This window comes from Bacillus sp. PS196 (genome assembly GCF_037963555.1).
In the GTDB taxonomy this organism is placed as follows: Bacteria; Bacillota; Bacilli; order Bacillales; family Bacillaceae; genus Bacillus; species Bacillus subtilis.
This window is the reverse complement of record NZ_CP150159.1, coordinates 984,439-1,042,109: the sequence shown is the minus strand read 5'-3', so window position 1 is coordinate 1,042,109 and position 57,671 is coordinate 984,439. Positions and strand designations below refer to the sequence as shown.

General features: G+C 44.2%; 60 protein-coding genes (2 of these 60 only partly in view). 29 read left to right on the top strand and 31 right to left on the bottom strand.

The features are described from left to right. The 3 genes from NST79_RS05445 to NST79_RS05435 all read right to left on the bottom strand — a co-directional run. Window positions 1-724, bottom strand: partial view of an exonuclease SbcCD subunit D gene (locus tag NST79_RS05445; RefSeq protein ID WP_167408021.1) — the 5' portion only. 503 nt of this gene lie to the left of the window's left edge; 724 of the gene's 1,227 nt are visible here — the first part of the coding sequence; the start codon lies at window positions 722-724; its stop codon lies off the left edge, out of view. A 106-nt stretch (window positions 725-830) separates the two neighbouring features. Then, entirely contained in the window at window positions 831-2,090 is a 1,260-nt protein-coding gene (locus NST79_RS05440) for an ABC transporter permease (RefSeq protein ID WP_003244912.1), read from the bottom strand. Beyond that, window positions 2,083-2,979, bottom strand: coding sequence for an ABC transporter ATP-binding protein (locus tag NST79_RS05435; protein ID WP_003233262.1), 897 nt, complete (start codon window positions 2,977-2,979; stop codon window positions 2,083-2,085). The genes NST79_RS05440 and NST79_RS05435 overlap by 8 nt, the downstream gene beginning before the upstream one ends. Window positions 2,980-3,105: 126 nt before the next feature. Between NST79_RS05435 and NST79_RS05430 the strand changes: the two genes are divergently transcribed. After that, a complete protein-coding gene (locus NST79_RS05430; protein ID WP_003233264.1) occupies window positions 3,106-3,291 on the top strand; it encodes a YhzD family protein in 186 nt (61 codons plus the stop codon). 20 nt (window positions 3,292-3,311) lie between these two features. Here NST79_RS05430 and NST79_RS05425 read toward each other — a convergent pair whose 3' ends face one another. Continuing rightward, entirely contained in the window at window positions 3,312-4,079 is a 768-nt protein-coding gene (locus tag NST79_RS05425) for an enoyl-CoA hydratase (protein ID WP_003245167.1), read from the bottom strand. Window positions 4,080-4,243: 164 nt separating this feature from the next. Between NST79_RS05425 and khtS the strand changes: the two genes are divergently transcribed. From khtS to khtU, 3 genes are all read left to right on the top strand, one after another. Then, window positions 4,244-4,582, top strand: a complete 339-nt coding sequence (gene khtS / locus NST79_RS05420) for a K(+)/H(+) antiporter modulator KhtS (protein WP_010886463.1) — start codon at window positions 4,244-4,246, stop codon at window positions 4,580-4,582. Window positions 4,583-4,645: 63 nt separating this feature from the next. Further along, entirely contained in the window at window positions 4,646-5,143 is a 498-nt protein-coding gene (gene khtT / locus NST79_RS05415) for a K(+)/H(+) antiporter subunit KhtT (RefSeq protein WP_003233269.1), read from the top strand. Window positions 5,144-5,149: 6 nt separating this feature from the next. Beyond that, a complete protein-coding gene (gene khtU, locus NST79_RS05410; RefSeq protein ID WP_038428703.1) occupies window positions 5,150-6,367 on the top strand; it encodes a K(+)/H(+) antiporter subunit KhtU in 1,218 nt (405 codons plus the stop codon). A gap of 17 nt (window positions 6,368-6,384) precedes the next feature. On the opposite strand, the gene NST79_RS05405 is transcribed toward khtU, so the two are convergent. Further along, on the bottom strand, window positions 6,385-7,890 hold the full coding sequence (locus NST79_RS05405; RefSeq protein WP_014476306.1) for a coproporphyrinogen III oxidase: 1,506 nt from the start codon (window positions 7,888-7,890) through the stop codon (window positions 6,385-6,387). 111 nt (window positions 7,891-8,001) lie between these two features. Continuing rightward, window positions 8,002-8,868 carry a Cof-type HAD-IIB family hydrolase gene (locus NST79_RS05400; RefSeq protein WP_003233277.1) on the bottom strand — a complete coding sequence of 289 codons (867 nt, stop codon included), beginning with the start codon at window positions 8,866-8,868 and terminating at the stop codon, window positions 8,002-8,004. Between the two features lie 485 nt (window positions 8,869-9,353). Here NST79_RS05400 and NST79_RS05395 point away from each other — a divergent pair, with 485 nt between their 5' ends. Continuing rightward, window positions 9,354-10,427: a DNA alkylation repair protein gene (locus NST79_RS05395; protein WP_212060137.1), complete on the top strand. Its 1,074-nt coding sequence runs from the start codon at window positions 9,354-9,356 to the stop codon at window positions 10,425-10,427. A 43-nt stretch (window positions 10,428-10,470) separates the two neighbouring features. On the opposite strand, the gene NST79_RS05390 is transcribed toward NST79_RS05395, so the two are convergent. Further along, window positions 10,471-10,824: a YlbF family regulator gene (locus NST79_RS05390; protein WP_003224239.1), complete on the bottom strand. Its 354-nt coding sequence runs from the start codon at window positions 10,822-10,824 to the stop codon at window positions 10,471-10,473. A gap of 92 nt (window positions 10,825-10,916) precedes the next feature. Continuing rightward, entirely contained in the window at window positions 10,917-12,050 is a 1,134-nt protein-coding gene (locus tag NST79_RS05385; protein ID WP_212060139.1) for a DUF445 domain-containing protein, read from the bottom strand. A gap of 266 nt (window positions 12,051-12,316) precedes the next feature. Between NST79_RS05385 and spaC the strand changes: the two genes are divergently transcribed. From spaC to NST79_RS05355, 6 genes are all read left to right on the top strand, one after another. Continuing rightward, on the top strand, window positions 12,317-13,408 hold the full coding sequence (gene spaC, locus NST79_RS05380; protein WP_003245845.1) for a spore coat associated protein SpaC: 1,092 nt from the start codon (window positions 12,317-12,319) through the stop codon (window positions 13,406-13,408). After that, on the top strand, window positions 13,398-14,759 hold the full coding sequence (gene yheD, locus NST79_RS05375) for a spore coat associated protein YheD (RefSeq protein WP_003245015.1): 1,362 nt from the start codon (window positions 13,398-13,400) through the stop codon (window positions 14,757-14,759). Before spaC ends, yheD begins: the two co-directional genes overlap by 11 nt. A 149-nt stretch (window positions 14,760-14,908) precedes the next feature. Beyond that, on the top strand, window positions 14,909-15,127 hold the full coding sequence (locus NST79_RS05370; protein ID WP_010886462.1) for a YheE family protein: 219 nt from the start codon (window positions 14,909-14,911) through the stop codon (window positions 15,125-15,127). A 205-nt stretch (window positions 15,128-15,332) separates the two neighbouring features. Next, on the top strand, window positions 15,333-15,536 hold the full coding sequence (gene sspB / locus NST79_RS05365; protein ID WP_003233287.1) for a beta type acid-soluble spore protein SspB: 204 nt from the start codon (window positions 15,333-15,335) through the stop codon (window positions 15,534-15,536). A gap of 104 nt (window positions 15,537-15,640) precedes the next feature. Beyond that, window positions 15,641-15,766, top strand: coding sequence for a hypothetical protein (locus tag NST79_RS05360; RefSeq protein ID WP_003245136.1), 126 nt, complete (start codon window positions 15,641-15,643; stop codon window positions 15,764-15,766). Window positions 15,767-15,804: 38 nt separating this feature from the next. After that, window positions 15,805-16,425, top strand: a complete 621-nt coding sequence (locus NST79_RS05355) for an SDR family oxidoreductase (protein ID WP_212060141.1) — start codon at window positions 15,805-15,807, stop codon at window positions 16,423-16,425. A gap of 48 nt (window positions 16,426-16,473) precedes the next feature. On the opposite strand, the gene bmrD is transcribed toward NST79_RS05355, so the two are convergent. The 3 genes from bmrD to NST79_RS05340 form a co-directional block, all read right to left on the bottom strand. Then, window positions 16,474-18,495, bottom strand: a complete 2,022-nt coding sequence (bmrD, locus tag NST79_RS05350) for a multidrug resistance ABC transporter ATP-binding protein/permease BmrD (protein ID WP_198878825.1) — start codon at window positions 18,493-18,495, stop codon at window positions 16,474-16,476. Further along, window positions 18,492-20,249, bottom strand: coding sequence for a multidrug ABC transporter ATP-binding protein BmrC (bmrC, locus tag NST79_RS05345; RefSeq protein ID WP_003233295.1), 1,758 nt, complete (start codon window positions 20,247-20,249; stop codon window positions 18,492-18,494). The genes bmrD and bmrC overlap by 4 nt, the downstream gene beginning before the upstream one ends. Window positions 20,250-20,368: 119 nt before the next feature. Beyond that, a complete protein-coding gene (locus NST79_RS05340; protein WP_072175824.1) occupies window positions 20,369-20,530 on the bottom strand; it encodes a hypothetical protein in 162 nt (53 codons plus the stop codon). Between the two features lie 163 nt (window positions 20,531-20,693). On the opposite strand from NST79_RS05340, the gene NST79_RS05335 reads away from it, so the two are divergent. Together NST79_RS05335 and nhaC are read left to right on the top strand one after the other, a co-directional pair. Next, on the top strand, window positions 20,694-21,194 hold the full coding sequence (locus NST79_RS05335; RefSeq protein ID WP_015252456.1) for a universal stress protein: 501 nt from the start codon (window positions 20,694-20,696) through the stop codon (window positions 21,192-21,194). 126 nt (window positions 21,195-21,320) lie between these two features. After that, the gene (nhaC, locus tag NST79_RS05330; RefSeq protein WP_077670569.1) at window positions 21,321-22,682 is read left to right on the top strand and encodes a Na+/H+ antiporter NhaC; all 1,362 of its coding nucleotides are present in this window, start codon (window positions 21,321-21,323) and stop codon (window positions 22,680-22,682) included. A 42-nt stretch (window positions 22,683-22,724) separates the two neighbouring features. On the opposite strand, the gene dat is transcribed toward nhaC, so the two are convergent. Beyond that, window positions 22,725-23,573, bottom strand: coding sequence for a D-amino-acid transaminase (dat, locus tag NST79_RS05325; protein ID WP_017695386.1), 849 nt, complete (start codon window positions 23,571-23,573; stop codon window positions 22,725-22,727). Between the two features lie 284 nt (window positions 23,574-23,857). Between dat and NST79_RS05320 the strand changes: the two genes are divergently transcribed. Beyond that, window positions 23,858-24,706 carry a polysaccharide deacetylase family protein gene (locus NST79_RS05320; RefSeq protein ID WP_003245705.1) on the top strand — a complete coding sequence of 283 codons (849 nt, stop codon included), beginning with the start codon at window positions 23,858-23,860 and terminating at the stop codon, window positions 24,704-24,706. Between the two features lie 23 nt (window positions 24,707-24,729). Here the strand turns inward: NST79_RS05320 and srtN are convergent, their stop codons facing one another. The 3 genes from srtN to NST79_RS05305 all read right to left on the bottom strand — a co-directional run bounded on the left by srtN (window position 24,730) and on the right by NST79_RS05305 (window position 26,914). Continuing rightward, window positions 24,730-25,473 carry a sirtuin NAD-dependent deacetylase gene (gene srtN, locus NST79_RS05315; RefSeq protein ID WP_003233309.1) on the bottom strand — a complete coding sequence of 248 codons (744 nt, stop codon included), beginning with the start codon at window positions 25,471-25,473 and terminating at the stop codon, window positions 24,730-24,732. A 69-nt stretch (window positions 25,474-25,542) separates the two neighbouring features. Further along, window positions 25,543-26,658 carry a small-conductance mechanosensitive channel protein MscY gene (gene mscY, locus NST79_RS05310; RefSeq protein WP_069322485.1) on the bottom strand — a complete coding sequence of 372 codons (1,116 nt, stop codon included), beginning with the start codon at window positions 26,656-26,658 and terminating at the stop codon, window positions 25,543-25,545. A 148-nt stretch (window positions 26,659-26,806) separates the two neighbouring features. Continuing rightward, a complete protein-coding gene (locus NST79_RS05305; RefSeq protein ID WP_009966908.1) occupies window positions 26,807-26,914 on the bottom strand; it encodes a YhdX family protein in 108 nt (35 codons plus the stop codon). Window positions 26,915-27,147: 233 nt separating this feature from the next. On the opposite strand from NST79_RS05305, the gene NST79_RS05300 reads away from it, so the two are divergent. From NST79_RS05300 to crcB, 3 genes are read left to right on the top strand one after another with little or no spacing between them, the layout of a single operon-like run. Next, window positions 27,148-27,879, top strand: coding sequence for a glycerophosphodiester phosphodiesterase family protein (locus NST79_RS05300; protein ID WP_003233314.1), 732 nt, complete (start codon window positions 27,148-27,150; stop codon window positions 27,877-27,879). After that, window positions 27,866-28,261 (top strand): CrcB family protein, encoded by a 396-nt coding sequence (locus tag NST79_RS05295; RefSeq protein ID WP_181216928.1) that lies wholly within the window; start codon window positions 27,866-27,868, stop codon window positions 28,259-28,261. Before NST79_RS05300 ends, NST79_RS05295 begins: the two co-directional genes overlap by 14 nt. Continuing rightward, window positions 28,258-28,614, top strand: coding sequence for a fluoride efflux transporter CrcB (gene crcB / locus NST79_RS05290; RefSeq protein WP_131227265.1), 357 nt, complete (start codon window positions 28,258-28,260; stop codon window positions 28,612-28,614). The genes NST79_RS05295 and crcB overlap by 4 nt, the downstream gene beginning before the upstream one ends. A gap of 13 nt (window positions 28,615-28,627) precedes the next feature. Here crcB and NST79_RS05285 read toward each other — a convergent pair whose 3' ends face one another. Together NST79_RS05285 and NST79_RS05280 are read right to left on the bottom strand one after the other, a co-directional pair. Further along, the gene (locus NST79_RS05285) at window positions 28,628-30,013 is read right to left on the bottom strand and encodes a hemolysin family protein (protein WP_192858342.1); all 1,386 of its coding nucleotides are present in this window, start codon (window positions 30,011-30,013) and stop codon (window positions 28,628-28,630) included. Window positions 30,014-30,339: 326 nt separating this feature from the next. Continuing rightward, window positions 30,340-31,521 (bottom strand): pyridoxal phosphate-dependent aminotransferase, encoded by a 1,182-nt coding sequence (locus NST79_RS05280; protein ID WP_024572997.1) that lies wholly within the window; start codon window positions 31,519-31,521, stop codon window positions 30,340-30,342. Between the two features lie 156 nt (window positions 31,522-31,677). Here NST79_RS05280 and cueR point away from each other — a divergent pair, with 156 nt between their 5' ends. Both cueR and NST79_RS05270 read left to right on the top strand, forming a co-directional pair. After that, on the top strand, window positions 31,678-32,109 hold the full coding sequence (gene cueR / locus NST79_RS05275; RefSeq protein ID WP_010886460.1) for a Cu(I)-responsive transcriptional regulator: 432 nt from the start codon (window positions 31,678-31,680) through the stop codon (window positions 32,107-32,109). 60 nt (window positions 32,110-32,169) lie between these two features. Then, the gene (locus NST79_RS05270; protein ID WP_009966903.1) at window positions 32,170-33,504 is read left to right on the top strand and encodes a hemolysin family protein; all 1,335 of its coding nucleotides are present in this window, start codon (window positions 32,170-32,172) and stop codon (window positions 33,502-33,504) included. A 65-nt stretch (window positions 33,505-33,569) separates the two neighbouring features. On the opposite strand, the gene NST79_RS05265 is transcribed toward NST79_RS05270, so the two are convergent. Together NST79_RS05265 and akrN are read right to left on the bottom strand one after the other, a co-directional pair. Next, complete coding sequence (locus tag NST79_RS05265) at window positions 33,570-34,169, bottom strand: 1-acylglycerol-3-phosphate O-acyltransferase (protein ID WP_003233335.1); 600 nt, start codon at window positions 34,167-34,169, stop codon at window positions 33,570-33,572. Between the two features lie 392 nt (window positions 34,170-34,561). Beyond that, entirely contained in the window at window positions 34,562-35,557 is a 996-nt protein-coding gene (gene akrN / locus NST79_RS05260) for an aldo/keto reductase AkrN (RefSeq protein WP_003245422.1), read from the bottom strand. 197 nt (window positions 35,558-35,754) lie between these two features. Between akrN and sigM the strand changes: the two genes are divergently transcribed. The 3 genes from sigM to NST79_RS05245 are packed head-to-tail and all read left to right on the top strand — an operon-like array spanning window position 35,755 to window position 37,590. Next, entirely contained in the window at window positions 35,755-36,246 is a 492-nt protein-coding gene (gene sigM / locus NST79_RS05255) for an RNA polymerase sigma factor SigM (RefSeq protein WP_003224177.1), read from the top strand. Continuing rightward, window positions 36,236-37,312 (top strand): anti-sigma factor, encoded by a 1,077-nt coding sequence (locus tag NST79_RS05250; protein WP_010886459.1) that lies wholly within the window; start codon window positions 36,236-36,238, stop codon window positions 37,310-37,312. Before sigM ends, NST79_RS05250 begins: the two co-directional genes overlap by 11 nt. Then, window positions 37,300-37,590 (top strand): anti-sigma-M factor, encoded by a 291-nt coding sequence (locus tag NST79_RS05245; protein ID WP_003233341.1) that lies wholly within the window; start codon window positions 37,300-37,302, stop codon window positions 37,588-37,590. The genes NST79_RS05250 and NST79_RS05245 overlap by 13 nt, the downstream gene beginning before the upstream one ends. Before the next feature lie 31 nt (window positions 37,591-37,621). Here the strand turns inward: NST79_RS05245 and NST79_RS05240 are convergent, their stop codons facing one another. Then, complete coding sequence (locus NST79_RS05240) at window positions 37,622-38,050, bottom strand: GNAT family N-acetyltransferase (protein ID WP_212060143.1); 429 nt, start codon at window positions 38,048-38,050, stop codon at window positions 37,622-37,624. 109 nt (window positions 38,051-38,159) lie between these two features. Between NST79_RS05240 and NST79_RS05235 the strand changes: the two genes are divergently transcribed. Further along, on the top strand, window positions 38,160-39,569 hold the full coding sequence (locus tag NST79_RS05235) for a PLP-dependent aminotransferase family protein (RefSeq protein WP_167560067.1): 1,410 nt from the start codon (window positions 38,160-38,162) through the stop codon (window positions 39,567-39,569). A 34-nt stretch (window positions 39,570-39,603) separates the two neighbouring features. Here the strand turns inward: NST79_RS05235 and NST79_RS05230 are convergent, their stop codons facing one another. From NST79_RS05230 to citA, 4 genes are all read right to left on the bottom strand, one after another. Continuing rightward, on the bottom strand, window positions 39,604-40,959 hold the full coding sequence (locus NST79_RS05230) for a sodium-dependent transporter (RefSeq protein ID WP_212060145.1): 1,356 nt from the start codon (window positions 40,957-40,959) through the stop codon (window positions 39,604-39,606). 118 nt (window positions 40,960-41,077) lie between these two features. Then, entirely contained in the window at window positions 41,078-42,475 is a 1,398-nt protein-coding gene (gene bcaP, locus NST79_RS05225) for a branched-chain amino acid transporter BcaP (RefSeq protein WP_003245791.1), read from the bottom strand. 249 nt (window positions 42,476-42,724) lie between these two features. Further along, window positions 42,725-43,594, bottom strand: coding sequence for an SDR family oxidoreductase (locus NST79_RS05220; RefSeq protein WP_212060147.1), 870 nt, complete (start codon window positions 43,592-43,594; stop codon window positions 42,725-42,727). A gap of 73 nt (window positions 43,595-43,667) precedes the next feature. After that, window positions 43,668-44,768, bottom strand: a complete 1,101-nt coding sequence (gene citA / locus NST79_RS05215) for a citrate synthase CitA (RefSeq protein ID WP_024573277.1) — start codon at window positions 44,766-44,768, stop codon at window positions 43,668-43,670. Between the two features lie 108 nt (window positions 44,769-44,876). On the opposite strand from citA, the gene citR reads away from it, so the two are divergent. After that, window positions 44,877-45,752, top strand: a complete 876-nt coding sequence (gene citR / locus NST79_RS05210; RefSeq protein ID WP_003233357.1) for a transcriptional regulator CitR — start codon at window positions 44,877-44,879, stop codon at window positions 45,750-45,752. 70 nt (window positions 45,753-45,822) lie between these two features. On the opposite strand, the gene lytE is transcribed toward citR, so the two are convergent. After that, on the bottom strand, window positions 45,823-46,827 hold the full coding sequence (lytE, locus tag NST79_RS05205; protein ID WP_003244816.1) for a peptidoglycan endopeptidase LytE: 1,005 nt from the start codon (window positions 46,825-46,827) through the stop codon (window positions 45,823-45,825). Between the two features lie 528 nt (window positions 46,828-47,355). Between lytE and phoA the strand changes: the two genes are divergently transcribed. Continuing rightward, on the top strand, window positions 47,356-48,741 hold the full coding sequence (gene phoA, locus NST79_RS05200; RefSeq protein WP_031600328.1) for an alkaline phosphatase PhoA: 1,386 nt from the start codon (window positions 47,356-47,358) through the stop codon (window positions 48,739-48,741). Window positions 48,742-48,770: 29 nt separating this feature from the next. Here the strand turns inward: phoA and spoVR are convergent, their stop codons facing one another. Continuing rightward, entirely contained in the window at window positions 48,771-50,177 is a 1,407-nt protein-coding gene (gene spoVR, locus NST79_RS05195; RefSeq protein WP_003233364.1) for a stage V sporulation protein SpoVR, read from the bottom strand. Between the two features lie 30 nt (window positions 50,178-50,207). Between spoVR and NST79_RS05190 the strand changes: the two genes are divergently transcribed. The 3 genes from NST79_RS05190 to lytF all read left to right on the top strand — a co-directional run bounded on the left by NST79_RS05190 (window position 50,208) and on the right by lytF (window position 54,033). Continuing rightward, window positions 50,208-51,866, top strand: coding sequence for a mechanosensitive ion channel (locus NST79_RS05190; protein WP_212059662.1), 1,659 nt, complete (start codon window positions 50,208-50,210; stop codon window positions 51,864-51,866). A gap of 107 nt (window positions 51,867-51,973) precedes the next feature. After that, the gene (gene nsrR, locus NST79_RS05185) at window positions 51,974-52,414 is read left to right on the top strand and encodes a nitric oxide-sensing transcriptional repressor NsrR (protein ID WP_014479293.1); all 441 of its coding nucleotides are present in this window, start codon (window positions 51,974-51,976) and stop codon (window positions 52,412-52,414) included. A gap of 152 nt (window positions 52,415-52,566) precedes the next feature. Then, window positions 52,567-54,033 carry a peptidoglycan endopeptidase LytF gene (lytF, locus tag NST79_RS05180; RefSeq protein WP_192858337.1) on the top strand — a complete coding sequence of 489 codons (1,467 nt, stop codon included), beginning with the start codon at window positions 52,567-52,569 and terminating at the stop codon, window positions 54,031-54,033. A gap of 41 nt (window positions 54,034-54,074) precedes the next feature. Here lytF and NST79_RS05175 read toward each other — a convergent pair whose 3' ends face one another. Further along, entirely contained in the window at window positions 54,075-54,398 is a 324-nt protein-coding gene (locus NST79_RS05175; RefSeq protein WP_003233371.1) for a YqzG/YhdC family protein, read from the bottom strand. A gap of 200 nt (window positions 54,399-54,598) precedes the next feature. On the opposite strand from NST79_RS05175, the gene NST79_RS05170 reads away from it, so the two are divergent. Beyond that, window positions 54,599-54,841 carry a YhdB family protein gene (locus NST79_RS05170; RefSeq protein WP_003233373.1) on the top strand — a complete coding sequence of 81 codons (243 nt, stop codon included), beginning with the start codon at window positions 54,599-54,601 and terminating at the stop codon, window positions 54,839-54,841. Window positions 54,842-54,855: 14 nt separating this feature from the next. Here NST79_RS05170 and yhdA read toward each other — a convergent pair whose 3' ends face one another. The 4 genes from yhdA to pgcA form a co-directional block, all read right to left on the bottom strand. Beyond that, on the bottom strand, window positions 54,856-55,380 hold the full coding sequence (yhdA, locus tag NST79_RS05165; protein ID WP_070548748.1) for an FMN-dependent NADPH-azoreductase: 525 nt from the start codon (window positions 55,378-55,380) through the stop codon (window positions 54,856-54,858). After that, the gene (gene yhcZ / locus NST79_RS05160) at window positions 55,377-56,024 is read right to left on the bottom strand and encodes a response regulator transcription factor (RefSeq protein WP_212059664.1); all 648 of its coding nucleotides are present in this window, start codon (window positions 56,022-56,024) and stop codon (window positions 55,377-55,379) included. The genes yhdA and yhcZ overlap by 4 nt, the downstream gene beginning before the upstream one ends. Beyond that, window positions 56,021-57,160 (bottom strand): two-component system sensor histidine kinase YhcY, encoded by a 1,140-nt coding sequence (yhcY, locus tag NST79_RS05155; RefSeq protein WP_032721229.1) that lies wholly within the window; start codon window positions 57,158-57,160, stop codon window positions 56,021-56,023. The genes yhcZ and yhcY overlap by 4 nt, the downstream gene beginning before the upstream one ends. Before the next feature lie 148 nt (window positions 57,161-57,308). After that, window positions 57,309-57,671, bottom strand: the 3' end of a protein-coding gene (gene pgcA, locus NST79_RS05150; protein WP_021479677.1) for a phosphoglucomutase. It continues 1,383 nt past the right edge of the window; only the last 363 of its 1,746 coding nucleotides appear in the window; its start codon lies off the right edge, out of view; it ends in the stop codon at window positions 57,309-57,311.

The following is a 57,671-nucleotide window of genomic DNA, read 5'->3' as shown; positions in this document are numbered from 1 at the left end:
CTCCGTTTGTCACATGAACGAGATAATAGCCTTTATCTCCCGTCTCCTTTATATGGCGTGCTTGCGTGTTTCCCGGGTAAATGACTGCCGGATGCTCGGCAGATAGAACCTGGCGTTTATGTATATGGCCAAGCGCCCAATAATCCATCCCGCTTTTCACGAGGTCGTCATGTGTAAACGGGCAATACGGATCGTGTCCTTCAGATCCTGACAGCGTGCCATGGAGCATGCCGATATGAAACGGTGCGTCAGTTGATCTCCGATAGCGGGCGGCTTGGTTTTCCGTCACTGCTCTGGCTTGATAGCTGAAGCCGTAAATGCTTGCTATGCGCCTGCCTTCTTTAAAAAACGATTTTTCTTCTGGAACAGCGGACGAAAAAATATGGACATTCTCAGGCCATTCAATCGGCGTCCACTCCCCGCCAAGATGATCGTGATTCCCAAAGATGACGTATACCGAAATTCCGCACTCTCTGAGTCTTTCAAACTGTTTTTTCAAAAAGAGCTGAGCCTTTAAGCTTCGATTGGCTTCATCAAACAGATCTCCCGCAAGCAAAATGAAATCAACGTGCTCTCTCACTGCGGCGTCTATCATATGTCTCACGCTTGCAAACGTGCTTTCTTTAATCCGGGCAAAAATCGGCTCCGGCAGATGCGATATCCCGTAAAACGGGCTGTCAAGATGAAGATCTGCCGCATGAATAAAGGTTAGATCAGTCAACATTCTGCTCCTTTCCAGGATGAAGTACCCTTATTTTAGCACCGAATTCTTGCGAATGCACGTTCTGTCAATAAAGAAACAGCCTGAGAATCCCCAGGCTGTTTTCCAATCAGTTTTTCGCTAAACGTAGCGCTTGTTTGATCGCTTTGAACGCGCTTGAATTGCCGTAAATTAATACACCGCCTTTATAAATTCTGGCGCCGATAACGGCCAGTATGACAATGGTGAGCAGTGTGATTCCGATTCCGACAGCCGCCTGCCAGAACGGAATATCAAGCATGCCGACGCGCAGGAACATAATCATTGGCGTAAAGAACGGAATAAACGAAGTTACCGTAATAAATCCTGCGTCAGGCGCATTCAAACCGAACATCGCGATCATAAAACCGGCGACAACCAAAAGCGTCATCGGCGTGATCGTTTGCTGCACGTCCTCTATTCTGCTGACGACACTGCCGAGAAACGCGGCAAGTGTCGCGTACAAAAAGTATCCGAGCAAAAAGAAAATGACAGCATAGATGACAGTGGTTGCAGATACGTCGGTCAAATTAAGGAATCCGCCGACAGATGAAGCCGTTTCGCTCTTTTGGTTCAGCTTAAGCGACAGAGAGCCGGCTCCTATAATAATAGCAAGCTGTGTGATCCCGACAAGCCCGATACCAAGCAGCTTTGCAAACATTTGCTGGATCGGCGGCATACTTGAGATCAGGATTTCCATAACTCGCGAAGATTTTTCGGTTGCGACCTCCATCGCTATCATGCTGGCATACATAATCACCGAGAAATAAATGACGAACAGCATAATGTAAACAAGCCCTACCGTCTGGCCAAGCTCTTCCTCAGACTTTGCCCCTTCTTTCAGCGCCTTCTGCCCCACAGTAACAGGCGCATAAAGGCTGCTAATCGTTTCCTGCGACACGCCGAGCTCCGCTGTTCCGACAGCTGTTTTGGTTTGCGTCAGCGCCTGCTGCAGTGTTTGATACGTGCTTTCATCAGAAATCGTTAACGCTTTATATGTTCCTGAAATGGTCCCTTTTTCATCTCGTTTGATGATGAGCATGCCATCGAGTGATTCATCTTTGACTTGCTTTGTGACCTCATCCTCCGATTGCTTCGACAGCTTCACATCAAGATCGCCGTCTGTATCCACCGCTTTCAGCTGCTTAGAAAAAACCGGATATAATTCGTTTGTTTCATCAACAACGGCGATTTTTTCTTTCGCATCGTCACCTTGAAACAAAGAAATGATCGACTCCAGATTCGTTACAACTAAAACAAGCAGCACCGTGATGACAGTCGAAATAATAAAGGATTTTGCCATAATCTTATTTTTGTATGTATGAGAAAGCATGATCCAAAATTTATTCATAGACGGCCCCCACCTTTTCTATAAAAATATCATGCAGTGACGGCTCTTCAAGCTCAAACTTTCTGATAAACCCTTTTCCTTGGAGCATCGCAAAAATCTCTTGAGAAATGTCTTCATTGGCAATCTGCAGCTTGACGCCGTCTGCCGTTTCCTTCCATTGAAGAATGCCTTCATGGGACTGCAAAAAGCGCAGATCGTCATCGGAGTGAATGGTAACATTCTTTTTACCGAAAGAACGCTTGATCTCCTTCAGCTTGCCTTGTACAACCGGTTTTCCTTTCTGCAATATGCAAAGGTTCTCACAAAGCTCCTCCACATGTTCCATCCGATGGCTTGAAAATAAAATAGAAACACCGCTGTTTTTCAGCGAGATCACGGCCTCTTTTAGCAGCTCAACATTGACAGGGTCCAAGCCGCTGAATGGTTCATCAAGAATCAGGAGCTCCGGCTTATGCAAAACTGCCGAAATGAATTGGATTTTCTGCTGATTCCCCTTCGAAAGCTCTTCCACCTTCTTATTCTCGTAATCTGTAATATTGAAGCGTTCAAGCCATGTCCCGAGCTCTTTTACAGCCTCTCGCTTCTCCATCCCTTTTAATCTGGCAAGATAGACGAGCTGATCCCTTACCTTCATTTTCGGATAAAGGCCCCGCTCTTCCGGCAAATAACCGATTTTGTTGCTGATATGATAATTCACAGGACGGCCCTTCCAGCTGATTGAGCCCTCCGTAATGCTTAATAATCCTAGGATCATGCGAAACGTTGTTGTTTTTCCCGCTCCGTTTGCGCCTAATAGACCGAACATTTGCTGTTCCGGAATATCTAAGTCCAATCCGTCAACGGCTTTATAATCTCCAAATGTCTTCGTTACGTGATCAATTGTAAGCACTGAATCTCCTCCTTCCCTGACCCATTATATACTAATTTTGGATAAAGCATAATAAAGGATTTTGATTTCCTTTTTAGAATATAAATGAAGAAAGACTGATAAACCTTAAAATGGAGGAGAAACCTGATGGCTGATTATTTCCTTACCGTATTTGATCCTTCGGGGAACACGCTGGTAAACGAGCAATTCGAGGCAGAACATGAAGAAGCGGCAAAAACGCATGGTGAAGCCCTCTTAAAAGAAAAAGAGCTTCATAGTCATACTCATCGTTTAGTCAATGCAGCCGGAAAGCTGATTTTGTTTCACAGATGATCAGCTTTCCGGCTGATCTGTTACGCTTGAAACTTCGGCTCCCGTTTTTCTAAAAAGGCACGGATTCCTTCTTGGTGATCCTTGGTCCTTCTCATTCTCTCTTGGGCGCTGCGCTCAAGGGATAGCACTTTTTTCAGTTCTTCAATTTGGAGGCTTTGAAAAATACCTTTCGTTTCGATCATCGCCAAAAGAGGGGAGGCCAACAGGGTTTCGATAATGGGTCTTGCGCCTTCGGCAGGGTCTCCGGCAAATGTCCCATCAAGAAGCCCCATATCGGCAGCTTCCGAGGCAGATAGTTTTTTTCCGCTCCAAATCAGTTTTTTCGCTTTTGCTTCACCGATTCTTTTCTTCAGCAAATAATGTCCTCCGCCGTCCGGAACAAGCCCAATGCCGATAAAATTCATCGCGAGAACGGCGTTTTTTTCAGCGAGCACAATGTCCGCACAAAGCGCCAAACTCAGGCCCAGTCCCGCAGCAGCACCATGAATGGCTGCAATTGTCACTTTCTTCATCTGATATAAATTCAGGGTGACAGCCTCAATCGTATCCATCAGCCGTTTAAATTGGTCAGGGTCATGCTCTGACGTCATCATCCTGATATCACCGCCGGCCGAAAAGCCTTTCCCGCTTCCTCTCAGGAGAACGATGAGCGCCTCGCTTGCAGCCGCCATTTCGACTGCCTCCTTCAATTCAGACAGCATCTGTTCATTCAGGGCGTGATGGGCATCAGGCCGATTCAGGATAATCTCTGCAACGGCCCCATTACATGCATATTGAACAAACTCCATTAAAAGCACCTCCATGTATGCGCTTACTTTTTTCTTTCTCCTATACATTCCCCGCCATCCCCAAATAAACCTTTTTATTTTTCAAGGTCAATAGATACTGAAAAATGCATATTGTTTGAATGGAAACATAAAGTTTTATATAGTGAAAAAGAAGGGATATCTTGATGAGAAGGGAGGAAAGGAACATGGATAAATTGCTGATCAGTTTTCTGTTAAGTTTATTTATGGTGTACTTTCCCCCTTCGGACGTGGTTCTGCCTTCCCAGTTTGAAGCAAGCACTGACAGCTATGTGCCTATGTCTTCATATCCGCAGGAAACACAATCGGCAAAAACGCCATCGCCGGGCAGCATGCACCCGGCTGAGCTGATCAAAGAGTACAGCCCGCTGGCACAGTCTGTCAGGCAGCTCTCTGTCAAACCACTTGACGAACCGCTGATAAACAGGCTGGAAAAGGCTTTGGCCGTCCCTGTCAAATACCAGTCTAACTACCTCCGAATATAATTTGCTCAAGTTTTATTTCTAACTCACCCCATACTGCCAACACTACATTCGGAGGGATTTTCATTGAATATTAAAGAAAACGATCTGCCGGGCATCGGCAAAAAGTTTGAAATCGAAACAAGAAGCCACGAAAAAATGACGATTATCATTCATGATGACGGAAGAAGGGAAATTTACCGGTTTAATGACCGGGACCCGGATGAGCTTCTTTCAAATATTTCATTGGATGATTCTGAAGCAAGGCAAATTGCAGCTATTCTTGGAGGCATGGTCTATAAACCGCAAGCTCTGGAGTCCATCGAAATGGCCTTCAGCGATCTTATTATTGAATGGTTTAAGGTCGAAAAAGGCGCCAAATCGATCGGGCGCACACTCGGAGAGCTTGATGTCCGCCAGAATTACGATGTCACTGTGATTGCCATTATCAAACACAACCAGGAAAAGCTCCTAAATCCCGGAGCCGATTCGATTATTGAAGAAAATGACACCCTTGTCCTCTCAGGTGAGAGAAAGCATCTGAAGAAACTGATTCACGATTTTCTTTCTGGAGAGGGCGTGTGAGCCCCGATGGACCATCTTGTATTTGAAGTCGGAACTGCACTTGTCCTTGTGGCAATCGCCAGTGTGATCGCCAATAAAATTAAATTTTCGATTATTCCGTTTCTGATTGTGCTGGGAATGCTTGTTGGACCGCACGCGCCGAAAATGGGGATTATTGATCTAACATTTATTCAAAGCAGTGAAATCATCGAGTTTTTCGGGCGAATGGGCGTACTGTTCCTCCTCTTCTATCTCGGACTCGAATTCTCTGTCGGGAAGTTAATCAAATCAGGAAAATCAATCGCGGTCGGCGGGACGATTTATATTTTGATTAACTTCAGCCTCGGACTGCTTTACGGGTTTATCACCGGATTTTCCTTTCTGGAAGTCCTCATCCTCGCAGGCGTGATCACAATCTCGTCAAGTGCGATTGTCGCAAAAGTGCTCGTTGATTTAAAAAGAACCGCCAATCCGGAAACCGAATTGATTCTCGGCATCATCATGTTTGAAGATATTTTCCTTGCCGTATATCTGTCCGTTGTTTCCGGGCTTGTGCTAGGTGATGCGACATCCGTAGGGAGTGCACTCTTGTCCATTTTGATCGCCTTCGGTTATATGCTGCTGTTTTTTATCGCAGCAAGAAAACTCCCACCGCTGTTGAACAAACTGTTGGACATTCGCTCAAACGAAGTGTTTATTATCGTCATTTTCGCAGCACTCTTTTTTATCGCCGGGTTTTCAGAGACGATTCATGTAGCAGAAGCAATCGGCGCGCTGCTGCTCGGTTTGGTCTTTTCAGAAACAGAGCATTCCGATAGGATTGAACACCTCGTTGTTCCGTTTCGCGACTTCTTCGGTGCGATGTTCTTTTTCAGCTTCGGCCTCAGCATCGATCCGTTTTCGCTTGGTGAAGCGGTTTGGCTTGCGTTGGGTGCAGTGATTTTGACCATTCTGGGAAATTTTATCGCCGGAATGGTGGCAGGACGACGCGCAGGGCTTTCTCATAAGGCTTCATCGAATATCGGGCTGACGATCGTATCGCGGGGAGAATTTTCGATTATCGTTGCGAATCTCGGGATAGCCGGCGGACTGTCGGCCACATTAAAGCCGTTTGCCGCATTATATGTCCTCATTCTGGCGATTTTGGGACCGCTTGTCACAAAGGAATCAAAACGAATTTACCGCTTGCTGAACAAGGTATTTAAATGGAAGCCTGAGGTTCAGCCCGCAAAAAAACAGGGATAAAAAAAGCAGCACTGTAATCAGTGCTGCTTTGTCGTTTTTTCAAAAATCTGCTCTAAATATTTGATTTTTTCGTCCGTGTAGTGCTCGAAGCGCTCATTGTACGATTTCGGATCTTTCGGATTCGCAAAATGCGTGATTTTCCCTGTATCCCGATCAATAAATTTACTAGCAGCGCCGCAGCCGATTCCGATAATCGTCTGGACCTCTTCCATAATCATAATGTTGTAGATGCTTTCTTGTCCCGGCAAAGAGTATCCGACGTTTTCAAGGTTTCCAAGAATGTTTTTCTGGCGGTATAAATAATAAGGCACGTACCCATGCTCTTTCGTCCAGGCTACCGCGTCTTCCATCATTTGAGAAACCTCTTCCCTGCCGGCAACTTTGTACTTATGCTTGTTTCTCGTCATTTCTGACGCCCGTTTAAATGAAAGAGTATGAACGGTAAGGGATTCCGGCATCAGTTTTTCTGTTTCTGAAAGACTGTGCCTGAACTCCTTCACGCCTTCCCCAGGCAAACCAATAATCAAGTCCATGTTGATATTATTCATGCCGTGCTGGCGTGACAGATGATATTTCTCAATGGTCTCTTCAACCGTATGGTGCCGCCCGATCGCCTTTAGCGTTTCGTTTTCGTAGGATTGCGGATTGATGCTGATCCGATCAATGTCATATTTGTTTAAAACGGCGAGTTTTTCTTCTGTAATCGTGTCAGGACGACCGGCCTCCACCGTAATCTCACGAATGTTTTTCACATCCGGGAAGGAGCGGACCATTTCTTCATACAGCAGATCCATCTCCTCCGCTGTAATGCTTGTCGGCGTCCCGCCGCCAAAGTAAATGGTTGTAACCTTAACATCATGCTCCTTCAGCCATTCACCGATTTTCTGCATTTCGTAATGCAGTCCCCATAGGAATGAGCCGACTCTGCCCGCCTGTCCTTGGATAGCGTACGCAGGGAATGTGCAATACGCGCATTTTGTCGGGCAGAACGGAATGCCGATATAAATGCTGACTTCATCCTTTACTCGGTACAAATCCGGCACTGCCGCCAGCTGACGGTCAACAATTTCCTGCATTAGCATGATTTTTTCATCATGAATTAAATAGTCTTTTTTCAACTCAGCATGCGCTTGCTCCTTGGACATTCCGCTTTGCAGTTTTTTATGAAGCAGCTTTGTGGGCCGGATTCCTGTGAGGATTCCCCACTTCTGCGTAATGCCCGTATGCGCCTGAAGAAGATTGAGATACACATAAGAAATTGTGTTTTTCACTTGCTTAAAAGCTTCTTTTTCAGTCATGCCGGGAGAAAAAATTTTTGTATGCTGTTCCTTTATGCCAGTTCCCTTCACTTCTCCCGAAACCGTCACATGCTCATCCGTTTGTGACAACGCTAAAGAAATGACAAAATCTGCGGGCTCCTCTCCGCCATACGCAAGCTCGCACTCTTCATAAAACAAATTTGCAATATTTTGCAGAGGCCGATGCAGGCGGTCATCATGTATGCCTTCTATTTTAATTTGCAACTTCATCACCTAATTTATCAGATTCAAAACTTTCTTTAGTGTACAGAAATAAACTGCTAAAATCAATCCGGCAAAAAAGCCGCCGCACCTGTCAGGGTGCGAGCGGCTTTTTTACACACGTTTCATGTGGAACTTATCAAGAAATCCTTTTCGCTGCTGCATTCGGAAATATTCCTTCATCATATAAGCGACACCTTGCTCGTCATTGGACCTTGTAACCCAATCTGCCTTTCTCTTAATTTCCGGAACGGCATTCCCCATCGCTACCCCAAGACCGGCAAGTTCGATCATCGGCAGATCGTCATACTGATGCCCAATGGCCACGACATCATCCATACTCAGGCCCAGCTCTGAAGCGACGAGGGCCAAACCCGCTTCCTTCGAGACACCTTTCGGGACGATATTCAGCTTCTCATCGTTTACGCGAATCACATCCACTGCAGGGAAGGCTTTTGTAATCGTTTCTGTAATGTCATGCTGAATGTCGTGCTCCGTGTACACCTCGATGACGGGTGCACTCACCGGCTCATCCATGAGGAGATCGCTTAATGATTCAACGAACTGGACTGGATAAAAGATCGGGTCAGACGGATGAATGAGTGCTTTACCCAATAAATTCGAATTCACCTTTTTCTTGTTTCCGATGGAATACTTTTCGTGAAGAAGCCGAATATTACATTGATAGCTCTCCAGCACTTGAACAATGTTAAAGGTATGATCATCAGAAATTCTTTTTTCAAAAAACGGGGCGTCAATTTTCTCAGCGATATATGCCCCGCTATGGGTGATCAGCTTGGCATCAAGCTTTAGCGATTTCGCTATTTTCTGTGCTGAGCGAAAATGACGGTTGGTCACAAGTGTGACGTAAATCCCTTTTTTCTTTACATATTCAATCGCGTCTTTCGTTGCCTGATGAATCTTCCCGTTCGACCGAAGCAGCGCTCCATCTATATTTAAGGCAAGCAATTGTTTTGACACAGAGATGTCCCCCTCCTTGATGACTGTACTTGTGTATAGGATATGACCCTGTCTCTGTGTTTAGAACAACCTTTTCTTAAAGCAAAAAAAGCCTGGCTCAGCAGACTTTATGTATGGCTTGTTGATAGGATACGATCGAAGCAGCCATTCTCCCTAATATCGTTATTTCGATTTACGAAAAATCATGTATCAGGAACCCCTTGTTTGACCAATGATGCGCTCCGAACACTTACTCTCTGTTGCTTATCCCCTCTATATAACGGCATGATATGCGACCGTATCCATTTGAAATAGGTAAGTGTAGGCGCTTTCAATGTTATTATCTCAGTTTTCCTTTCCGATGACAAGGGTTTTTTTAACTAAAAAAAGTAACCAACTTTTGTATATCCGTGGTAGGATCAGTTGTTAATTTTTAGGACTATACACTTGATCCAGAACGTACATTCCCATACAATATAAATAATAAACGAAAAAGCGGTGTTTATATGGCTGATTTAAAAGAAATATATAATGAAGAACTGATATCTCAGTTGATCCATCATGTAAGGTCATCCTATCCTGATTTTAACAAAAACAGATTCTTGGATACATTACGGCTGGAGGACTGGCCTGAACTCACTTTAAAAGAGCGGATGCGCCGCATGACAGTTTCTTTATACGAAACTTTGCCAAAGCAATACGTTGAAGCGCTCGCAATTTTACGGGATACAGCCCCTCATTTTAAAGGACTCAGCGGAATTTTATTTCCAGATTATGTGGAACAGTACGGGTTAGCGCATTGGGAAGAATCAATAAAGGCATTGGAATACTTTACGCAATATTCGACCTCAGAATTTGCTGTAAGGCCTTTTTTGCTGTTAGATCAAGAAAAGATGGTTGCACAATTGCTTGCATGGTCTGAGCATAAAAATGAACACGTGAGAAGACTTGCGAGCGAAGGCAGCAGGCCCCGCCTGCCATGGGGAAAATCGATACCGGCTTTGAAATCGGACCCTTCCCCCGTATTGCCGATCCTTGACAAGCTAATGCAGGACGAATCCTTATATGTAAGAAAAAGCGTGGCCAACAACCTTAATGATATATCAAAAACGCATCCTCATTTACTGAGAAAAGTCGCAGATCAATGGTACGGAACACATCCCCATACAGACTGGATTATCAAACACGCCTATCGGACCTTATTAAAAAAGGGTGATAAACAGGCCTTAGCGCTTTTTGGTTATGAAAATGCTGATTCGATACAACTACATGATTTAACATGCCAGCCCAAACGTATAGTTATTGGCGAAAGCCTTGAATTTTCTTTCTATATTCATTCAGACAGGGATCAAAAAGTAAGAATTGAGTACGCAATTGATTTTGTAAAAGCAAGAGGCCAGCGTCATCAGAAAGTATTTAAAATAACAGAAACAAATATACGAAAAAACGAAACGAAGTCATACACAAGAATCCAATCCTTTAAGGATTTAACCACCAGAAAGCATTACAAAGGAATTCATACATTATCAGTCATCATCAATGGAAAGGTAAAAGATTCATTGGATTTCCAAGTTTGCTGAGTGAATAAAAAATCCCTTCTTATCCAAGAAGGGATTTTGCTTATTAGCCTTCAACACTGCCGTAAAGCTCTTCTAAAGGCTTCATAATGATTTTGTTCAATTCACCAATCAGCATGCTCATGCGCTGCTCCGCTTCCATCAGCTGAGAAATTTTTTCGTGCTGCTGTACAAGCGCAACTGTTTTTTGAGCCTGCGTCACTTCTTCTTGTGTAATCTCTTCTCCTGCCATTTGTTTTTGCTGGAGTCTAAGCTGTACATCACGGAAGTTTTCGAACATGCGCTTCGCTGATTCATCTGCGTTAACTTCGTCGTAAAGGTTTTTTAAACGGGTGAACTCTTCGCTCCCACGTAATGCATTTTCCAGATCATACGCTACATCATAAAAATTAACAGCCATTGTAAATAGCTCCTTTCATCATTGCCGTTTGACATACCACTCCACTATAACAGACTATGGAGCTCCTTTCATTAATCAAAACCCATTTCTTCTTAAAAAAGGATGACAAACAATGCTTGAATCGCGCCTATAATTCCGCCGAGAAGGCCCCCCAAATAGGTAATCATTTTAAATTCTTTTTTTGAAATGGACAGCACCATTTCTTCAAGACGCTCCACCGGGAACTGATCCACCTGCTCCTTGACGATTTCCTCAAGACGCAACCGTTTTAAGACACTTTCAAGGTTGGACGAAATCCCTTCAAGCAATTTGTCTAACAGTGTCGGCAGCATTTGCTGGGTCAGCTCAGATTCATAGCGGACGGTAAGCGTGCCAATCGTATTGTCGAAGAAAGGGGCAGTCGAAAATGCTTGCAGCACTCTTCGTTTCAAACTGAAAATGAGCGCCTTTGCATTCCATTTTTCATCTGCTTCATTAAACGTATACTCCCTCAGCTTGCCCCATTCGTTTTTTAAGAGATCAGAAAGCAATTTATTTGTTTCCTCATTGCGCAAGAATTTCAGCAGCTCCGGCAGCACGCGATCCGCAAGGCTTGAATTGCCAAGAAACATTTGCACCATGCTTCCAAGCATGCCGCGCTCTTTTAAAAAGTCATCAATCATATTGCCAAGACGGATTTTTCCTTCATCACTTTCAAAATAACGGACACTCCGTGACAATATATATCCTGAAATCATCGGAATCTTTTCTTCAAGCTTTTCCTGCACCTCTATAGGCACCAGCTCTTTTAACGATTGGTGCCCGTATTGGCGGAAAAGCTCATTCAGCTTATCATCGGTCCAGCTGCTGATCCATGCATCAGCAGCTTTTTCGGGGCGCTTCATCCCGGCTTTTTCAAGCGCTTCTTTTACTGTCACTTCAGAAAGTGACAGCTTTTGAATCAGCTGTTCCCCCACTCGAAGAGCCTGCGTTTTGGCTGCATCAGAGACGAGCCGCTTTTTAATGCCTTCAGGGGTTAAGAGATGATTGACTACCATCAGTCCCATTTGTTTTGCAAGTTCATCTCGCCGTCTTGGAATCAGCCCGGGCGTAAAAGGAACTCGTTTCCCAAACAAATAGTACACTTTATACGGCCTAAACAGCATTTGAATTGCTAAATGATTGGTCACCGCTCCAATGGCAGCGCCGATCACGATCATAAAAATAAAGGTTCCTGCAATACCCATTCCTATTCATCTTCCTCCATCTGTGCTTCAGCTTTTTTCATATAGATTATGTACCTATACGTATTATAGAGGCTCATGCAATCACTTAGCAAACGAGGAGACAAATTCCTGTTCTTAGAAAATCAGCTTGTTCTTTTGGAATAGGGCAAGGTGGAGAATCGTATTCTGTAAAGTAGAATACCGTCAGCTACGTTCGTCTTACATGTATTTAGTGTAAAGCTGCGGACACCCGCCGGCAGCTTTTGAATAAAAGGGGGAGTCTCACCATGATAACACTCGGTTTTATGTCCTTATCCCGCCAGCATGAAGCGGATTATTCCGCAGAACTGGCCAAAAGAGCACCCGAATTCGGCATACGTTTCATCCGGTTTACACCATTTGATATTTCACCTGACACTTTGCGTGTCAAAGCATCGGTCTATCATTCGGCCAGCAGCACATGGAACGAAACTGAAATGGCGATTCCAGATTATATTTATGATCGCTGTTTTTACGGCAAGGATTCACATTCCCAAAAAGCAAAACCAATCGTTGAGTGGCTCAAAAAATATCCGAAAACGGAATTTATCGGGCGGGGTCTTCCCGATAAGTGGACCGTCCTTCACGATTTGCAGCAGCACTCTGTAATCAATCCCTATATTCCCGAAACGATAAAGGTGAGCCGCTACGAACAAATTCACTCCTTTTTATCCAAAGAAAAAGCCTGCATCCTTAAACCGGCATTCGGCGCGGGAGGCAGAGGCGTGATTCTTTTGAAGCTGGGCAAAAAAAACATCACAGCTACTTATCACATCGGAAAGGATAAGCAGACAAAAACGTTTTCCAACCAGACTTCTTTTAAGACATGGTGCAAAAAAGTGCTTCAGCATCAATATTTGCTTCAGCCTTACTTAAACATTCAAGATAAGGAACAATACCCTTGTGATATTCGTCTGTTTATGGAAAAAAACGAAGCAGGTGAATGGAATACAGTCGGAAAGGCAGTAAGACGCGGATACAAACACGGGCTGCTCGCCAATTTGTCAGGCGGATCTGATGCGCTGACATTTGACTCCTGGTTTGAAGATATACCGAAAAAACAGCAAGTGGTTTTACTAGATGATGTGTTTTCGATTACCCAATCAGTTCCGTATTATCTTGACGAGCGCTACGGGCCGTTGTTTGAACTCGGTCTTGATATATGTCTTGCTAAGGACGGGAGAATTTGGATTTTAGATATCAATTCCAAACCAGGCAGAAAGTCAATCCTGCGTGTCTCTCCCGAGCAAAAAGAACAGCTGTACACTTGTCCCCTAAAGCGCTGCCAATATCTGTTTTCTGAGCAAAGCCAGAAAGGAGTTCTTCCGCGTGAATCCTAAACGGTTTTTGATCGGCATAGACAAAACCAGTGAAAACACCCTGTTTCTGCCCTCTTCGCTGAAGCAAGACGGACTTTTGCATGCCGCATTCGGAACGAAGGTTGTCAGATGCCACGTTGCTTACAGACGGCATCTGGAACAAACCGTGCTTCTCTCTGAAAATCTGTTTCATGAGCTTTTGCTTCCCCACCGAAGCAGGGCAGATATACTGATTCATGATCATACAGTGCATATCGGGCCGTTAGTCGGCATCTTTACGGCAGGGTTTACTGTATCTCTTGAACGCCCATTTAAGGATCGTTCCCTCTTTTTTTCTAAGCTTGTCACGTTACACGAGCAAGCCGGGGGCTACTGCTTCGTTTTTGGCGCGCACCAAATCAATTGGGAGGAAGGCACGATTGAAGGCCTCCTTTACAGGGAAAACGGCTGGGAGAAAAAAATCGTTCCATTGCCGAACGTCGTTTATGACCGTTTGCCGAACCGAAAAATTGAAGATTCACTTCTCTTGCAACATACAAAAAAGAGGCTGATCGATGAATATCAGATCCCATGGTTTAATAAAACGTTTTTCAATAAATGGAACGTTCATCAATTGCTCGAAAAAGATCCAAGAACGGCACCCTTTTTGCCTAGATCCGAGCTGACACCGTCTGTGGAGCTGATTGATGAGCTCTGTGGCGCATACAAAAAAGTCTATATCAAACCGGCAAATGGAGCACTCGGCACCGGCATTTATCAGCTGACAAGAACAGATGGCGGCCTGACGGTAAAGCATACGAATGACGCCAAAACTTTTACATCAATTGATTATTCCGATGCCGCCTCATTCCTTGCAGAATTTCAAAAACATCACAACCCGTCCGACTTTCTCATTCAGCAAGGTGTTGATCTCATCGAATTTCAAGGCAAACCAGCGGATTTCCGTGTCCATACCAATAAAAACAGAAAAGGAAAATGGACAGTGACAGCAATCGCCGTAAAAATTTCCGGAAAGAACAGCATTACAACACATCTTTCTAACGGCGGCACTGTAAAGACACTTGCGGAAGTATACGATGATCCCGCTGAAAGAGTTGAGGTCATTAAAAAGCTTTCTGCAGCGGCACTGACTGCAAGCCATGTCCTTCATGATCATATCGAGGGATTTATCGGGGAGATTGGTTTCGATTTTGGCATTGATCAGAACGGTAAAGTATGGATGTTTGAAGCGAATTCGCGCCCGGGCCGAAGCATTTTTTCTCATCCAAATTTGCATCATGTTGATTCTCTTACAAAACGAAGAAGTTTTGAATACGCGTCATATTTATCTGAGAAGGCAATCACATCTCCTGAAGCATTGTGGCCTTCGTAACCTGTCCGCTTTTTTAATAAAGCGGGCTTATCTTTATCCAAAGCTGGGACAAACTGCATATTTAGGCCTCTTCAATGATGTTCTGAAACAATGATACAATGAACATAAGCCGTTTTTATTTAGGTCAATTGATACCAAATGTAAGGAGCGTGGCCGTAATGATTTCTCATTTCAGCTGGAAACCTTTGTTCCCAAAAGAAAAGCTGCCCGGATGGAAAATTTCATTTTATTATAAAGGGACCCATTATGAAGGCATCTATCATAAGAGCGGTGAAATTGAATGGGGAGACTTGTTTCCCGCCCGCGCTGACGAGCCTGCTCTTACAAATGAGATACATGAACTGATGCTTTTTCATATTTATGACTAGCTTAGCCTAAACGGCTAAGCTTTTTTTATTTCTCAAGATTTACCACACAATTCTCCGCATGAGTTTCCGGCCATTTTAACATAATACTAGTAACAAGCCGGCAAGCATTGGGTTACGCCGAGGGGCAGTGACACCCGAGAAGGGTCCACAGACTGGTGCAACTCCAGTTAACCCAACCATACTAAATAAAAAGGAGATTTTACACATGGCTAACCAAAACTCTTCAAATGACTTACTAGTTCCTGGCGCAGCTCAGGCTATCGATCAAATGAAACTTGAAATCGCTTCTGAATTCGGCGTTAACCTTGGAGCGGACACAACTTCTCGCGCTAACGGTTCTGTCGGAGGAGAAATCACAAAACGTTTAGTATCTTTCGCTCAGCAGCAAATGGGCGGCAGAGTTCAATAACAATTCAATATATGGCTATAGAGGGCGCGGTTTCCGCGCTCTCTTTATTTTGTCACCCTTTTTTCCTGCTCCACATATCCTAGAAAAAAAGGGAGGGAATCGGGGTGTCATTCATCACCATTGTGAATTGGGAGCTGGTTCAATTCGTAAGTGTATCCATGATTCATGAATATGTTTCCCATCGTTCTGTTTATTTGTACAGGTATTCTTTCCCGCGCTGTTCAAACTGAGAACATCCTTTTATAATGAAAGGCGAGGAGGTTTTTTAATGAAAATCGCTTTATTAGGAGCCAGCGGCCGCGTCGGACAAGCCTTTTTAACACAAGCTGCAGCAGATGAAAGATTTGATATTTTCGCTCTGATCAGATCTCAACATGCTGATCTTCCCCTTTCAAAAGACAGAACCGTCATGGGGAACGCCCGCCGCTTAGAAGATGTGAAAAAAATAATGGAGAATGCTGAAATCGTGATCAGCTGTCTAGGCACAGATGGTGATGATACCTTGTCAACTGCTATGGCACACATTCTCTCCGTTATGGAGGAACAGCATATCAAACGGCTTATTACGATCGGCACCGCAGGGATCCTAGATTCCCGATATGAACCGGGAAAATACCGGTTTGAAACAAATGAATCGAAACGAAAGCAGACCCGCGCAGCCAAGGAGCATGCAAAAGTATACGAAATGCTTAAAGAATCATCATTAGACTGGATAATCATCTGCCCCACTTACCTCCCGGACGGAACAGCAACCGGCGTTTATCGTACGGAGCGTAACGTTTTGCCTGAGGGCGGCACAAGCATTTCGGTCGGCGATACTGCGGACTTTTTATATCGTGAGCTCGTTACAGGTGAGTATGTCGGAAACCGTGTCGGACTGGCTTATTGACTACATAAACCAAAAACCCAAAACACGATTGTTTTGGGTTTTTGAGCGTTATGCAATGGAATGTTTCTGTCCCTTTTGCAGTTCATACATTTGATAATATTGGCCTTCTAATGCAATCAGTTCCTCGTGGTTCCCTCTCTCAACAATTTCTCCTTTATCAAGAACCAAAATCTGATCAGCATTTCTGATTGTTGAAAGCCGGTGAGCGATGACGAAGGTGGTGCGTCCTTGTTTGACGACATCAAGCGCCTTCTGGATCACGGCCTCTGTCTCTGTATCAATATGCGCCGTTGCCTCATCTAAAATCAAGATCGCGGGATCAAACGCCAAAGCTCTAGCGAAAGAAATTAACTGCCGCTCTCCAGAGGATAGCGTGCTGCCTTTTTCAATCACGGGCTCATTAATGCCCTTCGGAAGCTTCTTAAGAAGAGGCTCAGCACCGACTTGCCGCAGTGCATTTTTTATTTCTTCTTCAGTCATTCTTTCGTCATCCAGACTTACGTTAGATCCGATTGTGCCCGAGAATAAGTACGGGTCCTGAAGCACAATACCCATATGGGATCTGAGTTCCTGTCTTGACATGTTGTAAATGCTTTTTCCATCAATTAAGACATCACCTTTTTGCGCATCATAAAAACGAAACAGAAGATTCAAAATCGAGCTTTTTCCTGATCCGGTATGGCCGACGAGCGCTACGGTTTCGCCTTTTTGCGCAGTAAAGGAAATATGCTTTAATACCTCTTCACCTTCTTGATACGCAAATGACACATCACGAAATTCAACCCGCCCCAGCGCGCGCTCCTTCGCCGGTTCACCCGCTTCTTCTGTATTCTTTTCTTCAAGCAGTTCAAAAACACGCCCGGCGGAGACCCTTGCAAGCTCCAGCTTTGAAAACTGATTGACGATGCCTGTGATCGGCTGAAATAACCGGTTCAAATAATCGACAAACGCGTACAGCACACCGATAGAAACAATCCCCGCCGCATTCAGGCTCGCACCGCCAAAATGCCAGATCAGACAGACGAACGCAAGATTGCGGATGACATTGACCAGATTATGGGACATTAAGGAGTTTAAATTCAGCATCCTGTTTTGGAAATAAAAATGTGATTCATTTAATTCCTCAAATTCTCTCATTGTTTCCTTTTGATGGCGGAAAGCCTGAATAATGGTCATGCCTTGAATTGACTCATTCATTTTTGCGTTAATGTCACTGTTGATCGAGCGGATTTTTTGGTTGTAATATGACGCATATCTCCGGTATATGACCGACCACAGCCAGATAATCGGCACAATTGCCAGACATACAAACGCAAGCTTCACATCAAGCAGAAACAAAGCCGTGAATATCCCGAACATATAGATTCCGCTTGTCACAAATGTTGAAAGCACTGTGACATATAAATCCCTAATAGCCTCCGTATCATTGGTAATCCGCGCAACGACTTTTCCGGCCGGAAGGTTGTCAAAATAGCGAATCGGCATTTTCTGTATGTGCGAAAACACGTCCTGCCTCATCTTTTGAATAATCCGATTGGCGCTCATCTGCAGCAGATAATGCTGTCCGTATTGAAAGAATACCGAAAACACAAGCAAGCCCCCATACAGGCAGATCAGTAACACCATTCCCTTTATTTCCGGCTGATAGAACTGGAAAAGTTCCTGCTTAGTCAGCTTTTCGGCAGCATATGCCCGGCTCTTGTCTCCGTTTGTGATCGTCAGCTTCCCGTCAGAAACCGTTCTATTCCCGTCGAAGCTGACAGCCTGATCAACAAAATAGAACGCCATTCCCACTTGATAAATATGCGCTTCTTTTGCTTTTGAAACAGGCTCCTGCAATCGGTCCTCTCTGACATATGAGACGCCGTGAAACTGAATGGCATTTTTATCTTTTTCCGCAGCTTCATACCATGTTTTCTCAATGCCGAGGATATGGTCGTCTATCATTTTTTTGCCAATAAAGGGCCCAGTCAGTTCTGCACCGACGGCAACAGTTAGCAAAAGGACGGCTGTGATCAGCAATTTTCGATAAAGAAGTGCGTATCTCCATAACGTTTTTCCTATTTTCATGCCCCTGCTCCCCCTTCTTCCGCAGTGAACAGCTGCTGTCTTTCATATTGTTCCCGGTACCACCCATTATTGGCCAGCAGTTCTTGATGCGTGCCTCTCTCAGCAATGACGCCGCCGTCCATCACAAGGATCAGGTCAGCGTGCTCTACCGCGGATAATCGGTGTGTCAAAATAAATGTCGTTTTTCCTTTGCGGTTTTCTCTGATGTTCTTGATAATTGCAGCCTCTGTTTTGGCATCTACAGCGGAAAGTGAATCATCCAGAATCAAGATTTCCGGATTCGCCATGAGTGCTCTCGCGATCGAAATTCTTTGTTTCTGCCCGCCTGACAGTGCCACGCCTTTTTCACCGACCATTGTCTCCAGACCGGACGGAAGCATGTGCAAATCTTTTTCAAAATGTGCTTCGGCAATGGCTTGCTGAACCTCTTTATCAGTTGCATCCTGTTTTCCGTATAAAATATTTTCTTTTACAGTCCGTGAAAACAGTAAATGATCCTGAGGCACATATCCGATCCATCCGCGGAGACGGTCAAGAGGGATTTGCTGAATCGGTACACCTGAAAATGTAATGCTCCCTTCACCTGGAGGATACTGGCGCAAAAGCTGCTTAATAATTGTCGTTTTTCCGCTCCCGGTTTTACCTGCAATCCCGACAGTCTGCCCTTTTCGCACCGTAAATGAAATATCCTGAAGATTGTCACTTGTTGAGCTTGGATATGTAAAACTGACATGACTGAAAACGATATCTCCAGGCTCTTTAAGATCAGCGGGCTGTTTTGGATCTGTCACATCCGTTTCATAAGAAAGAGTTTCATTTACCCGATCTAATGACGCATTGCCGCGCTGCATCACATTAATGAGTTCACCGATTGCAAACATCGGCCAAATCATCATGCCGAGATAAACGTTAAAGGACACTAACTCTCCAAGCGTCAGCTCGTTCCGGAATACAAGAAACGCTCCGTAGCCGAGCCCAATCAGATAGCTTGCGCCGACAAGCAGTTTTACCGTCGGCTCAAACAGTGAATCAATAAAAGCCACTTTCATATTTTTCTGATAAACATCAGCGGTCATTTCATTAAACCGGCGAACATCGTTTGTTTCCTGAACATACGCGCGAATCACCCGCACGCCTGAAACAGATTCCAGCACTCTGTCATTCAGCGCCCCGAACGCGTTTTGGGCCTCAGTAAACCGCTCATGAATTTTACTTCCATATAGACTGATTGCAATCGCCATGACTGGAAGCGGGGTAATGGCGGCAAAGGTCAGCTTCCAGCTGATCAAAAACCCCATTGTCAAAAAGATCGTCATCATAAACATCGTAGAATCGACTAACGTCAAGATGCCAAATCCTGTCGTTAAACTGACGGCCTGAAGATCATTTGTCCCTCGTGCCATTAAATCGCCTGTTCGGTTTTTTTCATAAAACGGCGGCGACATAGTCAGCAAATGCCCCATCAGCTTCGTACGAAGAATTTTCTCCATCAGATTCGCTCCGCCAAACAGCTGATGCATCCAAAAATAAGACATGATATACACGGCCGCCGTCAGCACAAAAAAGATACCGATATAAAACAGCAGCCCTTCCGCAGTAAATGCCCCTGTTTTCATATCATCTATGGCGTTCCCCAAGAGCTTAGGCGGAAACATTTCAATGACATTGACTGCTAATAAAAGGACAATCGCAATCGTATAGCGCAGCCAGTACGCCTTAAAAAACCAGCCAAGCTTTTTCAAAACTGAAAACATCTATCCCCATCTCCTCATCAGCCGCCTTCTATTTTTTCCTTGCAGCTTTTTTCATCCAATTTGGCACGAACAGCCCTCGCCTCTGTATTTACCTTCACATCCCATACACCTGTCTTTCCTTAGATTTTGTATATAAAAAAGGCATGAAGCGTCAGCTCCATGCCTTTTTTAACCGATATGTTACGCACAGCGCTTTTCAGCGCGCGGTCCCACCTAAAAAACCGTTCACGAAAACAGAACAAAAGGTTTGCCGCGCCAATATGAAACTGTTTGATAAACACGCAAATTCCTTGGCATAGCAAACCCTCCTTCCATTCTGATTTCATCTTTTTATCATCATATAAACAAAACCTTTTATAGTCAATCATTACTTGAATAGGAAAAGGTTAATTGTGCTCAAATTCGGGTAGTAGTGTTGTAAGACGCTTTGAAAGGGTGAGAAGGATGTTCCATGCTGACCGTATCATCGTTGCGTTTGACGGAAGTGAAAATAGTAAGAAAGCGCTTCAGACAGCCATTGATCTTGCTAAAACCGTAAATGCCGCTATTACCGTCGCCCATTCACATGATATGAAAGACAATCAGACCGTCATCGACCCGCCCAGACCCGCAGCTGAGGCAAGCTATATCAGCGGAGGCATGACAAGTGTTCCTGATCCGCTGATATCGGATGTAACATCACCTGAGCCAATGATCTATGAAGACCGTACGGAAGAAGTCATCGCCGAAGCCAGAATGATGCTGAATGAACAGCAGGCAGATGGAGATATCGATATATTAGAAGGCGATCCGGCTGAATCAATTATCGAGCATGCAAACCGCATTTCTGCCGATATGATCGTAACCGGAAGCAGAGACCAAAACAGGCTGAAAAAGCTAATATTCGGAAGTGTAAGTGAAAAGCTTTCAGCGAAATCGGATATACCCGTCCTGATTGTAAAGTGAGCACGCCCTGTGCTCACTTCTTTTATATTCATAATTGTGAAAAAACATAGATTTTCGTTTTTTTCTGTTATAATGCTTTCGTGCCCAAAAGCACAAAAGCATTAAAGATAAATATGGGGTGTTATTTTGGATTCTCAAAAAAAGCTGACGTTTCCGTTAGCCGTCGGTTTATTTATATTGATGTTATGCATTATTATTTCTTGCTTATTCTTGCTTCATGTAGAACCTCATATCCCGCTGTTTTTAAGTGTTGTCATGCTTTCAGCAGCAGCTTTATGGTTTGGATTTTCCTGGAAGAGTATTGAAAAAGGGATTGTAGACGGGATCAAAAACGGCGTACAGCCGATTATTGTTCTAGCGCTGATCGGCATCTTAATCGGCGCCTGGATGTACAGCGGCGCAATACCGACTGTGACAGTTTATGCCCTATCCTTTATTGAACCAAGCCACCTTCTGTTGACTGCTTTGTTTTCATGTATGATCATCAGCACACTTGTTGGCTCAAGCCTGACAACTGTAAGCACAATCGGAGTAGCGCTGATCGGCGTGGCGAGCGCGGCCGGCGTTCCGCTTGAATGGACAGCAGGCGCAGTCATATGCGGCGCTTGTTTTGGGGATAAAATGTCGCCGATGTCGGACACAACCAACTTTGCAGCCGGAATAGGCGAAATACCGATCTTTGAACACATTCGCCATATGATGGGCACAACCATTCCAGCTTTGCTCATCACTGTCGTTCTGTTTTACTTTCTCGGTTCATCAGTGTCAGCGGACGCTGCTTCAACCGAGAATATTCAGCAGGTCATAACCGGAATAAAAGATGCCGCAAACGTGACACCGTGGGCCCTTCTTTCTCCGCTCTTAGTCGTTTTGCTGGCAATAAAACGGGTATCAGTAATCCCCGTTCTGACTGCCGGAATTATTTCCTCGGGAATTTTGACTGCTATTTTTGTACCCGACAGCAGCCTGCAGGCGTTTATGACAGCTTTGCAAAATGGCACAACTTTCGAAACTGACAATGAGGCAGCCGCTAAAATTATTAACAGAGGCGGACTGCAATCCATGATGGGCTCTGTCTCTCTCATTATGATTGCTTTTGCACTCGGCGGATTGATGGAGAAAATCGGATTGATTTCTGCACTATTGGAAGGCGTCATGAAAGGCATCCGCTCAAAAGGCCGTCTAGTTGCAGCAACTGTCTGCTCAAGCATCGGCGTCAACTTGGCAACGGGCGAACAGTATTTATCGATATTAATACCGGGACAATCATTTAAATCTTTATATGACAAACGAAACATCCAGCGAAAATTTCTGACAAGATCATTAGAGGACGGCGGAACATTAATTAACCCATTGATTCCTTGGGGCGTCAGCGGCGCATTTATGGCGAGCGCACTTGGTGTTCCAGTCATAGACTACATCCCGTTTACGTTCTTCCTCTATATATCGCCAATGATCTCCATTTTGATTGGATTTGTTAAAAAATAAAAAGAGCCCCGCTGTAAAAAGCGGGCTCTTTTCTTCGTTCATTTATGAAATGCTAGCAGCCTGTTGAATGCTTTCTTGAAAAGCAGCCTGAAGCTGTTTGGTCACCGGTCCGGGTTTCCCGCTTCCGACCGATTGTCCATCGAGCGTCACGACCGGAATAATTTCTGCCGTCGTTGACGAAATAAAGATCTCTTCCGCCTGTTTCAACTCTTCTTCACTGACAGGAGTCTCATCCAGTTTGATCCCATTCTTCTCAATCAGTCCTAAAATATTCATCCGTGTAATTCCATTGAGAATGAGCCGATTAGCCGGATGTGTTCGCACTGTGCCGTTGATAACGGCATAAACGTTAGAGGATGTACCCTCCGTAACAACGCCGTCCCTAAGTAAAATGGCTTCAAATGCTCCGGCTTCATAGGCCCTTTGCTTCGTCATGACATTATACAGTAAATTCAGACTTTTGATATCACATCTTAACCAGCGAAGATCCTCATCTGTAATGGCTGCCACTCCGTATGCCTGCTCTTGCTCCGGTTTTTTCACCGTAAACGTATAAGCAGTAGTCTGCGGCTCGAGGCCGGCTTCATACTGGTGTTTTCGCGGGGCCACACCTCTTGTTGTCTGAATGTATACCGCTCCCTCACTGACCGCATTTTCCTGTACAAGCTTTTGCAGGTCCCACTCGAGATCTTCTATACTGAATGGCAGTGAAATTCCGATTTCAGCAGCACTTCTGAAAAAACGCTCTGCATGCTCACGTAAGCCGAACAATACTCCTTTGTACACCCTGATCACTTCATAGATGCCGTCACCAAACTGATAACCGCGATCTTCCAAATCGATTGATGCTTCACTGCGCCCAATCAGCCGGCCATTGACTAAAACCTTCATAAAAGCCCTCCCTTTTCGAGATGTCCCTGATGTCATTCAAGCTGTCATTATCACTAATTCTACCATATTGGACAAGCTGAAAAACAGAAAGATCAAGAGATCTATAGCGGAAAGGAGTTTATTTTTTCCTTAAAATCTGACATTTCGACAAATTTTCTATGTGCTTTCCAGTTTTATTCCTGTATACTTGACTGGTAATACATAGGTTGTAAACATAAGGCATCTTCATAAGCTGCCTGCTGTACAGCATTATGTAGAGATTTTATGCCAATGGAGAGATTGTTATGCGACAAACGAGAGGAGAGGCTTCTCCTTCTGCAGTTTCGCTTGCTTTTAAATTTGCAAGTTTAGCAGTTTTATGTGTGCTGCTTTTGCTTATGGTGATTTTGGGTTATTCCAACAGTTCAACGAAAGCAAAGGAAGTCACTGTCACAACAAACGGCCAGCTTCGAGATGAGAAGGAAAGCCTTAAGCTGAAAAACGACTCCCCCGATCTCCTGATAAAACATCTGCAGACAAAGCAGAACATGGGAGATAAAACGGTTTACTTAACCTTCGACGACGGCCCTTCAGCCGTTACAACCCGCTTGCTCGACGTACTGAAAAGCGCTGATGTAAAAGCGACGTTTTTTATGCTGTCACCGCGGATGAACGAATTCAAGCAGGCTGTGAAAAGAGCAGAAAAGGAAGGCCACGCACTCGGTTTACATGGCGTTACCCACAATAACAGATTGTTCTATCAAACACCGACATCTCCGCTAAAAGAAATGCAGGAGGCGCGTGACACGCTGCAGGACATTACAGGATATAAAACCGATCTTGTCAGAACGCCATACGGAAGCAAGCCGTCACTAACCGCCTCACAAATTCGCAATCTTGAGAAAGATGGGTTTGTGTACTGGGATTGGACGATCGACAGCATGGACTGGAAATACCGGAATTCACAGTATGTGACCGCCGTATTACAGCAGCTTGAGAATATGGAACACAGCTCTTCAAGCCGCCCAAATGTAATTCTCATGCATGATCTTCCTGCTACTGTAAATGCGCTGCCGGTACTAATCAATAAATTAAAAGAAAAAGGCTATTCCTTCGGAGTGTTAGAGGACACAATGGTTCCTGTTCATGAATAAAAAAGTGAGGCGCATAAAGCGGCTCACTTTTTCATGCCCAAACTTCGGGCAAACTCGCCGATTTTTTGATGGATGACCATGTCAAACAAGCTGTCGCAATACGTTGGTTCAAGGTTTATGATGACTTTCTTCATGCCGGGAATCAGGCTTGCATCCTCAGGCACAAATCTAGCCGGAGCCACTTCGAGAGACGTGCCGATAACCAATAAAAGATCTGCTTGATCCAGCTTTTCATAAAGGGTGTCAAAGTGCATGACGGCATCGCCAAAGAGAACAACATCGGTTTTTAATACCGTTCCGCAAATGTCCCCATTGTTTCCGGCCGCCGTGCACTCCGGCACCTCCCGCTCCAGCAAATGGGGAAGATCATATCGGGCGCCGCATGCCGGACAAGCTGCTGTCTGGATAGAACCATGCAGTTCGTACACATGCCTGCTCCCCGCTTTTTTATGAAGACCGTCAATGTTTTGCGTGAAAATATCGACCTGCTTCCCTTGCTTCTCCAGCTCAGCTAAAAGCAAATGGCCTTCATTCGGTTCAAAGCTGCCGCTCATTTTCATCTGGAACAATTCTTTGAATTTGGGCCAAAACAGACGCGGATAACTTAAAAAATAATCAAGGCTCATCGCTTCCATTCTTGAGGCATCCTCCGTCCAAATGCCCCCTGCTGAACGAAAGTCGGGGATCCCTGATTCTGTGCTCATTCCCGCTCCGGTCAGCACAACAATTCTCTGTGCTTCATGTAGAATACTTTTGAATGTTTCCAACTCAACACCGCCTTTTTCTCTTATTTTACCATGAAAAAGACTCCGCCTCTGTCAGACGAAGTCTCTCTTTTAAGCCCGTTCCTTTTCCTCTTTATTTAGATTCACCTGGAATGGGTCGCTTTCGTGCTTTTGCTTGACAACAACCATTTGGCCGGGATATGCAAACTGAACGCCTTCTGCACCTAAAATCTCAATAATTTTATAGTTGATATCCTCTCTAATATTAAGGTTTTCAGCCCAAACCGTCGTTTTTGTATAGAAGTTAAAAAATAAATTGTAGTAGCTGTCGGCAAACGTATCAAAGTTGACCATGATTATTTCATTATCAACGCCCTCATGCTCTAAGAGCATTGTTCTGAGAGAATGAATGGAGCGTTCAAGGTTCTCAATCGGCGTAGCGTAGGACACATGGATGGAAAACGTAATCTGGCGTTTGGTCATTCTTGTCCAGTTCGTGATCGCTTCCATCGACAGCGTAGAGTTCGGCACCGTTACAAGCGCCCCCTGTGCTGTTCTGAATCTCGTGCTCCTAAAGGTAATATCCTCGACTGATCCTGTTACTGTCGACGTCTCCACCCAGTCACCAATTGTAAACGGCTTTTCAGTAATAATGATAATACCGCCGAAGAAGTTGCTGATGGTATCCTTCGCGGCAAGCGCAAAAGCCAGTCCGCCAAGACCAAGGCCCGCTACAAATCCGTTGACATCATAATTGAATTCCTGAGCGATCACACTGACACTGAGCGCAATGATCACAAAACGGAGCAATTTGGATAAAAACGGGGCCAGAATGTCATCCATGTCAAGCTCGAAGCGCTGGTTCACCTTATGGAAGATAAACGACGATGTTGCGGTCAAATTACAAAGACCCCAACACAAGAGCGCCACAATCAGTGAGCGGTATATTTTGCTGATGACCGGCATTTGCTCATCTAAAAACGGTGAATACCGGATCGCTAAAAACAGCCCAAGGGCAACAAAAAACCATCTGGCCGGCTTATCAAACGCCAGAACCACCTGTTTAAAAATTTCTGTTTTCGGCCGGTTTGTCAAATTAAAAAGCAGGTTAAAAAAATATCTTGTGAATAATTTTCTAAGTATAAGAAACACCAGCAAAATCGCCAAGCTGATGCCGATTTGTATGATGTTATCAAGCGTAAAATACTGCTGCAGATAATCCGGCATGACTGTCTCCCCTCTATCCCAATCAATTGTTTATTATACTAAAATATTCGTAAGGATGTTCATTTAAATGTCTTATGCAGCACAAAACCCCGGCGAAACGCCGGGGTCATTTCTCAATTCATCTATCAGCCAGATTCAATAGGGACAGTCACTTACCTTTTTTCGTTTGTGTCTGATCAAGGAGAGTTGCTTTTTGCATTTCAGCATCCGTTTCGGCTTTAATTCTTTCCTCCACTCTGATTCTCCCTTTTCCCATGATCTCGCCTCCTTTTTTGCTATTATAAAGGATCATATTTTGTTGTGAACATGTCGAAAGACCTAATTTTCTGACGAAATGTGTTCTGATACGCTGAGTGTCTTTTTTTAGTTATACGCATTCCTCAGCCCGGACCATTCCGATATGGCAGAAAAAATTCACCAGTTTGTATCGCGGTGCATATATGGTTTTGATACAATAACAGAAATGCCCATACGAGGAGCTGACTTAGCTTGTACATCATTGCCCATCGCGGAGCATCCGGCTACGCTCCGGAAAATACGATTGCCGCATTTGACCTTGCGGTGAAAATGAATGCAGATATGATCGAACTGGATGTCCAGCTTACAAAAGACAGGCAGATTGTTGTGATACACGATGACAGGGTTGACCGAACAACAAACGGATCGGGCTTTGTTAAGGATTTTACCTTGGAGGAATTGCAAAAACTCGATGCAGGAAGCTGGTACGGTCCCGCTTTTCAAGGAGAGCGTATTCCAACCCTGGAAGCGGTGCTCAAGCGCTACCACAAAAAAATCGGCCTTTTAATTGAACTAAAAGGCCATCCGTCTCAAGTCGGAATTGAAGAAGAGGTGGGACAGCTATTAGGGCAATTTTCTTTTTCTATCAATAATATTGTTCAATCCTTTCAGTTCCGCTCCGTCCAAAGGTTCCGCGAGCTTTATCCTTCGATTCCGACAGCGGTCATTACAAGGCCCAACTTTGGCATGCTGTCCAGAAATCAGATGAAGGCCTTCCGCTCTTTTGCAAACTATGTCAATATAAAACACACACGGCTTAACCGTCTGATGATCGGCTCCGTCCATAAAAATGGCTTAAACATATTTGCATGGACTGTCAACAATCAAAAGACAGCGGCAAAATTACAAGCCATGGGCGTGGACGGCATCGTTACAGATTACCCGGATTTCATCATAAAGGATGGCAAACATGAAAATATATAGCGCTGTTTTTATCGGAGGCGCGCTTGGCGCCTGCCTCCGATACGGATTAAACTTATGGATACACACCGGTCAGTTCCCGGCGGCAACCTGGCTGGAAAATGCGGCAGGCAGCCTTCTATTAGGCATTTTGACCGGATTTTTTCTGATCGGGGCAAAACGGCCTCTGCTGTCGGCTTTTTTAGGCACTGGCTTTTGCGGAGGCTTCACAACAATGTCCACGTTTTCTAAGGAAACAGTGATGCTTTTGCAAGGACAACCTTCACTGGCTGTTTTATATGTGGCAGCCTCATTGATATCAGGGATCATATTTGCACTGATTGGTGTTTTTGCGGGACGGCGCATAGCAGGCATTCAGCAAAGAAAGGGGCTGCAGGAAAGATGACACTAGCGGGTATTTTCATAGGGGGCGGACTTGGCGCAATGCTTCGGTTCTGGCTTGGCAATGTCATAACCGCCAAAACCAAAGGTCTGAGCCTGCCCATTGGCATACTGACAGTCAATATTCTCGGAGCTCTCGGGCTCGGAATATTTACAGGACTTCACGTTGCAAATGCTTCGGTCTCGCTTATCATCGGCACGGGGTTTTTTGGCGCCTTTACGACCTTTTCCACTTTCAGCGTTGAAAGTATTCAACTCCTTATGGCCAAACGTGTAATAGAAAGCATCTTGTACATCGCCCTGACACTTTCCGGGTCGCTTTTGGCATTTTGGTGCGGCTGGACAATCACAATGTAAAAAAACCTTGAGCTTATTTCTCGCTCAAGGTTGCACTGTTTAGCATCACAGGCTCAGGCAGCGGCAGCTTGTGGTGCGCCGTAATTCCGGTTGTGTTGCCGGTTTCTTCTTTTATATCGATTTGCTTGATTAATCGGCCGTCCATCTTCAGCACCTTTATCGTATATGAACCGATGCGAATGGATTCACCAGCCTCAATATCGATGTTTTCTTTTAATATCAGCCCGCCGATCGTATCGACGTCTTCTTGAATCGATGCGCCAAGAAGGCTGTTCACCTGATCGATCCGAACCTTTCCATCCATCACATAATGGCCGTCGCCAAGCTTTTGGATCAGCGGCTGTTCATCTTCATCAAATTCATCTCGGATCTCTCCGACAATTTCCTCAAGAATATCCTCTGTCGTCACAAGTCCCGAGGTTCCTCCGTATTCATCCGACAATATAGCCATATGAATGCGCTCGCGCTGCATTTTAATCAGCAAGTCATGAACCGGGATCGTTTCAATCACTTCGATGACCGGCCTCACATACGGATGGATCGTCATCTTCATTCGTTCTTCTTCTGTCATAAACAGCAAATCAGAAAACAAATGCTTCGTATTGACCAAACCGAGCACACTGTCTTTGTCTCCATCTGTGACTGGCCAGCGCGTGTATTTTTCCTTCAGCATGACTTCAAGCATCTCGGCCATCGTCATCTCAGTTGACACAGCAGCCATTTCCTTCCGCGGTATCATAATTTCTTTGGCGATCCGATTATCAAATTCAAAAATCTTATTCACATATTTATATTCAGACGGATTAATCTCTCCGTTTTTTAAACTCTCAGATAACAGCATCCTGAGTTCTTCCTCAGAATGGGAACCATCATGTTCTGACGCAGGCTTCAAACCGAACATCCCGCATAAAAGCCGCGCCGATCCATTGAGGATCCAAATAAACGGAAACAGGAGCAAATAGAATAAACGCAAAGGGCCCGCTATCAGTAAAGTCAGCTGTTCTGCCTTTTGAATCGCGACCGTTTTCGGGGCCAGTTCACCTACAACAACGTGCAGGAACGTGATCAAGCCGTACGCGACTGCAAAAGAGACTGCATGTGAAACCGAGTCCGGCAAGCCGATCGGTTCAAACAGTGGATGCAGCAGCCGTTCAAAGGCCGGCTCACCCAGTACGCCAAGCCCGATTGATGTCAATGTAATGCCTAGCTGGGATGCGGATAAATATTCATCCAAATCTGTAATGACACGCCTTGCGAGTATCGCCCGTTTGTTTCCTTCTGTGATAAGCTGATCTATTCTGGATCTCCTCACTCTAACAATCGCAAACTCGCTTGCAACGAAAAACGCGGTTAAAGCAATGAGCACGCCAATTAAAATCAGACTGTCAATATCGTCCATTTAACCCTATCCTCTCAACAAAGGATAAGGAGTCACCTCCTGATATAATCATTTTTCCTTAACATTGAGGTACGCGGTGTATTGTTGCCTAAGCAGAGGGCCCCATCATACCACCTCCAAAAGTCAAAGTTTGATTATAAATTGTATATTTTATTGTAACACAACTCATTCCAAAAATGATTTTTAATTTTTAGACTTTTATCATGAAGAAAACCTTAACTGCATGCCTGCTTGTCAATTCTGCGCCTGTCTGGATTCGAAGAGGAAGGATTTTGCGGATATAAAAAGAAAACAGCTTTGAAAACTGTTTTCTTTTCTTTGCCTTCTTAAGCAAAATCTTTATATAAAGAAATGAAAATGTCCCGTGAGTTTTTAATCTGCTCGATCGGCACACTGAAGGATAATCGGAAATGCCCGCTCATTCCAAAACCGCTGCTCGGCACAATTAATAATTTGTATTTTTGGGCGGCATGCACGCAAAATGCAACTTCATCTTCAATCGGCGATTTCGGAAAAACAAAGAAACCTCCCTTTGGCATTTCAAATTCAAAACCGGCTTCTTTTAAAATGTCTACCATTAAATCCCGGCGCTCTTTATAAGCGCTCGCGTCTACTCTTAAATCATCCATTCGTGCCACAGCCCGCTGCATCATGACAGGGGCATTCACAAATCCAAGCGTTCGATTACAATACACAAAAGCGTTGATCAAAAGGTCCGCATCCGGCATTCGGCTGTCCAATCCGATATACCCGAGCCGCTCCCCGGCTATGCCGAGATCTTTACTGAATGAGCTCGCCAATATCACACGATGGTACGATTGAAACGGATTTGCCAGCTCTTCATCATAGATTAATTGACTGTACGGTTCATCAAACAGCACATAAATCGTCTGGCCGCTCTTCTCTTCTATTTCTTTTAATAAAGCGCCTAAATCGTCTATATTTTTCTGGCTGAGAACCGTGCCTGTGGGGTTATGCGGTGTATTGAGGATCAGCCCTTTCGTCTGTGGAGTGATCGATTGCCTTACCGCTTCAATGTCGATCTCAAACCGGCCTGTCAACGGGCAGCTGACGGCCTTTCCCCCGTAGTTCTCAATATACAACTTATATTCGGCAAAATAAGGTGCGAGAATAATGACCTCTTCCCCAGGGTTTACGATGCTTTTTAACGCAACATTCAAAGCGCCTCCCGCGCCCACCGTCATGACGATACGCTCCGCTGAGAAATCAGCTTCAAAACGCGACCCCAGAAATTGCGCGACTTTTTCTCTCGCTGCAGGAAGCCCTTGGTTTTGTATGTATCCGTGGCTGCCTTTTTCAGCTTCCTCTATTAACGCTCTCTTAAAAGCTTCAGGCGGTTCAACAATCGGGTTGCCGAGTGAAAAATCAAATACCTGGTCTTCCCCGAACTCCTTCTTCAGCCTTGCACCTTCATCAAACAGCTTGCGAATCCATGATCCTTTATTTAAATTTTCTTCAACTTCCCGGGATAACCCAGCCAATTTCATCTGTCCCTTCCGCATATAAAAATTTGAAAATTCTATCTTCCTATGTTACTTCAATCAGATGATGAATTCCACAACTTCCAATTCCGGTCTGAAAAAAACAATAAACTTGTGCAAGACACCGTTCATATATTAAACTATTCTCATAACTATAACGTGATGGTTGGGAGGGATATAGATGGGGCTGAGACTTATCGCATCAGTGAACTAGCGGCACTCGCCGGAGTAACGAAACGGACAGTTGATTATTATACGAATCTCGGTCTGCTTACGCCGGCCAGATCCTGTTCAAATTACCGTTACTACGACGAAAATGCACTCAAACGACTTATATTTATTGTAGATTGCAAGAAGCAGCGATTGGCCCTGTCCGATATTAAAGATCGACTGGAGAACCAGTTTCCCTCTTCAGCTAAACTTGATGATGAAATTGGAAATCTGGCATTAGAAATTGATCATATGAATCAAAACATCTCCGGAATCTTGCATCGGTTTGAACGGCTGAAGCCCGAGGATCGTGACAAGCTGAAAAGCAAACTCCCGCCTGAAAAGCTCGCCGTGTTCCAATCATTTATGCTGCTGTTAAGTTAAAACCATTTTATCTAACAGGAGGTGTTACCTTCATTCTCATTGCTAGAGTGAAGGTTCTAATTGGACATAGTGAATTTGATTTTAGTTGCTGTTTTAATCGCCCTGACGGCATTTTTCGTGGCATCTGAGTTTGCCATTATCAGAATCAGAGGCTCACGGATCGATCAGCTGATCGCGGAAGGAAATAAAGCAGCAATAGCCGTAAAAAAAGTGACCACGCATCTTGATGAATATTTATCTGCGTGTCAGCTCGGAATTACATTGACTTCCATCGGATTAGGGGTTTTAGGTGAATCAACGATCGAAAGGCTGCTTCACCCGCTTTTCGTACAAATGAACGTTCCAGGTTCCCTTTCACATGTCATATCGTTTATTTTTGCGTATGCCATTATCACGTTCTTACACGTTGTTGTCGGAGAACTTGCACCTAAGACAGTCGCTATCCAAAAGGCGGAAGCAGTGTCTATGCTGTTTGCGAAACCGCTGATTTGGTTTTACCGCATCGCGTTCCCATTCATTTGGCTTTTGAACAATTCCGCACGGTTATTGACCAAAGCATTTGGCCTGGAGACCGTTTCAGAAAACGAACTGGCACACTCAGAAGAAGAGCTGCGAATCATTTTGTCTGAAAGCTATAAAAGCGGTGAAATCAACCAATCAGAGTTTAAATATGTGAATAAAATCTTTGAATTTGACGACAGGCTCGCGAAAGAAATTATGATTCCGCGGACCGAAATTGTCAGCCTTCCGCATGATATCAAGATTTCTGAAATGATGGACATCATTCAGATTGAAAAATATACCCGCTACCCTGTGGAAGAGGGCGATAAAGATAACATTATCGGGGTTATTAACATTAAAGAAGTGCTGACAGCCTGCATAAGCGGTGAGGTATCTGTTGATTCCACCATTTCTCAATTCGTCAACCCGATCATTCATGTCATTGAATCTGCGCCAATCCAAGACCTGCTTGTCAAAATGCAAAAAGAGAGGGTCCACATGGCCATTTTGTCTGATGAATACGGCGGTACTGCCGGGCTTGTGACGGTTGAGGACATCATTGAGGAAATTGTCGGTGAAATCCGCGACGAATTTGATATTGATGAAATTAGCGAAATCCGCAAAATCGGCGAAGGCCATTATATTCTTGACGGAAAAGTGTTAATTGACCAAGTAAACGACCTGCTAGGCATTCATTTAGAGAACGAAGAAGTCGACACAATCGGCGGCTGGTTCCTTACTCAAAAATACGATGTTGAAAAAGATGATTCCATCATCGAAGAGGGCTGCGAATTCATCATTAATGAAATTGACGGCCACCACGTGGCATATATTGAAGTGAAAAAGCTTCAAGAAGAAGAACTTCTGGAGACAGCTAACCAGCAGGAAGCATAATAAGAAAAGCACCTTGTATAAGGTGCTTTTCTTATTTTACAGTTCAGGGCATCTCTCAGAACGCCTTATAGCTGATCAAGTTTATTCTCTAGTTCTTTAATCCGCTGATTCAAAGCCTCTGTCATTGCTGCAAGTCTTTCCTTTGAAGGCAGGTGGGCAAAATCAGCCTGGTGAAGAGGCTCACCGATAATCAGCTTCATTTTTCCTTTTTTGAATAATTCTTTTCCGCTTGAAGGGCCCTGATATGCAGCGGGGACAAGCGGCGCTTTCCCCATTTGCGCAATCGTCACCGCACCTCTTTTCAAAGGCACATCCTCAGAGGTTCTTGTTCCGCTTGGGAAGATACCGACGATCTCTCCTTCTTTCAGCAGCTTAATCGGCGTTTTAATACTGCTTGGCCCGGGATTTTCCCGATCTACCGGAAAGGCATGAATTTTCTTCAGAAACGAACCGATCCATTTATTTTGAAAAAGCTCTTTTTTCGCCATGTAGTGTATTTGATAAGGAAGAATCCCGACTCCGAGTGTAATCACATCAACCCAGCCGGAATGTGTACACGCGATGACAAAACCTGAATCGGCCGGAAGGTTTTCTTTGTTATACACCTTCACTCCTCCGCGAAGAGAAAGAATAACTTTTAAAGCATTTGCACAAAACTTATACATATCGCACTTCCTTTGTCGTAATCAATGATTCTTTCTGTCATCTATTATAACAACATTTTTTATTACCTGGTACTAATTTTTAAGATTTCTCCCGTTTAAACGCCAAAAAGCTGAGAATTCATCCTCAGCTTTTTGATTGTTGATAAAATCATAAAATGGTTTTCATTTTATGATTTTGTCATCTATTCAGCGTGATTGAAAACCCTTGAGTCTAGGAAAGGCGAGCATGGAGCAGACTTTCACAGGATGTGATGACAGCGGTGTTTGAGCAGGACGCCTAAGCATTTAGCCGCTGTCCCTTCATCATTCGTGAGCACCGACGCGCAGGCCTGACAACGAACTCGAGGGTTTAGTCGACACGCTGAAAGCTGAGGATTCGCCCTCAGCTTTTGTTATATTTCCTCTCTGGTCGGCGGGGCCATAAACTCCGGTCCGACAGGGTCTGATATCGTATTTTCCAATATAGTATTGATATCTTTCTGATCTTCACTGTTCAGCGTCCAGCCTGTAATCTCAGATAGGGCCTCAAGCTGCCCAGGCTTTCTTGCCCCCCAAAGAGCGATATCCGCTCCCGGCTGATCTAAGATCCATCTGACAGCCAAGTGAATCACTGATTTTCCATAACGTGTCTTCGCCAGCTTATCCAATTGATTGACAGCAGAAAGATACTCTTTAAAGCGGGGCTTCTGGAATTTTGGATCGTGATTACGCAGATCATCGCCCTCAAATGTATACTCTTCGGTCATTTTGCCTGTTAACAGCCCTCTGCATAAACTGCCGTATAATAATGTTGTTATCTTATTATCTTTCGCATAAGGAAGAACACTCTCTTCCATCTCTCTTTCAAACAGATTATATGGAGGCTGAATCGTATGGAGAGGTGCGACGGCGCGAAATGTATCCATTTGCTCAATTGAAAAATTGCTGACGCCAATCGCCCGGATTTTTCCCGCATCATATAATTCCTTCATGACTTCAGCCGTTTCTTCAATTGGCACAAGCGGATCGGGCCAATGCACCTGATAAAGATCAATATAGTCTGTTTGAAGCCGCTTCAAAGAATTCTCAACTTCCTCTACAATTCTCGCTCTGTTCGCATGGCGGAACAGCTGGTTGTTCTTCCAGTCCAGAGCCGTTTTCGTTGCGAGAATCACCTGGTCTCTTTTGCCGTACTCTTTGATTGCCTTTCCGACGATTTCCTCGGACTGCCCGAAGCCGTAAGCCGGCGCGGTGTCAATCAGTGTAATCCCCTGATCAAGAGCGGCTCGGATTGTTTCAATCGATGTTTTTTCGTCAGTGCCTCCCCACATCGTTCCGCCAATGGCCCATGTGCCGAGGCCGATTCTGGAGGCTTCTATTCCTGTATCTGCTATACTGGTATATTCCATTGTGCCACTCCTTCACTTTTTCAACTATCTTTTCCCCTCTGGAAAAAATGTTAAACCTTTCTCCGCACTATCTTTTGCGGCCATTTTTGGGTACTATATAGTAATGGTGTTTGATTAGGTATAAAAAAGCCGTTTGCATGTAATGTGCAACTTTAAACCTTTCTTATGCGTGTATAACATAGAGGGGAGAAAAGGCAGTGACGATCGATGAAATTTACCAAATGTACATGAATGATGTTTACAGGTTCCTGCTCTCCATGACAAAAGACAAGCATCTTGCTGAAGACTTACTGCAGGAAACCTTTATGCGGGCATACATACACATTCACTCCTATGATCACAGCAAAGTAAAGCCCTGGCTTTTTCAAGTGGCGCGAAACGCCTTCATTGATTACGTCAGAAAGCATAAGAAAGAAGTAACCATTTCTGATGACTTAATCGGAAGCCTCTTTCAAAATGCTGTTCAAAGTCCTGCCCATCAGGTAGAGATAAAGGAAGTGCTGACTGGTTATATGTCCGAGCTCCCCGATAATTATCGGGAGGCCTTAACGCTATATTATTTAAAAGAGTTAAACTACAAAGAAGCATCCCATATTATGAATATTTCAGAGGCGAATTTTAAAAGTGTTTTATTTCGTGCCAGACAGCGGCTGAAAGCACTTTATAATAGAGGTGTTAATGATGAATGAAGAATTTAAAAAGCGTTTTGATCAATATAAAAATGGGGAAATGAGCGACCAGGAAATGACTGCATTTGAGGAAGAACTCGAGAAGCTCGAAGTATATCAGGAACTGATTGACAGCGAACTAGAGGACGATAACGATTGGGATCTCAGCATCAGTCCTGAAAAACAAAAAGCGATTTTAGCCTACGGCAAACGCAAGTCTTATTTGCGAATTTCTGTGCTTGCCGTCATTTCGACATTGATGATTTTGCCGCTTTGTACGCTGGGAAGCTACCTCTATTACGGAATGGGTGGAAAACACAGCACCGGCAATGAGTTTATGGAAACTGCCGCAGTCACTGTAGCCCTGACCATGCCGAATGTTCTTGTTGATACTTCCGGACTGAAAAGCCAAGTGAAGCTATTTGGGATGAATACGGAATTCCCGCTGCAAAAGCAGATTGGCACGAAGACGGCTGCCGTAGGGAATGAACGGGTTGAAATGTTTTATAACAAAGTAAAAGCGCCGGCAGTAAACTACTATGACTTAGAAGTGAATAAAACCGGCCATTACTTTACACATCCTTCAAACAAGTCTGAACAAACGACCGCAAAAGCAGAAAAAACGTTAAGCACATTGCCTGAAGGAACGGTATCAGAGGTCTACCTTTCATATGACCGTGCATATCCGACAAAAGACGTGTATAACAAATTCAAAGGCTATGATGTGAGCTTTTTGTGGAACGCAATCGAAACAGAGAAAAACACAAATAAGACAGCTTCCACAGAACCTCTTGGCTATCCTGGAAAGGATTCAAAGTTCTTGGCCGCCCTTAATACAAAAGGCAAGTCGAATGGCGATCAGTTTATCAACGCCCTGAAATTCATGTCCAAACACGAAAAATGGGCTCAGGTCATTTCAAAACGGAAAGACCTGAATGTAGATAACCGATTAGATTATGTAGAGAAAAACGGTGTCAATGTATACGGTTCGGTCGTTACAGGGCCAACCAAGGAAATCCAGCGCATGCTGAAAAATAAATCTGTAAAATCAGCGAATGTCGGCGAGGTGGAATTATGGAATTGGTAAGAATTTTTAAAGAACACAATGTATTCGGCTGGATCTCTGTCGGGACAGCGGTTCTGTCCCTGCTGTTGCTGAATTTGGCCATTATCAGCAACGTCACGTTTTATTCCTATCAAATGCTTCCGTTCGCCATGGCTGCCGTTCCGTTCGGCGTTGTTGAACTCTTCATCAAGAGAGGGCGCACAGGTCCAGGCCTGCTCGGCGTCATCCTTAATCTCTTTGTGATTATTTGTGTGTATACCATTGTATCTGTAGATACGAATTTACAGTTTGGCTTTTAAAAAAGACGCCTTTTCAGGCGTCTTTTTTTCATTACACCGGTTTTCGGAACAAATAACTTTCTATAGTAAAACCCATTTTATCTGTATAAAATCGATGTGCGTCTTTACGCTGAAGGCCAGATGAAAGACTGACAAAACCAAGTCCGGCTTTTCTCGCCCAGTTTGAGGCATAATCCAAAAGCATTTTGCCGTATCCCTTTGATCGGCAAGGTGCCGTTGTAACAAGATCCGCAATCCACAAGTGCTCTCCTTTATGAATGGAAACTCTCGGCAGAGCCCCGCACAGCGCTCTGATTGCTGTATTTTCATATAAGGCAAACAGCATATACGATTCTTTCTGCACACAAGCTTCAAGCCTTTGTAGATATGTCTCGATATCCAGTTCTGTTCTCAATTCACCCATGACCGGATACGACTCAGCCCATTCTTCTATCGTGTTTAATTGTTTGATATGAATCATCTTCTCAATCCCCTTTCCTTTCGTTACAATGATCATAGCTAATAAATGGCATTTGCCAAATAGCCAATATCAGAAAAAATGACCATGCCAGATACAAAGGAGCCACGAGATGGATATCACGCCGTTTCTTGATAAAAAGAGCAAAACACCGCTGTATGAGCAGCTTTATACCTTTTTTAAACAAGAAATTTCACATGCGCGAATCACAAAGGGAACAAGACTTCCGTCAAAACGCAGGCTTTCCAGCTTGCTCGATGTCAGCACGGCAACTATAGAACGAGCTTACGAGCAATTAACTGCTGAGGGCTATGTCAAAAGCAAGCCAAAAATCGGCTGGTTCGCGGCGGAAGTAGAACCAGGCTTCCCGACAGCCCCTGACCATTTTCATCAGTCTGCACAGCCGGGATTACTTGAAAAGAACGCACCTGCTATTGACTTCCATCAGGGCAGCGTTGATCCGACCCTCTTTCCCTTTAACGCATGGAGAAAAAGCATAGTAAAAAGTCTTGAGCGCTATTCCGGATTGTTTCACACCTCTGGCGACCCTCAAGGAGAATACGAACTCAGACACATGATTGCCCGATTCGTCAGGCTGTCTCGGGGAGTAAATTGCGAGCCCGGCCAGATTATCATCGGCGCAGGAACCACCGTGCTTCTGCAAATTCTTTGCCTTTCGCTAAAGCCAGGTACAAAAATCGGTTTTGAAGAACCAGGCTTTCACCGTTCAAGAAGGATGTTTGAAGCAAATCACATGGATGTCACTCCGATTTGTTCTGATGCAGAAGGCGTCCTGCCGGATGAGCTCTACCGTCAGAATCCTTATCTCATGTATACGACTCCTTCGCATCAGTTTCCGATTGGGACCATTATGACGATTACCCGCAGACAGGAGCTGCTGGCATGGGCGGCAGAAACAAATTCATTCATTATAGAAGATGATTACGATGGAGAATTTCGCTACAGCGGCCATCCCATTCCGTCTTTACAGGGTCTTGATCCGAATGGCAGAGTCATATATCTGGGCACTTTTTCAAAGTCACTTCTGCCTTCCTTGCGGCTCAGCTTCATGATTGTGCCCCCTGAACTCATGGAACCGATCAAAAGCAATGCTCAGTTAATGAAGCAGACCGTTTCTGCCCACTCGCAATTGGCACTGGCAGACTTCATCGAAACCGGAGAGTGGCAGAAACACATAAATAGAATGAGAAGCTTATACCGAAAAAAACACGCTATCCTGTTAGAAGCCATCCGCTCTGAACTGGGTAACACCGTTGAGATTCTCGGTAAGAATTCGGGGCTTCACATCCTGCTGCGCCTTTTGTTTCCAGCAAGTGAGGAAGAAGCAATACAAGCAGCCGCAGACCACGGTGTAACCATCTATCCCGTGTCTCCCTCATATAAAGAACAGACGCCTTTTGCTTCTGTCTTAATCGGTTATGGCGGTTTGTCAGAAGAGGACATCAGGCTCGGCATCCAAAAACTGAAAACGGCATGGGCACCGTTGATATCATCTTATTAAATAAAAAACAGGCCCCGGAAACGGAGCCTGTTTTTTAAAATGATAAAATTCCGATTAAATTTAAGAACACGATAATAATGGCAAGCGGCACGATAAAACGAAGCAAATAAAACCATGTGTAAAAGAATGCTTTACCTGCATTTGATCCATCTCGCATTTCAGCCAAGAGTTCGCTTTTCGAAATTTTAAGCGGGATAAATAGAGAAATTAACAGAGCGCCTGAAGGCATCAAAACATTGCTGACGGTAAAGTCGGCAATATCAAAAAATGTTTTGCCAAATAGGTGCACATCACTCAAAACGCCATAAGACAAGCAGCATGGGATTCCGACCAAAAAGATCAAAAGCCCGCTCGTCCATGACAGTTTTTTTCTCTTCTTTTCGTCCCCTTTTCCGATTGTGGCAACGATAATTTCAACCATCGAAAATGCTGAGGTTAAGGCTGCAAATAAAAATGCAACGAGAAAGCCGATAAAAAACAACGTGCCGAACGGAAGCTGTTCAAAAACGGCCGGAAGCACTGTAAACAGCAGTGTCGGTCCTTCATTTGGCTGAAAACCGAATGAGAAAACCGCCGGAAAAATAGCCAAACCTGCCAAGAGTGTCACAATGATATTCATCAAGACAATGGAGGCTGCCGAACGAGGGATATTTTGTGTTTTCGGCAAATAGGAGCTGTAGGTCACCATCACCGAAACCCCCAGTGTTAACGTAAAGAAGGCCTGTCCCAGCGCGAATAATATGGATTCCGGAGTCAGATCGCCGAAATGAGGCACAAGCAGAAACTTTACGCCTTCCATTGCACCATTAAGCGTAAGAGACCGAAGAACGAGCAGAATAAACAATAAAAACAAAATCGGCATCATCACCGCGCTTACCCGTTCAATCCCTTTTTGAACCCCTCTTGCGACAACGAGTACAGTCAGTGCCATAAAGACAAGCTGAGCCGCGAGCGTCTGCACCGGATTTTGGATAATAGAAGCAAAAAGAGCGCCATACTGTGCTTGAGAAAGCCCGTACAGTGATCCTGACGCTGTTTTCACGATATACAGCAAAATCCATCCCCCGATTACACTGTAAAACGACAGCACTAAGAAACACGCGGCTACACCGATCCACCCTGTAAGAAACCAAGCTGATCGCGGCGCTTCTTTTTTATATGCATCAATGGCATTCGTCTGGTTCCGTCTTCCAAAAATAAATTCCCCCACCAAAAGCGGATAGCCTAAGAGGATGGTAAATAACACGAAGATAAGAAAAAAGGCTCCTCCCCCATTGGTCCCCGCTACGTAAGGGAACTTCCAAATCGCGCCCAAGCCGATAGCCGAGCCGGCGGCTGCCATGACGAAACCGATTTTCGAAGCCCATTGGACTGGTTTTTGCTCAGACAATAAACGTCACTTCCTTTCCAGCCTATATTATCTCTTATTTTTGTCTTCATTTCTATAGATTCATTTGCCAAGAACAGAAAAGAGAGCGGCCTGTATGGACGCTCTCTTTATCAAAAGGTTATTGATTTAATTTTGAATGCTTTCTTGAATACAGAAAATAGATTACCAAGCCGATTAACAGCCACACTAGGAAGCGGACAATCGTCACCCATCCCAGATTTAAAATCAAGAACAGGCAGAACAGAATCGCCAGGCCTGGGATCACGGGAACTCCCGGGCATTTAAAAGCTCTCGGAAGATCAGGCTGTTTCTTTCTCAAAACGATAACTGCCACAGAAATCAGGACAAATGCCGACAACGTCCCGATGTTTACCAGCTTTGCAAGTTCATCCAGCGGAACAAGTGAGCCGAGAAGCGCCGACATCGTTCCGAAAAACCAAGTGGCTACATAAGGTGTTTTGTGCTTTGGATGCACTTTAGAAAGTGAACCCGGCACAAGTCCGTCACGCGACATGGCAAACATGACGCGGGTCTGCCCGTAAAGCATCACGAGCATAACTGTTGTCATTCCCAGCACGGCGCCAATATCAATGATGCCTGCCACCCAATTTTGCCCTGCGCTTTGAAGAACAAGAGAAACCGGATGATCCACACCCGCAAATTGAGCAAACGGGATAACCCCAGTCATGATGGCTGATACGGTGACATATAAAATCGTGCAGACCAGTAAAGAGAAAATAATGCCTTTAGGCAGATCCTTCGCGGGATTTTTCGTTTCTTCCGCAGCAGAGGATACAGCGTCAAATCCGATAAAAGCAAAGAATACGAGCGCCGCTGCACTGAACACGCCGCCAAAGCCCATTGGCATAAACGGCTGCCAGTTGTGCGGCTTCACGTAAACGGCTGCCACCGCGATAAACAGCAGAACAACCAGTATCTTCAAGATAACCATGATATTGTTGACTCTTTTTGATTCTTTGATGCCTAAATAAAGCAAATATGTGATCGCCATTACAATGACGAATGCAGGAAGATTAAACAGGGTAAAGGTGCCTTTCACTGCGCCCGGTGCCGCTGTTAAAGCAACCGGAAGATGAATGCCGAGCCCTGATAAAAACGATTGGAAATAACCAGACCAGCCGACCGACACTGCACTTACCGCCAGCATGTATTCTAAAATTAAATCCCACCCGATAATAAAGGCCATAAGCTCTCCCAATGTCGCATAAGTGAATGTATACACCGAACCTGAAACAGGCACACTTGACGCAAATTCCGCGTAAGACAGGGCGGCGAATAAACAAGCCAACGCCGCCACAACAAATGAAATCGTCAGCCCGGGACCGGCCGTGACTGCGCCTGTTCCCGTCAGAACAAAAATCCCTGTGCCAATAATGGCGCCGATTCCAAGCAACGTTAAATCAAATGCCCCTAATTCTCTTTTTAAAGACTTTTCCCCGCTCGTCGCAGCGATTAAATCCTGAATGCTTTTCTTCCTAAAAACGCTCCCTTTCATTCCCCTTCAACTCCCGATCATCTATTTTTATATATTTTATTTGAATTTTCTGAATTCATGAGTAACAATGGTCATTTTTCTTTTTTTCTACTATATTTGTACTGGTCGCGAATCATTCCTTTCTCCTACTCAATATTATATATAAAATTGCAAAAATGAAAACAAAATTGTTAGAAAAATCGACAAATTTTTTATTTTGAAATTTTTCACCACACAAAAAAACCAGCTCTGGAGCTGGTTTTTCGTTGATCACGTTGAAATAAAACGTCCGCCATTCACATGAATGGTCTGCCCTGTCATATAGGAAGATTCGTCAGACGCCAGCAGAACATAGGCGCCTGCATGCTCAACCGGCTGTCCCGGTCTTCCCATTGGGGTATCCAAGCCGTGCTGTTTCACTTTTTCCTTAGGGAATGTCGCCGGAATAAGCGGTGTCCAAATCGGACCGGGCGCCACCGCATTCACTCTGATGCCTTTATCTGCGAGCGACTTCGCCATGGAACGCGTAAAGGAAACAATCGCACCCTTTGTGCTGGAATAATCAATTAACGCCGTATCCCCTTCATAAGCGGTAATCGATGTCGTATTAATAATGGCACTCCCCTCTTGCAGGTGAGGCAAAGCTTTCTTCGTCATATGAAACATGGAAAAAATATTTGTGCGATAGGTTTTTTCCAGCTGTTCTGTTGAAATATTGAGAATGCTGTCCTGGGGATGCTGTTCAGCGGCGTTGTTCACTAAGATATCGAGTTTACCAAAATGGTCCACTGTTTGCTGCACAGCTTGTTCACAATGGTTCTCGTCCCCGACATCTCCCGGGATAAGCAGGCAGCGGACATTCTCCTTTTCGATCCGTTTGCGTGTTTCCTCTGCGTCCGAATGCTCGTCTAAGTATAGAATGGAGATATCAGCCCCCTCTTTAGCAAAGGCAATAGCTGCTGCTCTACCTATTCCGCTGTCGCCTCCAGTAATGATCGCGACTTTTCCTTTCAGTTTTCCGCTTCCTCGATAATCCTCGTCCTCTGACAGCGGCAGCGGATTCATTTTTGACTCAATGCCCGGCTGTCTGTCCTGATGCTGCGGTTCTTGTCCTTCTGTTTGTCTGTCCATTGGGTTCACATTCATCACTCCTAGACATGTGGTTGATACTGAACGTTACCACACGACAGAAATGACTAAACGCCAAAATATGTTATGAAAGAACTTCCTCGGGAATGGCACCGGTATATTGCGCTGACGGGCGGAAAATCATGTTGTTTTCTGCCTGTTCCAGTACATGGGCGCACCACCCTACCATTCGGCTTGCTGAAAAGGTCGGAGTAAACAATTCATCGTCAAAATCGATGGCCTTCATCACTGCAGCCGCGTAAAATTCAACATTTGTGTACAGCTTTCGTCCCGGTTTGTAGATTTCAAGCAAACGAATCGCTTCTGCTTCTACATGCAGCGCAAGATCAAGATCACGGTCATTGCCGGCCACCTCTTCTGCTTTCTGTCTTAAAGCTTCTGCCCGCGGGTCTTTTGTTTTGTACACCCTGTGGCCGAATCCCATCAAGCGCTCTCCTTTTTCGAGTTTTTCTTTCAGATATGCTTCAGCATGTTCTTTCTCTCCAATGTCTTCAAGCATTTTTGTCACCGCAGAAGGAGCGCCTCCGTGCAGCGGGCCTTTCATCGTGCCGAGAGCAGCCGTGACGGCTGACACTAAATCACTCTCTGTTGATAACGTGACTCGTGCCGAAAAAGTGGATGCGTTCATGCCGTGCTCCATGGCCAGAATCATATAGGTTTCAAGCGCTTTCTTTTTTGCCTCTGAAGGCTGTTCGCCTGTGAGCATATAATAGTAGTTTTCGACATGTCCGTACTGGGAAGAAGGTGCAATTGCTTGTTCACCGCGCGTCCATCTTTTTCTGTATGCAATGATAGAAGGCGTGATTGCAATCAGCCGGATTGCTTCCTCTGTTTTCGGATGGAATGTGTACGTATTTTCCCCCAATGCTGAAACAACCGTTCTCAGCACCGACATATCGTCCATGTTGTTTGGCAGTGATTGAATCAAGCGCTCAATATGTTCCGGAAGATTCCGTTCCGCAGCCAGCTTATCTTTAAATACCTGCAATTCTTCAGTTGAAGGCAGTTTTCCAAATAAAATCAAATAAGCCGCTTCTTCAAAGCTGTGATTCAGTGCGATGTCTTTTGCATGATGTCCTCTGTAAATCAGACGCCCTTTTTCACCATCAATATGGCTGATGGATGTTTCCACACATGTAATTCCCTTTAATCCGTAATGTACCATTTGTATTCCCCCTATCCTTTTCTGTTATTATAGTAAATATAATATTTAAAAAATAATGAATATTTTAAAGGGAATTAATTAAAAATATTAATCAGAGGGAGAACAGAAATGGATTTCAAATGGCTTCACACCTTTGTGACCGCTGCAAAATATGAGAACTTCCGAAAAACGGCGGAAACACTTTTCTTATCTCAGCCCACTGTGACCGTACATATCAAGCAATTAGAAAAAGAAATCAGCTGCAAGCTGTTCGAGCGTAAAGGCAGGCAAATCCAGCTGACTGATGAAGGCAGGGCGTATTTGCCGTATGCGCTCAGGCTTCTTGATGATTATGAAAACAGCATGGCAGAGCTTCACAGAGTGAGACAAGGCTACTCTCAAACCTTACAGCTCGCGGTTTCTCCGCTTATTGCAGATACTGTGCTTCCTTCTGTCATGAAACGGTACACAGCAATGAATACGGAAACAGAAATGGCGGTTACGATTTTCGAATCAGCGGAAATCGCGTCACTGATTAAAGCCGGGGAAGCAGATATCGGACTAAGCTGTTTAAAGGTACAGTCTTCTTCTTTAAGCTGCCACTGCTTATACAAAGACCCTGTCGTCCTTGTTGCCCCGCCCGATAAGCGTTTCATAGAAGACAACGAAATTGATGCCAAAGAGGTGCTCGAACAATACCTGCTTTTGACCCACAATCATCCTGATTACTGGGACGACTTGCTCCGTCAAGTCAGAATGACATTTCCATTTGTGAGAACAATGAAGGTCACTCAAACACATATAACGAAACGGTTTATCAAGGAAGGACTCGGAGTTTCATTTCTGCCTTTATCTACAGTAAAGCGTGAGTTAGCAGAGAAACAGATGATCAGAATTCCTTATCAGTCTGTACAGCTGCCCTATGCCGGCGCTTACGCGATTGCCCTTTATGAAAATAAGAAAGAAAAAAAATTCTTGGATTTTTTATCACATTTTCATTTTTAGGAGCAACCAAAACGCCTGTGCTCCGTCTAATGAAAAAAACCCGTTCCAATGAACGGGTTTTCTCTAAAAATTAGAATCTTTTCGCACCGAGGTAACGAGGCTTCCAGTAGCTGTTGTTCAGGCTGCTGATTTGTACGCCGTCAGATCCTGCATGAATGAAACTGTTGTTTCCAATGTAAATCCCCATGTGAGAAGGGCCGGATTTATATGTTGTGAAGAAGACGAAATCACCAACAGACGGGCTGGCAATGCTCTTCATAGAACTCCAGTATCCTGCAGTGCTTGTTCTGCCCACACTTGTTTGTTTATTCAGTACGTACCAAATGAATCCGCTGCAGTCAAAGCCGGAAGTTGTCGTTCCGCCCCATTTATATGGCGTTCCGACTAACGCTTTTGCATCAGAAACCAGCTTGCTCACATTAAGTGATGTAGATGACGTTTTGCTGCTTGAAGACGATGAAGATGAAGCAGGTTTTGAGCTGCTTGTGCTTGTTCCTTTCACCTTCAATACTTGGTTGACATAGATTACATCTGATTTTAAGCCGTTTAAGCTTTTTAATTTGCTAACCGTAGTGCCGTATTTGCTCGCAATTTTAGAAAGGCTGTCTCCGCTCTTCACTTTATAAGTAGAAGTTGAAGACGATGACACTTTTGATGAGCTGGAGCTGCTTGAACTAGTTGAACCTTTCAGTTTCAGGACTTGTCCAACACGAAGCAAATCTGATTTTAAGCCATTCAGCTTCTTCAGTTCATTGATTGTCATGCCGTATTTTTTTGAAATTTTCCAAAGGCTGTCCCCGCTCTTTACTTTGTATGTAGAAGAAGAGGAAGAAGAACTGCTGCTTTTTGAACTTGTAGATTTGCCGTTAATCGATAAAGTTTGTCCCACATAAATAATATCTGAACGAAGGTGGTTCTCTGATTTAATTTTACTGATCGTTGTGTCGTATTTTCTTGAAAGATCCCATAACGTGTCGCCTTTTTTCACCTTAATGCTTTGTGCAGATGCCGCTCCTGCAAATAACGTCGATCCTAAAACAACTGCTGTCGTAGCTGTAATGATTTGCTTTTTCATATTTTCCTCCCCAAATGTTAACTCTCTATATATGTATCTCTTTTTTTAATTAATCTTATTGATTTCTATTATAAGGATAGATTCCCATCAGAAATAGTCTTGACTTCATGTGACAAATTTCTTAATTATTCGTTCTAAAAAAAAGTTTTTAAGGGTATTAAATATTTCATTTCCGTTGCAAAGGTGACAAAAAACGAGTGCTTTTGTCATGTTTTATGGGATGTTTTTCAACATAAAGGAAATAAATGAAAAACTTTCGGGGTCGGCTCACATACCGGAAAAATGAGTGATAAAGAATATTCGAGGAGAGTTGCGGTTATCCGCAGTTTTTTTATTTAAACAAACATATCATGCAAAGACAGAGAGGTAAAGATTTTTCTGAAAAATGAATGCTTTACATCAAATAAGGCAAGATAACGAAAAGCGTTTTTTCATTTCCTTACAAGACTTTACTTATTGTTTACATGATCAACAGCCGCATTTAACAAAATTTCCCTAACATGATAAACGGAATACATTAAAGGAGGCATGAAAAAAATGAGTTTGTTTCAAAATATGAAATCAAAACTTCTGCCAATCGCCGCTGTTTCTGTCCTTACAGCTGGAGTCTTTGCCGGAGCTGAGCTGCAGCAAACAGAAAAGGCCAGCGCCAAAAAACAAGACAAAGCTGAGATCAGAAATGTCATTGTGATGATAGGCGACGGCATGGGGACGCCTTACATAAGAGCCTACCGTTCCATGAAAAATAACGGTGACACACCGAATAACCCGAAGTTAACAGAATTTGACCGGAACCTGACAGGCATGATGATGACGCATCCGGATGACCCTGACTATAATATTACAGATTCAGCAGCAGCCGGAACAGCATTAGCGACAGGCGTTAAGACATATAACAATGCAATTGGCGTCGATAAAAACGGGAAAAAAGTGAAATCTGTACTTGAAGAGGCCAAACAGCAAGGCAAGTCAACAGGGCTTGTCGCCACGTCTGAAATTAACCACGCCACTCCAGCCGCATATGGCGCCCACAATGAATCACGGAAAAACATGGACCAAATCGCCAACAGCTATATGGATGACAAAATAAAAGGCAAACATAAAATAGACGTGCTGCTCGGCGGCGGAAAATCTTATTTTAACCGCAAGGACAGAAACTTGACAAAGGAATTCAAACAAGCCGGCTACAGCTATGTGACAACTAAACAAGCATTGAAGAAAAATAAAGATCAGCAGGTGCTCGGGCTTTTCGCAGAGGGAGGGCTTGCTAAGGCGCTCGACCGTGACAGCAAAACACCGTCTCTCAAAGACATGACGGTTTCAGCAATTGATCGCCTGAACCAAAATAAAAAAGGATTTTTCTTGATGGTCGAAGGGAGCCAGATTGACTGGGCGGCCCATGACAATGATACAGTAGGAGCCATGAGCGAGGTTAAAGATTTTGAACAGGCCTATAAAGCCGCGATTGAATTTGCGAAAAAAGACAAACATACACTTGTGATTGCAACTGCTGACCATACAACCGGCGGCTTTACCATTGGCGCAAACGGGGAAAAAAATTGGCACGCAGAACCGATTCTCTCCGCTAAGAAAACACCTGAATTCATGGCCAAAAAAATCAGTGAAGGCAAGCCGGTTAAAGATGTGCTCGCCCGCTATGGCAATCTGAAAGTCACATCTGAAGAAATCAAAAGCGTTGAAGCAGCTGCACAGGCTGACAAAAGCAAAGGGGCCTACAAAGCCATCATCAAGATTTTTAATACTCGCTCCAACAGCGGATGGACGAGTACCGATCATACCGGCGAAGAAGTACCGGTATACGCGTACGGCCCCGGAAAAGAAAAATTCCGCGGATTGATTAACAATACGGACCAGGCAAACATCATATTTAAGATTTTAAAAACTGGAAAATAAAAAGGATGCAGAACGCTGCATCCTCTTTTTTATAAATATCTGCGGTGAACACCTTTTCCGTCGTACGAAAACATGACTTCCTTATCCTCAAGCACAGACTCAATGTGCACGCTTCTTCCCCAAAGCTGGAATAAATAAGGGAGCACTTTCTCCAAATATTTCAAATCTAACTCTATTCCTTCATACCAATGCTTAATATAGAGCTCGTTATTTTTCATATAATCGCCGTCGTTTACTGTCAAATATGGAAAACCGCCATTTACCCGCATGCTTACGAGCTGGTCGCGCACCGACTTCCACTGTTTATCGATGATTTTATAATCTCGGCCCTGTTTTTGAAACAAATAAAGATCCTCGCGCATGACTAATTCTTTGGTTAAATAATTGCGGATGAAAGAGATATCGGATTCAATCTCCCTGACCTCAAACATTTTCTCCCGGCCGGAGTCAGGCTGCACGCCCATTTTCTTCATTTCCTCCGTCGGGTTGTTGTATCTCTTTTCAATGTCTTCAAATATTTTCAGCCCTAAATAATAAGGATTAATGCCTGTTTTGGACGGCTGAACGACACCTGCATTCAGCTTGGCGAACTCGATCGCTTCATCAGAGGTTAAATCAAGCTCACGTATAATTCGCTGGTGCCAATAGGAAGCCCAGCCCTCATTCATAATCTTGGTTTCCAGCTGAGGCCAGAAATAAAGCATTTCCTCTCTCATCATCGTTAATATATCACGCTGCCATGGCTCCAGCTCCCGGGAATGCTCCTCGATAAAAAGCAGGATATCTTTTTCAGGCCGCGGCGGGAACGGTTTTTTCGATTTTTTCACTTGTTTTTTCGGTTTCTTTTCATCCAATGACCATAGATCATCGTAAGGCGTGGCTGCCTCTTCAATCTCCTCTTCCTCATCATCCACACTCCATTGGAGCTTTGGTCGGACCAACGACGGATCGATATGCTCCTGAATCGAAAGGATTGCATCTAAAAAAGATTCGACTTCTTTTATCCCGTGAACCTGTTCATAGTGTTTTATCCGTTCAGCTGTTGCCGCCATGCTTTCCACCATATCGCGCTTCGTGTTTTGGAAACGGCAGTTGTTTTTGAAGAAATCGCAATGAGCAAGAACGTGTGCGACAATCAATTTATTTTGGATCAGTGAGTTGCTGTCCAGCAAAAAAGCGTAGCATGGATCTGAGTTAATGACCAGCTCATAGATCTTACTTAACCCTAGATCATAGTGCAGCTTCATCTTGTGAAACTGCTTGCCGAAGCTCCAGTGGCTGAATCTTGTCGGCATCCCGTACGCGCCAAATGTATAAATAATTTCAGCCGGGCAGATTTCATATCTCATCGGGTAGAAATCAAGGCCGAATCCTTTTGCAATTTCGGTAATTTCCTCAATTGCCCGCTGTAATCCCTTCTTCTCCTCCGCGTTCAACCGAATCCCCCCTACTTGGACTTATCTATAATGTATGAGCCCGCCAGACAAAAGATGATAGTCTCACTCGGGCAAGAAAAAATTCCCCCGGCACATTCATCTGTTTGCTTATTGGATAAGTGGGTAAACACACACCATACTACGAAAAAGGAGCGATACCAATTGAATGTAGCAGACGTGTTTTCTTCTTATCTCAGTAAGCTGCCAAACGTAATCATTGCTTTACTCGTCTTATTAATCGGCTGGGCTATTGCTAAAATCATTGAAAAAGCGGTATACAAAGGACTCAGCAAAACAAAAATCGACGACAAGCTCTTTGCTGGGAAAAAGCCTTCACGCTATTCCTCGGAAAAAGTCATAAGCAAGGTCGTTTATTTTATCGCACTGATCATCGTCTTTATTTTATTCTTTAACATTTTGCACCTGACAACAGTGGCATCGCCGTTTGTCAGTATGCTTTCGGCGATTGCAGCCGCGATCCCAAGCGTGCTGAAAGCTGGACTCATTCTGCTGTTAGGATGGGCTGCAGCCTCTGTTTTAAGCTTCCTTGTCAAAAAAATCGGGATGAAGCTGAACACGAGTGACAAACTGCGCAAGTGGAATTTGGTGTCTGAAGGAAAAGATATTCACCAGGCTGTCAATACCGCTTCACAAATTGTCTTTTATCTCGTGCTGCTTGTTTTTCTGCCAGGGGTCTTATCTTCTTTGAAAATCAGCGGCATTTCAGGTCCTTTTACAAATATGATGGAAAGCGTGCTCGCTTTTCTGCCGAAATTATTTGCAGCGGCGCTTATCGTATTAATCGGATGGCTTGTTGCCCGCCTTGTCCGTGATATCATTACGAATTTCCTTGCAAGCATCGGCACGGAAAGATTAGCGGCACGTATGGGTTTATCAATTTACTTAAAAGACACAAGCCTTTCAGCAGTCATCGGAACAATCGCTTATGTGCTCATTATGATTCCGGTGGTCATTTCAGCGCTTGATCAGCTGGATGTCGCCGGCATTTCAAAACCAGCTGTCTCTATGCTGAATACGATTTTAAACATGCTTCCGAACATCATAATTGCCATCGTGCTTGTATTAGCGGGTATCTGGGCAGGAAAATGGGTGAAATCCATGGTGTCCGGACTGCTCCATCGCGCAGGCTTTGATTCTGTCTTAGGGAAAATGGGCATGGAAGCCGGAACGCCTGCAAAGCTGTCCTTGTCTCAAGTTGTCGGTATGATTGCGCAAATCATTGTCATTCTGCTCTTTACAGCTGAGGCGCTTCAAATTGTTCGGCTGCACTTCCTCGTAGAAATTGCCACTGGTATCATCGCGTATCTGCCGAATGTCCTTGTCGCAGTATTCATTCTCGGACTCGGCCTTTACGCAGGAGAATTGGTGAGAAAAGTGCTCTCAAGCATGATAAAAGGCCAGGAATTCAAGTCTTTAGCGCCTATTGCTAAATATACGATTATCGCACTTGCTTTCTTTATGGCCCTGGATCAGCTTGGTGTCGCTGCGACAATCGTCAATTCCGCGTTTATCATCGTTCTTAGCGGCTTCGCACTCGCTTTCGGTTTATCCTTCGGCCTTGGCGGTAAGGATTTTGCATCACGTTATCTGTCTACATTTGAACGCAAAATGCAAAACACAGAAATCGAAAAAAACCATAAAAACCAAAATCCGCCGAATGACATGTAAGCAAAAAACATGCACCCAGCTGGGTGCATGTTTTTTTAATTCCTTTTTTTTCATTTTTCAATCGATTATGATAAGATATAGAAAATGTCTTATTCTGAGGTCTTATTATGAAGTTAACCAATTATACAGATTATTCATTAAGAGTGTTGATTTTTCTGGCTGCAGAGCGTCCCGGAGAACTTTCAAATATAAAACAGATTGCCGAAACGTATTCTATTTCAAAAAATCATCTCATGAAAGTCATATACAGGCTCGGCCAGCTCGGCTACGTAGAAACGATACGCGGACGGGGCGGCGGCATACGATTAGGCATGGAACCTGAAGACATCAACATCGGTGAGGTTGTCAGAAAAACGGAGGACGATTTTAATATTGTTGAATGTTTTGATGCGAACAAGAATCTCTGTGTTATTTCCCCGGTTTGCGGCTTAAAACATGTGCTGAATGAAGCGCTTTTAGCCTACCTCGCAGTTTTAGACAAATACACACTGCGCGACCTCGTCAAAAACAAAGAAGATATCATGAAGCTTTTAAAAATGAAGGAATAGATTAAGATTCCTTCTTTTTTTATGCCCTTTTTCCCCCTTATTGTTAAGATAATTTGGCTATTTTTATAAAAAGGCAAAACGATGAGACAAATGTGCCGATATAAAAAAGAAACAGCAAATGCAAAATCATTGGGGGAAAAAGGAGAGCTAAGATGAAAAAGAAATTAGCAGCAGGGCTGACAGCATCTGCGATTGTCGGCACAACTTTAGTAGTGACACCAGCTGAAGCAGCAACGATTAAGGTCAAAAGCGGAGATTCTTTATGGAAACTGGCCCAAACCTATAACACAAGTGTGGCGGCCCTCACATCCGCCAATCATCTTTCGACTACTGTTCTGTCGATCGGCCAGACGCTTACTATTCCAGGCAGCAAATCCAGCACTTCTTCATCTACTTCAAGCTCAACAACCAAGAAGAGCGGAAGTTCTGTTTACACAGTGAAAAGCGGAGATTCACTTTGGCTGATCGCAAATGAGTTTAAAATGACCGTGCAGGAACTGAAAAAATTAAACGGACTAAGCAGCGATTTAATTCGTGCTGGGCAGAAATTAAAGGTGTCCGGTACAGTTTCTTCAAGCTCTAGTTCCAGTAAAAAAAGCAACTCTAATAAGAGTTCAAGCTCCAGTTCAAAAAGCAGTTCTAATAAGAGTTCAAGTTCCTCATCTTCTACGGGAACATATAAGGTGCAGCTTGGAGATTCACTCTGGAAAATTGCAAACAAAGTCAATATGTCCATCGCTGAATTGAAGGTCTTGAACAACTTAAAATCAGACACCATTTACGTGAATCAGGTGTTGAAAACAAAATCAAGCGGCTCTGATACGTCTTCTAAAGACAATTCATCCAAATCGAACCAAACTTCAGCAACAACTAAATATACCGTTAAAAGCGGTGATTCACTTTGGAAAATCGCAAACAACTATAACCTGACTGTACAGCAAATCCGAAATATCAACAATCTGAAATCAGATGTGCTTTACGTTGGACAAGTATTGAAGCTGACAGGTAAAGCATCTTCAGGCTCTTCATCATCGTCGTCTTCTTCGTCAAATGCAAGCTCCGGCACGACGACTACATACACGGTGAAAAGCGGTGATTCCTTATGGGTGATTGCTCAAAAATTTAATGTAACAGCTCAGCAGATTCGTGAGAAAAACAATTTAAAAACGGATGTCTTGCAGGTTGGCCAAAAGCTGGTCATTTCCGGAAAAGCTTCATCATCGTCTTCATCCGGTTCTTCAAACAACACCAGCTCAACGAGTGCGAAGATTAACACAATGATTTCGGCCGCTAAAGCGCAGCTTGGGGTTCCGTATCGCTGGGGAGGCACGACACCGTCCGGGTTTGACTGCAGCGGATTCATTTACTATGTACTGAACAAAGTCACATCCGTATCTAGATTAACGGCAGCGGGATATTGGAACACAATGAAATCAGTTAGCCAGCCTGCTGTCGGAGATTTCGTTTTCTTTTCAACATATAAAGCCGGCCCTTCCCACGTCGGAATTTACCTAGGCAACGGGGAATTCATAAATGCCAACGATTCCGGAGTTGTCATTTCCAATATGAACAACTCTTACTGGAAACAGCGCTATCTCGGTGCAAAACGATATTTCTAAAAACAGAAACTGTGCGGCCTTAACGGCTGTACAGTTTTTTATTAGAGCCTAAAGACGTTGATGCTGATCATATGATTTGTCACCGGATGAAAATAGACTTCGGCCCGAACAGAAAAAGTGTCATCTTTCTGTCTGACTGTCACCCGAAAGACATCTTTAGTCTGCTGATCATTCACCTCTGTACGCCCCATATAAGCATAATCAGAAAATGAAGCGCCCTTATATTCATCCTGAATTTTGCTCCAGGCAAGCTGTTCCCACTTTTGAACGGACTCGTCTGTGTCCGTTGAATGACCTTTTGCAGCCATTGACACGATAATCAATCCGCAAAAAAGAAGCGCGATGGTATACGGCAGGGATTTCATTTTTTCAGTCTCCTGTACCCAGAATATATTCCCTCATAGGTTTACCAAAAGCGATATCTTCATTCAGGCATTTTGATTTTATGTCTCCCTCATATTGCTACCCCTTTACTGACGCAGACGGCAAGTTTTGCCCCGTCAATAACAGAGGATGCGGCATAAACTAATCATGAACTTCTCACCCAAGAAAGGAGAAGCGATTCATGGATTATGCCGATTACGATAAAGCGCTTTATTACACCCATCGTTCTCAATGGGATAATTTATTAATTTTAATGGTGCGTACAGAGGACGATTTGTTATCAAAACGAATTGAGCATTTTCTGCATGCGTATCATTTTGAACAGGATTACGCCGTTTTAGAAAAGATGCTGTATTCCCTTCTCCGTTATATTGATCATGCCACAGAGCTGACTTATGAAGATCAAATAGCCCTTCTCACATAAACAAATCCCGGCGTTTAGACGCCGGGATTTCCTGTTTTTGCGAACATGCTGAGTTCTTCGACAAGCTCTTTTATGCTTTCCTTAATGTTTTCAGCCACTGTAGCATTTTCAACATCAATATGCACCGGATCAAGCACCAGCTGCTTTGGGATGACATTGGCGTAGACACCCCGCATCACAGTTCTCATATTGTTCAGCGCATTGATGCCGCCTTTTCCGCCTCCCGCTACTGCCAATAATGCAACGGGCTTATATTTGAATTGTTCGCTGCTTAGAAAATCCAAGGCATTTTTTAAAGCGCCGCTCATGCCGCTGTGATATTCAGGCGATAATAATACAATCGCATCCGCTTTCGTAACGCGTTGCTTAAGCTCCTGTACTTTCAACAGTTCAGATTGTTCCGCTTCACCGTTAAAAACGGGCAATACAAACTCGCTTAGATCAATCAAATCCGTGTGATACAGAGCTGCAATATAGGATGCTGCAATTCTTGTTCTGCCATGTTTTCTTGGCGTGCCATTTATGACTAACATGTTCATTTTGAGATCTCTCCATTCAGGTTATATTTCACTGCGAAAAGCGCTGCTTGCGTGCGGTCGGCCACTTCAAGTTTTGCTAAAAGATTCGATACATGGGTTTTTACTGTTTTTTCTGAAATAAACAAGGCTGCTGCGATTTCTTTATTGCTTTTCCCGTTCGCTATTTCAGTCAGAACGTCTTTTTCCCTTCTAGTTAATTGATAGTATTTTTCTTTTTCCGGGTCGTGCTGATTTTTCATATGTGTCAGCACATGGGGCATAATAGCTGTAGAAAGCTTGTATTCGCCACCATGCACTTGTCTTAGTGTTTTCACCAATTCCTCGGGCTCCGTATCCTTTAATTGATACGCCTTCGCGCCTGCCTGAAGCGCGGGGATGACGTGCTCCTGATCAGAGTAGCTCGTCAGCACAATGATATTCGTATACGGAAATTGCTGTATTGCTTTTTTAATGGCTTGAATGCCGTCCATCTCGGGCATAGACAGATCCATTAGCACAAGATCCGGCTTTGTCTCTTCGATGACACGGAGAGCTTCTAATCCAGTTGCAGCTTCTCCGACGACTTCAATATCATCCTGGGTGGCAAAGAAAAAACGCAGACCCTTTCTGACAACATGATGATCATCTGCAATGACAATTTTCATACCGCCCCTCCTTTTCGGCTTGTTAGCGGAAGCCTGATGGACAGCTTTGTTCCTGTTCCAAGCGCTGACTCAATCCAAAACTTAGCTCCGGCTTTTTCCGCCCGTTCTTTCATACCCTTGATGCCAAGTGAAGGCAGATCGGCATGCGCTTCATAGCGAAATCCTGCCCCATGATCGATGATATCCAGCTCCGCATGGCACAAAGAAGCAGTCAGACTAACATACGCCGTATCCGTTCCGGCATGCTTTTTGCAGTTATTTAAAGCTTCCTGTACGACACGCCATAGCATATGCTCCTGCTCATCAGTCAGAACAGGACATCCTTTTTGTGTAAAAATGATCTTCAATCCAATGAGCGCACCATAGCTTTTAATGGCTTCAGCCAGCCCTTTTTCCAATCCTCCGGGGCGAAGCTGCCAAATTAACGCTTTCATTTCTGCGAGCGCGTCCTGTGATAGGTTTTGGATGAAATCAATCATCTGCTGTAAATTCTCATCTTTTGTTAGTGTCTTCGCAGCTTTGGCAGTTAAACTGACGGAAAACAGCATTTGATTGACTGAATCGTGAAGCTCCTGAGCGAGGCGGTTACGCTCCATTAAAAGAGCATTTTTTTGTTGATATTCAGAAAGCCTCATACGCTGGATTGCCGTTCCGATCTGAAAGGCGACAGACTCGAGTAAATGCAGCTCTTCCTCATCAAACATGGTTTTTCCGGCCGCCGCTACATTTAACAATCCGAATCTTCTGTCCCCGTCTTCTAAAGGCACAGTTGCATGATGCGTAATCCCTTCTGTGTCAAAACAATGCAGGTTTTCTGCTGATTCGATGCGTTTGCAGTTCATGATATTTGCAGCCTTTCTAAGCCCTCCGTTATTGAATTTCGTCAGACAGTAACACTCCCCTTCGCACATCAGCACTTTTTCCTTGCGGCTTAAAGCCGGGGGCAGATAAGCGTCGGCCGCTAACGTATAAGACCCATCTTCTTCGATCAGAAAAATCCATCCGGATTGAAGGTTTGTCAGACTCAGCAACTCTTTTAAAACCTCATCCAGTGTTGCTTTGATATCGTGCCCTTGATTTAAGGTTTCCGCAATCGTTTTCAGCGTTTTTAATTTTTCCATCCTCGTTTTGCTCACGTTTCTCACTCCGGCATTGATCTTGTATTTAAGATTATACCAGTTTTTTGTATTTCATTACTTCACTTGTAGGATGATTTTCTTTCAGACTTTTGGATGAGAAAAAGAAAAAGCCGGATCATTTACAATGACCCAGCTCATACTTGAATTATTTTGCTGTCGACTCAACAATTTCATCCACCGTCTTCATTACATCTTCAGAAAGGACGGCAAGTCGCTTTTCACTGTCTTCCAAAGATGACCCTTTTACGGCGAAATAAAATTTAACCTTCGGCTCAGTTCCAGAAGGACGAAGACAGAACCAAGACCCGTCTTCCAGGAAGTATTTCAGTACATTTGATTTTGGCAAGTCGATGGCTTCTTCTTTATTTTCAGTCAGAAGCGTCCGTTTGCTTACAGCGTAATCTTCTGCTGTGACAACCTGTTTGCCCGCCATTTTCTGCGGCGGATTTTGTCTGAAGGAAGCAAGAATCGCTTCAATTTGCTCTGCTCCTTGTTTGCCTTTCAGCGT

Coding starts and splice junctions, on each gene's coding strand:
- NST79_RS05385 (WP_212060139.1), bottom strand. CDS start 12,050: ATGGGTATTGCAGGAACCTTTATTTTTATGATCGTGATCGGCGCTGCC.
- yhdA (WP_070548748.1), bottom strand. CDS start 55,380: ATGAACATGTTAGTCATAAATGGCACGCCAAGAAAACATGGCAGAACA.
- NST79_RS05425 (WP_003245167.1), bottom strand. CDS start 4,079: ATGGAGTTTGTTCAATATGCATGTAATGGGGCCGTTGCAGAGATTATC.
- NST79_RS05170 (WP_003233373.1), top strand. CDS start 54,599: ATGGATTATGCCGATTACGATAAAGCGCTTTATTACACCCATCGTTCT.
- NST79_RS05285 (WP_192858342.1), bottom strand. CDS start 30,013: ATGGACGATATTGACAGTCTGATTTTAATTGGCGTGCTCATTGCTTTA.
- NST79_RS05395 (WP_212060137.1), top strand. CDS start 9,354: ATGGCTGATTTAAAAGAAATATATAATGAAGAACTGATATCTCAGTTG.
- NST79_RS05295 (WP_181216928.1), top strand. CDS start 27,866: ATGAAAATATATAGCGCTGTTTTTATCGGAGGCGCGCTTGGCGCCTGC.
- cueR (WP_010886460.1), top strand. CDS start 31,678: ATGGTTGGGAGGGATATAGATGGGGCTGAGACTTATCGCATCAGTGAA.
- NST79_RS05265 (WP_003233335.1), bottom strand. CDS start 34,169: ATGTATAAGTTTTGTGCAAATGCTTTAAAAGTTATTCTTTCTCTTCGC.
- NST79_RS05440 (WP_003244912.1), bottom strand. CDS start 2,090: ATGAATAAATTTTGGATCATGCTTTCTCATACATACAAAAATAAGATT.
- crcB (WP_131227265.1), top strand. CDS start 28,258: ATGACACTAGCGGGTATTTTCATAGGGGGCGGACTTGGCGCAATGCTT.
- bmrC (WP_003233295.1), bottom strand. CDS start 20,249: ATGTTTTCAGTTTTGAAAAAGCTTGGCTGGTTTTTTAAGGCGTACTGG.
- citR (WP_003233357.1), top strand. CDS start 44,877: ATGGATTTCAAATGGCTTCACACCTTTGTGACCGCTGCAAAATATGAG.
- NST79_RS05245 (WP_003233341.1), top strand. CDS start 37,300: ATGGAATTGGTAAGAATTTTTAAAGAACACAATGTATTCGGCTGGATC.
- NST79_RS05335 (WP_015252456.1), top strand. CDS start 20,694: ATGTTCCATGCTGACCGTATCATCGTTGCGTTTGACGGAAGTGAAAAT.
- phoA (WP_031600328.1), top strand. CDS start 47,356: ATGAAAAAAATGAGTTTGTTTCAAAATATGAAATCAAAACTTCTGCCA.
- NST79_RS05320 (WP_003245705.1), top strand. CDS start 23,858: ATGCGACAAACGAGAGGAGAGGCTTCTCCTTCTGCAGTTTCGCTTGCT.
- spaC (WP_003245845.1), top strand. CDS start 12,317: ATGATAACACTCGGTTTTATGTCCTTATCCCGCCAGCATGAAGCGGAT.
- NST79_RS05175 (WP_003233371.1), bottom strand. CDS start 54,398: ATGAAATCCCTGCCGTATACCATCGCGCTTCTTTTTTGCGGATTGATT.
- mscY (WP_069322485.1), bottom strand. CDS start 26,658: ATGCCGGATTATCTGCAGCAGTATTTTACGCTTGATAACATCATACAA.
- akrN (WP_003245422.1), bottom strand. CDS start 35,557: ATGGAATATACCAGTATAGCAGATACAGGAATAGAAGCCTCCAGAATC.
- NST79_RS05355 (WP_212060141.1), top strand. CDS start 15,805: ATGAAAATCGCTTTATTAGGAGCCAGCGGCCGCGTCGGACAAGCCTTT.
- citA (WP_024573277.1), bottom strand. CDS start 44,768: ATGGTACATTACGGATTAAAGGGAATTACATGTGTGGAAACATCCATC.
- bmrD (WP_198878825.1), bottom strand. CDS start 18,495: ATGAAAATAGGAAAAACGTTATGGAGATACGCACTTCTTTATCGAAAA.
- lytE (WP_003244816.1), bottom strand. CDS start 46,827: ATGAAAAAGCAAATCATTACAGCTACGACAGCAGTTGTTTTAGGATCG.
- NST79_RS05305 (WP_009966908.1), bottom strand. CDS start 26,914: ATGGGAAAAGGGAGAATCAGAGTGGAGGAAAGAATTAAAGCCGAAACG.
- khtS (WP_010886463.1), top strand. CDS start 4,244: ATGAGAAGGGAGGAAAGGAACATGGATAAATTGCTGATCAGTTTTCTG.
- NST79_RS05235 (WP_167560067.1), top strand. CDS start 38,160: ATGGATATCACGCCGTTTCTTGATAAAAAGAGCAAAACACCGCTGTAT.
- NST79_RS05280 (WP_024572997.1), bottom strand. CDS start 31,521: ATGAAATTGGCTGGGTTATCCCGGGAAGTTGAAGAAAATTTAAATAAA.
- sspB (WP_003233287.1), top strand. CDS start 15,333: ATGGCTAACCAAAACTCTTCAAATGACTTACTAGTTCCTGGCGCAGCT.
- khtU (WP_038428703.1), top strand. CDS start 5,150: ATGGACCATCTTGTATTTGAAGTCGGAACTGCACTTGTCCTTGTGGCA.
- NST79_RS05430 (WP_003233264.1), top strand. CDS start 3,106: ATGGCTGATTATTTCCTTACCGTATTTGATCCTTCGGGGAACACGCTG.
- bcaP (WP_003245791.1), bottom strand. CDS start 42,475: ATGAAAGGGAGCGTTTTTAGGAAGAAAAGCATTCAGGATTTAATCGCT.
- lytF (WP_192858337.1), top strand. CDS start 52,567: ATGAAAAAGAAATTAGCAGCAGGGCTGACAGCATCTGCGATTGTCGGC.
- NST79_RS05250 (WP_010886459.1), top strand. CDS start 36,236: ATGATGAATGAAGAATTTAAAAAGCGTTTTGATCAATATAAAAATGGG.
- NST79_RS05190 (WP_212059662.1), top strand. CDS start 50,208: ATGTATGAGCCCGCCAGACAAAAGATGATAGTCTCACTCGGGCAAGAA.
- nsrR (WP_014479293.1), top strand. CDS start 51,974: ATGAAGTTAACCAATTATACAGATTATTCATTAAGAGTGTTGATTTTT.
- NST79_RS05240 (WP_212060143.1), bottom strand. CDS start 38,050: ATGATTCATATCAAACAATTAAACACGATAGAAGAATGGGCTGAGTCG.
- yhcZ (WP_212059664.1), bottom strand. CDS start 56,024: ATGAAAATTGTCATTGCAGATGATCATCATGTTGTCAGAAAGGGTCTG.
- dat (WP_017695386.1), bottom strand. CDS start 23,573: ATGAAGGTTTTAGTCAATGGCCGGCTGATTGGGCGCAGTGAAGCATCA.
- NST79_RS05390 (WP_003224239.1), bottom strand. CDS start 10,824: ATGGCTGTTAATTTTTATGATGTAGCGTATGATCTGGAAAATGCATTA.